This window comes from Occultella aeris (assembly GCF_902703175.1).
Classification (GTDB): domain Bacteria; phylum Actinomycetota; class Actinomycetes; order Actinomycetales; family Beutenbergiaceae; genus Occultella; species Occultella aeris.
In genome coordinates this window covers 1-57,671 of record NZ_CACRYJ010000061.1, presented here as the reverse complement: position 1 = coordinate 57,671, position 57,671 = coordinate 1, and the positions used below count along the sequence as shown (strand labels likewise).

The 57,671-nt window shown below is 70.7% G+C and carries 43 protein-coding genes and 3 pseudogenes (1 of these 46 running past the window's edge); 28 read left to right on the top strand and 18 right to left on the bottom strand.

The features are described 5' to 3' along the window. The 3 genes in view from HALOF300_RS21640 to HALOF300_RS21630 are tightly spaced (at most 29 nt apart) and all read left to right on the top strand, a layout consistent with a single transcriptional unit that may run on beyond the window. A protein-coding gene (locus HALOF300_RS21640) for an ABC transporter transmembrane domain-containing protein (RefSeq protein ID WP_156742975.1) crosses the window boundary here: on the top strand, window positions 1-1,172 show its 3' portion. The gene continues 550 nt to the left of window position 1, outside the view; 1,172 of the gene's 1,722 nt are visible here — the last part of the coding sequence; its start codon lies off the left edge, out of view; the stop codon is at window positions 1,170-1,172. A 29-nt stretch (window positions 1,173-1,201) separates the two neighbouring features. Next, a complete protein-coding gene (locus tag HALOF300_RS21635) occupies window positions 1,202-3,070 on the top strand; it encodes an ABC transporter ATP-binding protein (RefSeq protein WP_197522750.1) in 1,869 nt (622 codons plus the stop codon). Window positions 3,071-3,080: 10 nt separating this feature from the next. Then, the gene (locus HALOF300_RS21630) at window positions 3,081-3,485 is read left to right on the top strand and encodes a QcrA and Rieske domain-containing protein (protein ID WP_197522749.1); all 405 of its coding nucleotides are present in this window, start codon (window positions 3,081-3,083) and stop codon (window positions 3,483-3,485) included. 42 nt (window positions 3,486-3,527) lie between these two features. Here the strand turns inward: HALOF300_RS21630 and HALOF300_RS21625 are convergent, their stop codons facing one another. The 3 genes from HALOF300_RS21625 to HALOF300_RS21615 are packed head-to-tail and all read right to left on the bottom strand — an operon-like array spanning window position 3,528 to window position 7,912. Next, entirely contained in the window at window positions 3,528-5,009 is a 1,482-nt protein-coding gene (locus tag HALOF300_RS21625; RefSeq protein ID WP_156742972.1) for an MFS transporter, read from the bottom strand. Further along, on the bottom strand, window positions 5,009-6,358 hold the full coding sequence (locus HALOF300_RS21620) for a M20/M25/M40 family metallo-hydrolase (RefSeq protein WP_156742971.1): 1,350 nt from the start codon (window positions 6,356-6,358) through the stop codon (window positions 5,009-5,011). The genes HALOF300_RS21625 and HALOF300_RS21620 overlap by 1 nt, the downstream gene beginning before the upstream one ends. Window positions 6,359-6,376: 18 nt before the next feature. Next, window positions 6,377-7,912: a helix-turn-helix domain-containing protein gene (locus HALOF300_RS21615; RefSeq protein WP_156742970.1), complete on the bottom strand. Its 1,536-nt coding sequence runs from the start codon at window positions 7,910-7,912 to the stop codon at window positions 6,377-6,379. 117 nt (window positions 7,913-8,029) lie between these two features. Between HALOF300_RS21615 and HALOF300_RS21610 the strand changes: the two genes are divergently transcribed. Then, window positions 8,030-9,994 (top strand): phosphoenolpyruvate carboxykinase (GTP), encoded by a 1,965-nt coding sequence (locus HALOF300_RS21610; protein ID WP_156742969.1) that lies wholly within the window; start codon window positions 8,030-8,032, stop codon window positions 9,992-9,994. A gap of 156 nt (window positions 9,995-10,150) precedes the next feature. Here the strand turns inward: HALOF300_RS21610 and HALOF300_RS21605 are convergent, their stop codons facing one another. The 3 genes from HALOF300_RS21605 to HALOF300_RS21595 form a co-directional block, all read right to left on the bottom strand. Then, on the bottom strand, window positions 10,151-10,819 hold the full coding sequence (locus HALOF300_RS21605) for a DsbA family oxidoreductase (protein WP_156742968.1): 669 nt from the start codon (window positions 10,817-10,819) through the stop codon (window positions 10,151-10,153). A gap of 40 nt (window positions 10,820-10,859) precedes the next feature. After that, a complete protein-coding gene (locus tag HALOF300_RS21600; protein WP_156742967.1) occupies window positions 10,860-11,246 on the bottom strand; it encodes a cupin domain-containing protein in 387 nt (128 codons plus the stop codon). 76 nt (window positions 11,247-11,322) lie between these two features. Then, window positions 11,323-11,817, bottom strand: a complete 495-nt coding sequence (locus HALOF300_RS21595; protein WP_197522748.1) for an SRPBCC family protein — start codon at window positions 11,815-11,817, stop codon at window positions 11,323-11,325. 270 nt (window positions 11,818-12,087) lie between these two features. Between HALOF300_RS21595 and HALOF300_RS21590 the strand changes: the two genes are divergently transcribed. Then, entirely contained in the window at window positions 12,088-12,711 is a 624-nt protein-coding gene (locus HALOF300_RS21590; protein WP_156742965.1) for a hypothetical protein, read from the top strand. Window positions 12,712-12,856: 145 nt separating this feature from the next. On the opposite strand, the gene HALOF300_RS21585 is transcribed toward HALOF300_RS21590, so the two are convergent. After that, window positions 12,857-13,723 carry a LysR substrate-binding domain-containing protein gene (locus tag HALOF300_RS21585; RefSeq protein ID WP_156742964.1) on the bottom strand — a complete coding sequence of 289 codons (867 nt, stop codon included), beginning with the start codon at window positions 13,721-13,723 and terminating at the stop codon, window positions 12,857-12,859. 246 nt (window positions 13,724-13,969) lie between these two features. Here HALOF300_RS21585 and HALOF300_RS21580 point away from each other — a divergent pair, with 246 nt between their 5' ends. Together HALOF300_RS21580 and HALOF300_RS21575 are read left to right on the top strand one after the other, a co-directional pair. Continuing rightward, complete coding sequence (locus tag HALOF300_RS21580) at window positions 13,970-15,742, top strand: MFS transporter (protein ID WP_197522747.1); 1,773 nt, start codon at window positions 13,970-13,972, stop codon at window positions 15,740-15,742. A 113-nt stretch (window positions 15,743-15,855) separates the two neighbouring features. After that, window positions 15,856-16,224, top strand: coding sequence for a YciI family protein (locus HALOF300_RS21575; RefSeq protein WP_156742962.1), 369 nt, complete (start codon window positions 15,856-15,858; stop codon window positions 16,222-16,224). A gap of 592 nt (window positions 16,225-16,816) precedes the next feature. On the opposite strand, the gene HALOF300_RS21570 is transcribed toward HALOF300_RS21575, so the two are convergent. The 3 genes and pseudogenes from HALOF300_RS21570 to HALOF300_RS27565 all read right to left on the bottom strand — a co-directional run. Then, complete coding sequence (locus HALOF300_RS21570) at window positions 16,817-17,737, bottom strand: hypothetical protein (protein ID WP_156742961.1); 921 nt, start codon at window positions 17,735-17,737, stop codon at window positions 16,817-16,819. 451 nt (window positions 17,738-18,188) lie between these two features. Further along, complete coding sequence (locus HALOF300_RS21565) at window positions 18,189-18,851, bottom strand: tyrosine-type recombinase/integrase (protein WP_269455320.1); 663 nt, start codon at window positions 18,849-18,851, stop codon at window positions 18,189-18,191. Then, window positions 18,831-19,007: pseudogene (locus tag HALOF300_RS27565) on the bottom strand (hypothetical protein); the annotation flags it as partial. The gene HALOF300_RS21565 and the pseudogene HALOF300_RS27565, both read right to left, overlap by 21 nt. 371 nt (window positions 19,008-19,378) lie before the next feature. Here HALOF300_RS27565 and HALOF300_RS21560 point away from each other — a divergent pair. Beyond that, window positions 19,379-20,675: pseudogene (locus HALOF300_RS21560) on the top strand (ISL3 family transposase). Window positions 20,676-20,735: 60 nt separating this feature from the next. After that, the gene (locus HALOF300_RS21555; RefSeq protein ID WP_156742959.1) at window positions 20,736-21,002 is read left to right on the top strand and encodes a hypothetical protein; all 267 of its coding nucleotides are present in this window, start codon (window positions 20,736-20,738) and stop codon (window positions 21,000-21,002) included. 228 nt (window positions 21,003-21,230) lie between these two features. On the opposite strand, the gene HALOF300_RS21550 is transcribed toward HALOF300_RS21555, so the two are convergent. The 3 genes from HALOF300_RS21550 to HALOF300_RS21540 all read right to left on the bottom strand — a co-directional run bounded on the left by HALOF300_RS21550 (window position 21,231) and on the right by HALOF300_RS21540 (window position 25,382). Then, window positions 21,231-21,770 carry a hypothetical protein gene (locus tag HALOF300_RS21550; protein WP_156742958.1) on the bottom strand — a complete coding sequence of 180 codons (540 nt, stop codon included), beginning with the start codon at window positions 21,768-21,770 and terminating at the stop codon, window positions 21,231-21,233. After that, complete coding sequence (locus HALOF300_RS21545; protein ID WP_156742957.1) at window positions 21,745-22,401, bottom strand: DUF5343 domain-containing protein; 657 nt, start codon at window positions 22,399-22,401, stop codon at window positions 21,745-21,747. Before HALOF300_RS21545 ends, HALOF300_RS21550 begins: the two co-directional genes overlap by 26 nt. A gap of 311 nt (window positions 22,402-22,712) precedes the next feature. Then, the gene (locus tag HALOF300_RS21540; RefSeq protein ID WP_156742956.1) at window positions 22,713-25,382 is read right to left on the bottom strand and encodes an ATP-dependent DNA ligase; all 2,670 of its coding nucleotides are present in this window, start codon (window positions 25,380-25,382) and stop codon (window positions 22,713-22,715) included. Between the two features lie 64 nt (window positions 25,383-25,446). On the opposite strand from HALOF300_RS21540, the pseudogene HALOF300_RS21535 reads away from it, so the two are divergent. Continuing rightward, window positions 25,447-26,487 (top strand): annotated as a pseudogene (locus tag HALOF300_RS21535) (DUF817 domain-containing protein); the annotation flags it as partial. Between the two features lie 93 nt (window positions 26,488-26,580). Here the strand turns inward: HALOF300_RS21535 and HALOF300_RS21530 are convergent. The 4 genes from HALOF300_RS21530 to HALOF300_RS21515 are packed head-to-tail and all read right to left on the bottom strand — an operon-like array spanning window position 26,581 to window position 30,990. Continuing rightward, window positions 26,581-27,429 carry an ABC transporter permease gene (locus HALOF300_RS21530; RefSeq protein ID WP_156742955.1) on the bottom strand — a complete coding sequence of 283 codons (849 nt, stop codon included), beginning with the start codon at window positions 27,427-27,429 and terminating at the stop codon, window positions 26,581-26,583. Next, on the bottom strand, window positions 27,426-29,417 hold the full coding sequence (locus HALOF300_RS21525) for an ABC transporter substrate-binding protein (protein ID WP_156742954.1): 1,992 nt from the start codon (window positions 29,415-29,417) through the stop codon (window positions 27,426-27,428). Before HALOF300_RS21525 ends, HALOF300_RS21530 begins: the two co-directional genes overlap by 4 nt. Beyond that, window positions 29,384-30,460, bottom strand: coding sequence for an acyl-CoA dehydrogenase family protein (locus tag HALOF300_RS21520; RefSeq protein WP_156742953.1), 1,077 nt, complete (start codon window positions 30,458-30,460; stop codon window positions 29,384-29,386). The genes HALOF300_RS21525 and HALOF300_RS21520 overlap by 34 nt, the downstream gene beginning before the upstream one ends. After that, on the bottom strand, window positions 30,457-30,990 hold the full coding sequence (locus HALOF300_RS21515) for a DUF4242 domain-containing protein (protein WP_156742952.1): 534 nt from the start codon (window positions 30,988-30,990) through the stop codon (window positions 30,457-30,459). The genes HALOF300_RS21520 and HALOF300_RS21515 overlap by 4 nt, the downstream gene beginning before the upstream one ends. A gap of 176 nt (window positions 30,991-31,166) precedes the next feature. Here HALOF300_RS21515 and ku point away from each other — a divergent pair, with 176 nt between their 5' ends. The 18 genes from ku to HALOF300_RS21425 all read left to right on the top strand — a co-directional run bounded on the left by ku (window position 31,167) and on the right by HALOF300_RS21425 (window position 55,230). Further along, window positions 31,167-32,189 carry a non-homologous end joining protein Ku gene (gene ku, locus HALOF300_RS21510; RefSeq protein ID WP_156742951.1) on the top strand — a complete coding sequence of 341 codons (1,023 nt, stop codon included), beginning with the start codon at window positions 31,167-31,169 and terminating at the stop codon, window positions 32,187-32,189. 267 nt (window positions 32,190-32,456) lie between these two features. After that, window positions 32,457-34,322: an ABC transporter ATP-binding protein gene (locus tag HALOF300_RS21505; RefSeq protein WP_408636994.1), complete on the top strand. Its 1,866-nt coding sequence runs from the start codon at window positions 32,457-32,459 to the stop codon at window positions 34,320-34,322. Beyond that, the gene (locus HALOF300_RS21500) at window positions 34,319-36,148 is read left to right on the top strand and encodes an ABC transporter ATP-binding protein (RefSeq protein ID WP_156742950.1); all 1,830 of its coding nucleotides are present in this window, start codon (window positions 34,319-34,321) and stop codon (window positions 36,146-36,148) included. Before HALOF300_RS21505 ends, HALOF300_RS21500 begins: the two co-directional genes overlap by 4 nt. Before the next feature lie 57 nt (window positions 36,149-36,205). Beyond that, on the top strand, window positions 36,206-37,228 hold the full coding sequence (locus HALOF300_RS21495; protein ID WP_156742949.1) for a hypothetical protein: 1,023 nt from the start codon (window positions 36,206-36,208) through the stop codon (window positions 37,226-37,228). Next, window positions 37,225-37,980 (top strand): lipoate--protein ligase family protein, encoded by a 756-nt coding sequence (locus HALOF300_RS21490; RefSeq protein WP_156742948.1) that lies wholly within the window; start codon window positions 37,225-37,227, stop codon window positions 37,978-37,980. Before HALOF300_RS21495 ends, HALOF300_RS21490 begins: the two co-directional genes overlap by 4 nt. Window positions 37,981-38,051: 71 nt before the next feature. Further along, a complete protein-coding gene (locus HALOF300_RS21485) occupies window positions 38,052-39,854 on the top strand; it encodes a DUF4185 domain-containing protein (RefSeq protein WP_197522746.1) in 1,803 nt (600 codons plus the stop codon). Next, window positions 39,851-40,864: a LacI family DNA-binding transcriptional regulator gene (locus HALOF300_RS21480; protein WP_156742946.1), complete on the top strand. Its 1,014-nt coding sequence runs from the start codon at window positions 39,851-39,853 to the stop codon at window positions 40,862-40,864. Before HALOF300_RS21485 ends, HALOF300_RS21480 begins: the two co-directional genes overlap by 4 nt. A 46-nt stretch (window positions 40,865-40,910) precedes the next feature. Next, entirely contained in the window at window positions 40,911-41,981 is a 1,071-nt protein-coding gene (locus HALOF300_RS21475; RefSeq protein WP_156742945.1) for a glycoside hydrolase family 172 protein, read from the top strand. Between the two features lie 292 nt (window positions 41,982-42,273). Then, window positions 42,274-42,945: a KpsF/GutQ family sugar-phosphate isomerase gene (locus HALOF300_RS21470; RefSeq protein WP_197522745.1), complete on the top strand. Its 672-nt coding sequence runs from the start codon at window positions 42,274-42,276 to the stop codon at window positions 42,943-42,945. Further along, window positions 42,942-43,889 carry a ribokinase gene (locus tag HALOF300_RS21465; RefSeq protein ID WP_156742944.1) on the top strand — a complete coding sequence of 316 codons (948 nt, stop codon included), beginning with the start codon at window positions 42,942-42,944 and terminating at the stop codon, window positions 43,887-43,889. Before HALOF300_RS21470 ends, HALOF300_RS21465 begins: the two co-directional genes overlap by 4 nt. Before the next feature lie 41 nt (window positions 43,890-43,930). Further along, on the top strand, window positions 43,931-45,031 hold the full coding sequence (locus HALOF300_RS21460) for a glycoside hydrolase family 172 protein (RefSeq protein ID WP_156742943.1): 1,101 nt from the start codon (window positions 43,931-43,933) through the stop codon (window positions 45,029-45,031). 11 nt (window positions 45,032-45,042) lie between these two features. Then, on the top strand, window positions 45,043-46,173 hold the full coding sequence (locus tag HALOF300_RS21455; protein ID WP_231955677.1) for a DUF4185 domain-containing protein: 1,131 nt from the start codon (window positions 45,043-45,045) through the stop codon (window positions 46,171-46,173). Between the two features lie 44 nt (window positions 46,174-46,217). Further along, window positions 46,218-47,564, top strand: coding sequence for an ABC transporter substrate-binding protein (locus tag HALOF300_RS21450; protein WP_156742941.1), 1,347 nt, complete (start codon window positions 46,218-46,220; stop codon window positions 47,562-47,564). Window positions 47,565-47,648: 84 nt separating this feature from the next. Continuing rightward, complete coding sequence (locus tag HALOF300_RS21445) at window positions 47,649-48,584, top strand: carbohydrate ABC transporter permease (RefSeq protein ID WP_156742940.1); 936 nt, start codon at window positions 47,649-47,651, stop codon at window positions 48,582-48,584. Then, window positions 48,584-49,504 (top strand): carbohydrate ABC transporter permease, encoded by a 921-nt coding sequence (locus tag HALOF300_RS21440; protein WP_156742939.1) that lies wholly within the window; start codon window positions 48,584-48,586, stop codon window positions 49,502-49,504. Before HALOF300_RS21445 ends, HALOF300_RS21440 begins: the two co-directional genes overlap by 1 nt. Window positions 49,505-49,524: 20 nt before the next feature. Further along, complete coding sequence (locus HALOF300_RS21435; RefSeq protein WP_156742938.1) at window positions 49,525-52,125, top strand: GH116 family glycosyl-hydrolase; 2,601 nt, start codon at window positions 49,525-49,527, stop codon at window positions 52,123-52,125. Window positions 52,126-52,261: 136 nt separating this feature from the next. Continuing rightward, window positions 52,262-54,154, top strand: coding sequence for a hypothetical protein (locus tag HALOF300_RS21430; RefSeq protein ID WP_156742937.1), 1,893 nt, complete (start codon window positions 52,262-52,264; stop codon window positions 54,152-54,154). 128 nt (window positions 54,155-54,282) lie between these two features. Further along, complete coding sequence (locus HALOF300_RS21425) at window positions 54,283-55,230, top strand: teichoic acid biosynthesis protein C (protein WP_156742936.1); 948 nt, start codon at window positions 54,283-54,285, stop codon at window positions 55,228-55,230. Window positions 55,231-55,857: 627 nt separating this feature from the next. On the opposite strand, the gene HALOF300_RS21420 is transcribed toward HALOF300_RS21425, so the two are convergent. After that, the coding region (locus tag HALOF300_RS21420) for an HNH endonuclease (protein WP_156742935.1) at window positions 55,858-57,671 on the bottom strand (1,814 nt) is incomplete at its 5' end.

Genomic DNA, 57,671 nt, shown 5'->3' with positions numbered 1-57,671 from the left:
TCGCCGTACTGGGCGGGACGGCGGTGGTCCTGCTCGCGATGCACGCCGTGTCCCGGCCACTTGAGGCACGCGGGCTGGCGGAGCAGCGCGCCGCCGGCAGAGCAAGCGCCGTGGCCGCGGACCTCGTGGCTGGGTTGCGAGTGCTGCACGGCATCCGTGGTCAGGAGGCGGCGGCTCGGCGTTATCGGGTGGCCAGCGCGGACGCGCGTTCGGGGGCGGTCCGGGCGGCGCTGGCGATGCTGCGCTACACGGGCGCGAGTTCGTTGCTTGCCGCCGGATTCCTCGCGCTGCTCACCCTCGGTGCCGGCTCCCTCGCGCTGCGGGGTCGGATCACCATCGGGGAGCTGGTCACCGTGGTCGGCCTGGCCCAGTACCTGCAGGGGGCGTTGGGCCACGTGGGCACGTTCGCGGCGAACTGGATGCACAAGAGGGCCTCCGCGCGGCGCCTGCTGGAGGTGCTCGGCGACCACCACGCGGTGCCCGGACCTGAGGCCGCGTCCGAGGCGCAAGATCGCCCCGTCGCCGGTGACGAACCGACCGCGGTCGGTCGCGCCGGGGCGCCGGCGTTGCGGTTGGACTGGCCGGACGAGGGAATCGACGTCGAGGTCGGCCCGGGGGAACTCGTCGGCCTCGTACCCGCTGGCCCCGCCCACGCCCGCCGGCTCGCGGACCGGCTCGCCCTCCGGGTGCCGGGTGGCCCGGGGGAGATCCGGGTTTCCGGGGAGGACGCCCTCGATCTGGGGCCGCGTGCCTACCGTGGGAGGGTCCTGGCCGTTCCGCATGATGCCCGCCTGTTCTCCGGGACGCTTGCCGAGAACCTGTTCGGCGCCCCGCTCGCGACCCCGGCCGTGATCGCGGCGACCGCCCTCGAGGACGTGCTGGTCCATGCCGGCGGCTGGGACGGCCCGGTGGGGGAGGCCGGACGACGCCTCTCCGGAGGCCAGCGCCAGCGCCTCGCCCTGGCCCGATCACTCGCCTCGGACGCTCAGGTCATCGTCCTGGACGAGCCGGTCAGCGCCGTCGACCCGGCCACCGAGTTGCGGATCGCCACCGGGCTGCGCGAGCACCCGGCCGCCGTGCTCGTGATCACGGGCAGCCCGTTGCTGCTGTCCGGCTGCCACCGGGTGGTCCACGCGAACCGTGGCTCCGGTTCGCCGGAGGTCGACCGATGACAGGCTCACCCACCCCGCAGCGTTTCCCGGTGGCCACCACAGGGCAGACCTGGCGTGCCCTCGCGGCCCTGACTCGCGGCCGTCGGGGCCGCGGCGTGCTCGCGATCATCCTGCTGCTGGGCGGTTCCGGCTCCGCCCTGTTCGTGCCGCGGCTGCTCGGCGTGGGCGTCGACCAGGTGGCCACCGGGCGACCCTGGACCGACCTCGCCGGGACGGCGGGGCTGCTGTTCGGGGTGGGCGTGGCCACCGCCGCGCTCGGTTATCTCGGCGGCACGGTGCTGGTGCGGGTGATCCAGGACGTGATCGCCGACCTGCGCGAGGACGTCGTCGCAGTGGTCCTGGACCAGCCGGTCTCCCGGGCCGAGGCCGCGGGATCCTCTGACGTGGTCTCGCGCGTCACCCGGGACGTCGAGGCGGTGACCGAGGCCGCCGACGGCGTGCTGCCCGCGGTGGTCGGCGCGGCGTTCACGATCCTGCTCTCCGTTGCCGGGATCGCGGTGATCGACCCGCGGCTCGCGCTCGCAGCGGGGCTCGCGGTGCCGTTCCAGTGGTACGGCACCCGCCGGTTCGTGCGGGCCTCGCGCGCGGTCTACACCGCGCTGCGGGTCGCGGAGGCCGAGCGCGGTCAGGCGATCATCGAGACGGTGGCAGGGGCCGAGACGGTACGCGCCCACGGGGTCGAGCGGGAGCGCCTGGCGCAGGTGCACGAGCGCGGCCTGGTGGCGATCGACCTCGGTGTCACCGCGGCCCGGCTACGGACGCGGTTCTTCGGGTGGCTGAACCTCGCCGAGTTCGTCGGGCTCACCGGGATCATCGTGGTCGGTTTCCAGCTGGTCGATCACCGGGTGGTCACCGTCGGAGCCGCGACGGCGGCCGCCCTGTACTTCCATCGGCTGTTCGCGCCGATCGGGGAGTTGCTGACCAGCCTCGACGACCTGCAGCGAGCAGGGGTCGGCCTGGCCAGGCTGGTCGGCGTCGCGGGCCTGCGCCCGAACACGCCGAGTCCGGTGGATCCGGCCGGGATCGAAGCACCGTGCCCGCCACCACCGCACACCGAACGAGCGAGGACCGCGCCACGGCACGGCGAGGCCTTCGGCGCCGAACCGGACGGCACCGTGCGTCTGCGTGACGTGCAGTTCTCCTACGGCCCCGGGCGTCGGGCGGTCGACGGTGTCGGCCTTCAGATCGCCGACGGCGAGCTGGTCGCCCTGGTCGGGGCGAGCGGCTCCGGGAAGAGCACCCTGGCGCGGCTGATCAGCGGCGAGCTGATTCCGGACGGCGGCGAGGTCCTCGTCGGCGGCGCGCGGGCGGTGGACCGGCGCCGCTCACCCATCGTCGCCCTCGTCACCCAGGAGGTGCACGTCTTCGAGGCCAGCGTCGCGGACAACCTCCGGCTCGGCGCCCCGGACGCGAGCGAGGCGCAGTTGTGGGCTGCGCTGCGTGCCGTGCACGCCGACTTCGTGTCGGATCTGCCCGACGGGCTCGACACGTTGCTCGGCGCCCACGGCCTGGACCTGGACGCCGGCACGGCCCAGCACCTGGCGTTGGCGCGGGTGGTCCTGATGGATCCACGGGTCGTGGTGCTGGACGAAGCGACGGCGGAGGGCGGTGGGGCGGACCCCGAACTCCTGACCCGTGCAATGGCGGCCGCCACCGCCGGCCGAACCGGTGTCGTTGTCGCGCACCGGCTCTCGCAGGCGCGGTCGGCCGACCGCGTGGTGGTCCTGCGCGACGGCGCGCTCGCCGAGACCGGCAGTCATGAGGAGTTGATGGCGATGCGCGGGGAGTACGCGCGGTTGTGGGCGGCCTGGTCCTCGGCCAGACCCGGGTGCCCTCGCGCTCGCCATCCGGATGACCGCGCCGCAGGTCCGCGCGCTCGCCCACGGGTGCCCGGGTAGATTTGCCCGCATGTGCCCGTGCCCCAGCCGCCGCCAGGTCCTGCTCGCCTCCGGAGGCGGGGTGACGCTGGTGGGTCTGGCCGCGTGCAGCGCGCAGCCCGAGGTCGAGGAGCCGACGGCGGGGGAGACCCTGGTCCCGCTCGCGGATGTTCCGGTGGGCGGTTCGCTCGTCGTCACCACGGCCGACGGCGTGGAGCTGGTCGTCGCGCAGCCGACCGAGGGCGAGGTGGTCGCGTTCAGCGCGATCTGCACCCATCAGGGCTGCAGCGTGCGGGTGCGTGAGGAACTGCTGTACTGCCCGTGCCACGGGTCGGAGTTCGAGCAACTCACCGGCGAGGTCGTCTCCGGGCCGGCCGACGAGCCGCTGCCCGAGGTCGCGGTGCAGGTTCAGGAGGGCAACGTCGTCACCGCCTAGGTGGACCCGGTCCACCGGTGGGCTCACTCGGTCGGAGCCGGCTCAGTCCTGGAACGCCGACCGGGGCACCAGCAGCAGACACAGTGCGGCCACGAACGCGGTGGCTGCGCACACGGCCCACACGGTGAGGTAGCCGGACAGCGACGCGTGCCCGGCCGCGGGTCCCTCGAGGGACCCGGTCGAGGCAAGTGCGATCGCGAACACCGCGGACGCGATCGCTCCGCCCAGCGTCTTCGTCGCGTTCGTCATCCCGGTCGCGAACCCGGTGCGCTCGGGTGGTGCCGCGGCGGCCGCCGCGGCCGGGAGGGAGGCGACCAGGGCGCCGGAGCCGAGGCCGGCCACCATCATGTTCGCCATCGTCTGCCAGGTGGTGTCATGGAACGGCAGGAAGAGTGCGTAACCCGCGCCGACCAGCAGCGCCGCGACCACGAGCGATCGGCGCGGCCCGACCAACCTCGCGAGCACCGGCACGAGCAGCGCCCCGCCCGCCATGGAGATCACGTACAGCCCCACGAGTGTGGAGACGAATCCGGCGCTCGCACCCAGGCCGAACCCCGCCGTCGCCGGGTCCGTGCGGGCGAACGTGGACAGGGGGATCTGCGCCCCGAGCACGGACATCCCGAAGAGGAACGCCGTCAGCTGGACCGGCCACTGCGCCGGCTGCATCAGCACCCGGACGTCGATGAGCGGCTCGGCCCGGACGCGTTCGATCCGCACGAACGGGACCACCAGCACGAGCCCCGCGAGGATCAGCGCCCACGCCGGAAGGCTCGCGGGTCCCTGCAGCCGGATCGTGATCAGCCCGGCCATGACGAGTCCGATGACCGCGGTGATCATGCCCAGCCCGGGCCAGTCGATGCCGCCGGTGGAGGTCCCCGAGACGTTCTCGACGCCGAACCAGATCACGGCGAAGCAGGCGGTGACGGCGATGGCCGGCAGCATCAGCAGCACCGTCATCGAGGTCGCGGCGACCAGCGCCCCGGAGGTCAGCGCCCCGATGATCACCCCGATCTCCAGCCCGGCCACCAGGAAGCCGGAGGCACGCCGTGTGAGCCGGGCCTGCTGGCCGCTCGCCGCCGTGCGTCGGTGGATGATCGCGACCTCCAGCGGCAGCCACACCACGTAGGCGCCCTGCAGTGCCCAGCCGATCAGGAACGTGGAGAAGGTGGGGGAGAACGCGAGCATCCAGGACCCGAGTGCCGTGATCGCGGTCGCGAGCAGCAGCACCTTTCGGTGCCCGATCACATCGCCGAGCCGGGCCAGCAGCGGCACGCAGAGCGCCGACACGATCAGTTGCGCGGCCTCGAACCAGTTGACGTCGGCGTCCTGGATACCCAGGTGCACGGCGATGTCGGAGAAGATCGGGGTATAGAAGCCCTGGAGGATCCCGGAGGCGATCTCCACGCAGATGAGGAAGCCGACGACGGCCCACAGGCCATGCTTCAGGCTGACGCCGGCCACCGGCGACGTGGTGACCGGCCCGGCGGAGGGAGGCGGCGTCGTCGACGTGGTCCGGTCCTCCATCAGGCGACCCGTTCGATCAGGTCGGTGTAGAAGCCGATGCCGTCGAGGAAGTCGCGCACGCCGATCCGTTCGTCATAGGCATGGACCGAGGCGCGCTGCTCCTTGCTCATCCGGAACGGGGCGAAGCGGTACACCCGTGGGCAGATGGTCGTGAAGAACCGGGCGTCGGTGCCACCCATCATGACGTACGGCGTGGGGACGGCGTCCGGGTGGGAGTCGGCGATCACCGCCTCGATCAGCCGGAACGCGTCGTCGTCCCACGGTGACACCGGCGACGGTTCGTTCGCGTCGCCGACGGTGATCCGCACGCGGTCGTCCCCGATCACCCGGCGGATCCGCTCGACCGTTCCGGCCACCGTGTCACCGACCATGATGCGCAGGTTGACACCGGCGCGGGCCACCGAGGCCAGCACGTTGTGCCCGGGTGAGCCGGAGAGGGTGGTGACCACCGCCGTCGTCCGGGTCATGGCGGCCGACTCCGGGCCCGCCACCTGCAGCGCCCTGGTGATCGCCCCACCGAACCGCCCGGTGCGGGACAGGACCGGGCGCATCGCGGGCGCCGCGTGCGGCGCGAGACGGGTGAGCATCTCGATGGTGGGGGCGGGCAGCGACCCGGGGAAGGTGAAGTTGTCCAGCCGCACGATCGCCCGGGCCAGACGGGCGACGGCGTCCCCGCGAGCCGGCGTGGACGAGTGGCCGCCACGGCCGGCCACGGTGAGTTCGATGGTGGTGGTGCCCTTCTCGGCGACCCCGATGACGGCGAGCGGCTTGGCGACGCCCGGGAACGCGCGGGCCGCGACGGCGCCACCCTCGTCGAGCACGAACCAGGGCCGCACGCCGGTGGTCCGCAGGTGCTCGACGGCGGCCGACGCGGCCGCACCGGACACCTCCTCGCCGTTGCCGAAGCTGAGCCAGATGTCCTGGGCCGGCGTGACGCCGCGCGCCAACAGCCGCTCCACGGCGAGGCACAGCGCGGTCAGGGAGCCCTTGTCGTCGAGCGTGCCGCGGCCCCAGATCTCACCGTCGGCGATCTCCGCGGAGAACGCCGGGTGCCGCCACGGGTCGGCGGTCTCGACGCCGACGACGTCCAGGTGTGCCATCAGCACGACGGGTCGCTCGCTCGACGCGCCACGCCAGTGGAACAGCATCGCCGTGCCCTCGAGCAGGGTCAGGTCCAGCCGTGCGTGCATCAACGGGAAACGGCGGGCGTGCTCGGCGAGGAACTCCGTGAAGGGTGCCCCGGTGGAGGGTTCGCCGGCCACCGAGACGGTCGGGATCCGGACCAGGGCCACCAGAGCGGCCACGGCGTCGTCGTCGGTGGGGGAGGCCGGGGTGACGTCGTTGCTCACCCGCAGAGGGTACGCCGGTCAGGGCGCCTCCGACGGCGCGTTCGCCTCGAGGAACGCGTACACCTCGGCGTCGTCCACCCCCGGGAACGTCCCCGAGGGCAGCGGCGCGAGGATCTGCGCGTGCAGTGCCGCGCTCGGCCACGAGTGCTCCTGCCACCGCCGGCTCAGGTCGGTGGCCGGACGCCGGCAGCAGGACTCGTCAGGGCAGGTGGAGGCCGCCCGCCGGGTGGTCTCACGGCCACGGAACCACTTCGCGTGGTTGAACGGCACCCCCACGGTGATGGAGAACTCGCCGGCGTCGGAGCGGCCGGTCTGAGTCGAACACCAGAACGTGCCGGCCGGGGTGTCGGTGTACTGGTGGAACTCGGTGGTGCGGGTGCGTCGTTCGAACGCGGCCCGGGCCGCCCAGTGCCGGCACACGTACTGGCCCTCGATCGCGCCGTGCACGTCCGCGGGCAGGCCGGCACCGTCGTTCTCGTACCCCTTGTACAGGGCGCCGTCGTCGGAGACCCGCAGGAAGTGCAGCGGCAGGTCCAGGTGCGAGGTGGCCAGGTTGGTGAAGCGCAGCGCGGCCGCCTCATGCGTGACCCCGAACGCGTCACGGAAGTCCTCGATCGCCAGGTCCCGACTCCGCTTGCGTTCGGAGAGATAGTCGACGGCGGCGCTGCGGGGGATCAGGCAGGTGGCGGCGAAGTAGGTGATCTCCAAGCGCTGCCGGAGGAAGTCCGCATAGCTCACCGGCCGGACATGCCCGAGCACCCGGTGCGCGATCGCCTGCAGGGCAAGGGACCGCAGCCCGTGCCCGCCGGGGATGGACGCCGGCGGCAGGTAGATCCGCCCGTTCGCGAGGTCCGTCACGGTGCGGGTCGAGTGGGGCAGGTCCGGCACATGGATCAGCTCGAAGCCGAGAGTCCGGGCCATCTCCGAGACCGTGCTGTGGGTCAGCGCGCCGGAGGTGTACCCGGCCCGGCGGATCAGGTCCTCGCCCAGTTCCTCGATCTCGGGCAGGTAGTTGTCCCGGGTCCGCATGATCATGCGGATCTCGGTGTTCGCCCGGCGAGCCTCCTCCGGGGTGGCGATCGCCTCGGTGGCCCGCCTGGCCAGCTCGGTGTGCAGCGCGACCAGGGACTCGAGCACGTTCAGCGGCGTGTTCCGTCCGGGCCGGACCGGGGCGACGCCCAGCCCGGCGTACAGGGAGCTTCGCTGCGCCCGGTCGAGCGCGATCTCGAGCTCGGCCCGGCGGTCCGGTGGTGGCCCGGGTTCCAGGAGTTCCGCCACGCTGACCCCGAGCGCGGCAGCGATGGCGGTGATCAGCGACAGCCGCGGCTCCCGGTTGCCGTTCTCGACGTGGGAGAGCTGGCTCGTGGTGGAGTCCACCCGGCGCGCGAGTTCGGAGAGGGTGAGGCCCTGCCGGTTGCGGAAGTGCCGGATCCGGCGGCCGAGGGTGAGGCCGTCCGGGGCGGTCGTGGCGGCGTCGGCCACAGGATCTCCCGGGAGCGGGATCACCGGCACGGTCAGGGCCGGCCGAGGTGGCTGCTCACTCGTGTGGCGCATGAGTTGACCATAAGGCAACTTCGGCGAAAGTTGCATGAGAATGCTCCCGAGAATCGCCGACGAGTCGCGTCAGTGTGGAGTCACACCCCTCCCGGCAGCGACGAAAGGTCACCCCCGATGTTCCTCTCCGCCATCGACGAGTCCGAGGCAGACGTCCTCGACGTCCCGATCCTGCTCGGCGCCGAACGGCCGACCCGCCGGCTCTCGGCCGGTAGCACCGTGCCCGCGGCCCGACCCGGGCCGCTCGCCGAGGTGACCGCCTGGGTCGACCGGATCGCTGCGCTGACCCAGCCCGAGGACGTGCAGTGGTGTGACGGGTCCGAGGCGGAGAACGACCGGATCATCGAGACGCTGGTGCGAGCCGGCACGCTGATCAGACTCAACCCGGAGCTACGCCCGAACTCCTACCTGGCCCGGTCCGCCCCCTCCGACGTGGCGCGCGTGGAGTCCGCGACCTACATCTGTTCCGAGCGGGAGGTCGACGCCGGACCAACGAACAACTGGATGGCCCCAACGCAGATGCGTGAGGTCCTCGACGGCGTGTTCGCCGGCAGCATGCGCGGACGCACGATGTACGTGGTGCCGTTCTCCATGGGTCCGGTCGGCGGTCCGATCTCCCAGGTCGGCATCGAGATCACGGACTCGCCGTACGTCGTCGCCAGCATGCGGATCATGACGCGGGTGGGCACGGCGGCGCTGAACGAGATCGCGGCCGGGTCGTCCTGGGTGCCCGCGGTGCACTCGGTCGGCATGCCGCTGGTCGGCGCCGAGGGCGAGGCGATCCCCGACGTGCCGTGGCCGTGCAGCGACACGAAGTACATCACCCACTTCCCCGAGACCCGGGAGATCTGGTCGTTCGGCTCGGGATACGGCGGGAACGCCCTGCTCGGGAAGAAGTGCTACGCGCTGCGGATCGCGTCGGCCATCGCCCGCGACGAGGGCTGGCTCGCCGAGCACATGCTGTTGATCCGTCTCGCCGACGACTCGGGCCGTGCCTTCCATGTGGCCGCCGCATTCCCGAGCGCCTGCGGCAAGACGAACCTGGCGATGCTGCGGCCGTCCATTCCCGGCTGGACGGTGACCACCCTCGGCGACGACATCGTCTGGATGCGGCCCGGGCCGGACGGTCGGCTCCGGGCGATCAACCCGGAGGCGGGCTTCTTCGGCGTAGCCCCCGGCACCGGGATCACCACGAACCCGACGGCGATCGAGACCCTCGCCCACGACGTCATCTTCACGAACGTCGCGCTGACCGACGACGGCGACGTCTGGTGGGAGGGGCTCACGCCGGACGCGCCGGAGCACCTGATCGACTGGCAGGGCCGTGACTGGACCCCCGACGTCGGCGCGGCGCACGGGCGGCCCGCCGCGCACCCGAACTCACGGTTCACGGTGGCCGCGGACCAGTGCCCGGTGATCGACGAGCACTGGGACGATCCGGACGGCGTCCCGGTCGACGCGATCCTGTTCGGCGGGCGTCGCGCCAGCAACGTGCCGCTGGTGATGCAGTCGCAGGACTGGGCGCATGGGGTCTTCTACGGCGCCACGGTGTCCTCCGAGCAGACCGCGGCGGCCGAGGGCACCGTCGGGCAGCTGCGCCGGGACCCGTTCGCCATGCTTCCGTTCTGCGGCTACAACATGGCCGACCACTGGGGCCACTGGCTGCGGATGGGGGAGCTCCTCGGTGCGGACGCGCCGAAGATCTTCGCCGTGAACTGGTTCCGCAAGGGCGCCGACGGGACGTTCCTGTGGCCCGGGTTCTCGGAGAACTCCCGGGTCCTGGACTGGGTCCTGCGTCGCGTCGCCGGCGAGGTCTCCGGCCGGCCGAGCCAGTTGGGGAGGCTACCGGCCGAGGGCGAGCTGAACCTCGCCGGGCTCGACCTGCCCGACGGCGCACTGGCGGCACTGCTCGACGTCGACGCCCGGGCGTGGCTCGCCGAGGCGGACCTCACCGAGGACTACTTCGAGCAGTTCGGGGACCGGCTACCGCCGGCCATGTCGGCTCAGCTGGCCGCGTTGCGGGAGCGGCTCACCCGCTCGGCCGCGGGCTCCGCGCCCGCACGGGCGGCCGCGACGTCCTGAGGGACGTGACACACGCCGTCGGGCCCGCACCAGCCGACCGCCTCGAGATCCGGCAGCCCGGGGATCGCGGCGAGGCCGATCGGGCCCGCCGGCGTCACGGGACCAGGTGCCCCGCTCGGCCGGACCTCGTTCGACGAGGCCTCGCCGAACACTGCGTCACTCAACGCCGGCTCCCTCGCGGGCCTCGTCGGCGGCCACGTGCTCGAGCACCTGGGTGAACGTCTCTGGGCTCTGCGCCCCGGACACGCCGTACTTGCCGTCGATGACGAAGAAGGGCACGCCGGAGATCCCGAGGGCGAGGGCCCGGTCGAGGTCGGCCTGGACGTCGTCGGCGTAGGTCTGTGACTCGAGCGCGGCGAGCAGGTCGGCCCGGTCCAGCCCGACGTCGGCACCGAGGTCCGCCAGTTCCTCGGCGCGGCCGAGGTGGCGACCCTGCTCGAAGTACGCGGCGAACAACCGCTCCAGGAGCTCATGCTGCTTGCCGTTGGCCTTCGCGAAATGGAGGGCCTGGTGGGCGAGCAGGGTGTTGGTGTGGCGGAGCGTGTCGAAGTCGTAGCTCAGGCCGACCTCGGCGGCGATCGAGGTCACCCGGTCGAGCATCTGCTGCACCTGACCGGCAGGCATCCCCTTGTGGGTGGCGAGGAAGTCCACCTCGCTGCCCTCGAAGTCGACCGGGGTGTCCGGCGCGAGCTCGAACGAGTGGTAGCGCACCTCCACCTCGCCGTCGTAGGCGCGGCGCCCCTCCTCGAACTTCCGCTTGCCGATGTAGCACCACGGGCAGGCGATGTCGGACCAGATGTCCACGGTCAGGGTCGGCTTGGTCATATGGGTGGCAACAGGCCTGCCCCGCAGAGCATTCCCGCCGTCAGCGCTCCTGGCCGATGCCCCAGTCCCGCCCGCCCAACGGCGTCGAGGTGACGGCGGTCAGCACGAACGCGGAATCCTCCAGCGCGCGGACGCCATGACGGGCCTGGGGGATCGAGATGACGCCGCCGGCGGCCACCTCGTCCTCGGCGTCGGCGCTCCAGAGCACGATCCGCCCGGTGAGCACCTGCAGGCTCGCGGCAGGTGGAGCATTGTGCTCGGCAAGTTCGGAACCGGCGACGATCGCGACCATCGTCTGGCGCAGCGGCCCGTCGTGGACGAACAGGTGCGCGCTGCGTCCGTGTGGGGACGCAGCGGCGAGGGCAAGGTGTTCGCGGGCCAGACCGTCCAGATCCGTGACTCCTGCGCGGACCTCGTGGCTGGTCATGGTCGCTCCTTCGCGTGACGGCGGTGTGGTGCTGTCCGACCCATCCTGCCTGACGGCGTCGCCCCGCGACAGTGGATCAGCCGAGTCGCGCGTAGTGCGCGCTCAGGACAGGGAAGTACTCGGACCAGACGGGCATCGGCGCGCCGGTCCGGGACGCGACCAAGCGGTCCAGGTAGAAGTCCCAGCCGGGGCCGATACTTGTGATGTCCTGGCCCTGGTCCAGCAGCTGGGAGAACTCGAGCGTGGTGACGCCGTCGACCTCGCGCAGGTCGGCCTCGAGGTGCCAGACGCCCGCCTCGCTGGCGAACTCGACCTGGAGCCGGGTCGGTGCCTGGCACTCGAGGATCGCGACATCCTCCGGCTCGGCGCTCTCCTCGGCGGTCATCGTGAAGGAGACGGACCCACCCTCGCGGGCGTCCCCGGTCCAGGTGCCGATCCACGCGGCGGTGCCCTCGGAGGTGGTCAGCGTGGACCAGATCTCGGTGATCGGTGCCTCGAAGGTGCGCTCGAAGACGAGTTCGAGGCCGCTGCTGTCCTCCCGCAGGTAGCCGGTGGCGCTGACGTCGCTCACGGGTTCTCCTCTTCGATCGTGCCGGGGTGCTCGCTGCACCCGACGGCGGGCGATCCGTGCCTGACCGTACTGAGCGGTGGTTGCCGGGCACAAGGCCGGGCCGGCCAGGACCCTGCTGGTGACGCGGGGTCGGATCGGGAGATCGGAGGGCCGACGGGCAGGACTGCCCACCCGCCTCCCGGGGGCCGGCCGCGTTTGGGCCTAGGGTGACTGATCGTGGGCGACGGATGCCCGCGACCGACCACGCACTCCCGAGGGGTTACCAGACACATGAGCCAGTACCAGCCACCGCAGTCGCCGCAGGGTGTCCCCGGCCAGCAGTACGGCACACAGCAGAACCCGGGGGGCGAGTACGGGCAGGCGAGTCAGGCGCCGGGCTCCTACGGTCAGGCCAGCCAGGCGGCCTACGACCAGGCGGGCCAGGCGGCCTACGGCCAAGCGAGCCAGGCACCCGGCCAGGCGGATCAGTACGGCCAGGCCGGTGGCTACGGCCAGCAGCCCGGCCAGCCGCAGCAGCCGGGTCAGGCCCAGCCCGGCCCGTACGGCCAGGCCGGCTTCGGCGGCCAGTACGGCGGCGCCCCCTACCCGACGGCGCCCGGTGGCCCCGGACTCTTCGACACCGAGTTCGCGACGCCTTCGACGCTGAAGACGGCGAAGCTCGCCTACGTCGCGATCATCGTCCTCGCCGCAGTGCTCGCCGTGGGCGGTGTGTTCGCCGCCATCCGGCACTTCATCCTGGTTGCCAGCGCGTACGGCGGCGGCGCGGTGAGCCTGCTCGACGGGCTCGGCGCCCTGATCACGGGGCCGGCCCTCGGGTTCGTGGTGCTGACCGTCGGGCGCCTGTTCGTCGACTACTTCGTGCAGCAGACCAAGGCACTCGACTCCAAGGACTGAGCTCCCGGTCGACCGGCCCGGACGCGACGCGTCCGGGCCGTCGCACGCCCGGGCGCGCCTGCGAACGGTCGGCGAGCAAACGGAGCCGCCTGCAAACGGCGGGCACCGATGGCGTGCGCCCTGACCGGTCCGGCCCGCCACCTCCTCAGCGGCGCGCGGGCGCCAGCGGATCCGCCCCGCTGCTCAGGATCGCCGCCGTCAGCGCGGCCACCGGGGCGACCGGCGCTTGTGGGTTCGCGACCAACGTCAGATCGACGTCGCCCAGCGCCGGCAGCCCCGAGGCTGCCGGCGGGATCGAGAGATCCTGCGGGATCAGGCTCTGCGCCAGTGGGGTGACGCCGAGGCCGGCCCGCACCGCGGCGAGCACGCCGTTGATCTCCCGCGTGGTGCAGGTCACCCGCCAGGTGCGTCCCGCATCCTCGAGCGCGCGGACCGCGGTGAGCCGGCTCAGGCTCGGGTTCGGATAGGTGATCAGCGGCACCACGTCGCCCGGGTCGATCCTCGTGCTCGGCAGGCCCGCCCAGACCAACCGGTCCCGCCGCACCAGCTGGCCCTCGGTCTCGCCCGGGTTCTCCTTGATGAACACCAGGTCCAGGTGCCCGGCGAGCAGCCGGCGGTGGAGCAGTCCGGACTGGGCCACCGTCAGCTCGAGGCTGATCTGCGGGTGGAGCTGACGGAAGTCCCGCAGGATCCGGGGCAGCTGGGTGAGCGCCAGATCGTCCGCCGCGCCGAACCGGAGCCGCCCGCTCATCGCCGAACCTGTGAAATACGCCACGGCCTGGTCGTGGGCCGCGAGAATGGTGCGGGCAAAGCCGGCCATCGCCTCGCCGTTGTCGGTCAGGGTGACCGCCCGGGTGTCCCGCAGCACGAGCGAACGGCCCGCGGCCCGCTCCAGTCTGCCGACGTGCTGGCTCACCGTCGGCTGGGAGATGCCCAGCCGCTCGGCCGTCCGGGTGAAGCTCAACGTGTCGCTCAGTACCAGGAAGGTACGCAGCAGGGTGGGATCGAACAAAGGCCGCACCTCGTCGTCGTAACGATTCGATCATGTCGTCGCAGTCATTGCGATTGGCAATGGCACTTATAGGATGTATGGCTTCGACTTATGGGTCAAGCCTGCCTAGGCTTGGCGGTACCGCCTCACTTCCGAGGCGTCGACCCGATGCTCGCAGCACCGCCTCGATGCCCCGGTGCTCGCCTCGAGATCCGTCTCCCGGTCCGACTCCGACTCACTTACTCGCGCACTTCACTAAGGACCTCTGTGCCTTCGGCCCGCCTCACCAGGCTCCCGTCCCCGTTCGCCCTCCGACCCCTCCGCTCGCCGGCCCCCGCCGGTTCCGGCATCGTCGATGCCCTGCGCGTGCGGAACTACCGGTTCTACGTCTCCTCGCAGGTGCTCACCAGCACGTGCGGTTGGGCCGCCCGGGTCGCCCAGGACTGGCTGGTGCTGGAACTCAGCGGCTCCGCCGCACTGGTCGGCCTGACCGTCGCGCTGCAGTTCGCGCCGATGCTGGTGTTCGGTCTGTTCGGTGGCGTTATCGCGGACCGCTACAACCGCCAGCGGATCCTCACCGTCACCCAGACGCTGTTCGGCACGTTCACGCTCGTGGTCGGCATCCTGACGCTGCTCGGCGCGGTCGAGGTGTGGCACGTGCTCGCCTCGGCGCTGCTCGGCGGCATGGCGATCGTGGTGGACAACCCGGCCCGGCAGGCGTTCATCCACGAGATCGCGGGCCCGAAGCTGCTCCGCCGAGCGATCAGCCTGAACACCTCCGTGTTCCAGCTCGGTGCGCTGATCGGCCCGGCCTTCGCCGCCGCGCTGATCGCTCTGGTCGGCAACGGCTGGGCGTTCGTCGCGAACGCGATCGCCTGCTGGATCGCCGCGCTCCTGATCTTCCGGATGCGGCGATCGGAGATGCACCTCGCGCCGGTGGTGGCTCGCGCCAAGGGACAGCTGCGCGAGGGCCTGGCCCACGTGCGGAGCAAGCCGGAGATCCTCTGGGCCTGCGTGCTGGTCGGGTTCGTCGCGATCACCGGGGTGAACATGGCCACGGTTCTTGCGCAGTACGCGAACGAGGTGGTCGGTGCCGGCGCCAGCGGCTACGGCCTGCTCACCTCGACGCTCGCGGCCGGTGCGTGCACCGGTGCGATCTTTGCCGGCCGCGCCCGCACGCTGCGTCTGCGGACCCTGGTCGGCGGTGCCGCCGCGCTCGGGGTCCTGCTCCTGGTGGCCTCCGTGCTGTCCGTGTTCTGGCTGTTCCTGGTCGCGCTCTTCGGCGTCGGGCTGAGCTGCCTGCTCTACCTGACCCGCAGCAACACCCTGGTGCAGACGAGCGCCGACCCCGCGATGCGCGGCCGGGTGCTGTCCCTGTACGTGCTCATCAACATGGGCGCACAGGCCTTCTCCGGCCTGCTGATCGGCTGGGTGGCCGAGCACTACGGCGCCCACGCAGGCCTGGCGGCGTGCGCCGTCGGGCCGCTGCTCGGTGTCGCCGTGGTCGGCACCATCCTCGCCCGCCGCGGCGACCTCAAGCCGGTGCTCCGCCTGCGCGACCGGCCAGGCCGCGGCTTCGTCTACGTGGTGCCACGCACCCACGGCGCAGCGATGCCGGTCGCGACGCCGGAGGTCGCGCTCGAGGTCCTGCCACGCCGCGCGGAGGAGCCTGTCGAGGCGGTGCCTGCTCCGAGCCCGACGGCGGAACAGCAATCGGTCGTCCTCGTCGCCGAACGTGGGGCGCACGCCGAGACGAAGCAGGAATCGGACCCGTCGGCTCCGGCCGCGGCAGAGGACCTGGTGGAGCGGGCGTCGGTCCCCGATCCCGTGCCGATGCTCGGGGCCGAGGAGGAGTCGCTCGCGGACCGCTCGGTGCGTGCGGACGTCGCGGAGGCTGACCCTGCGCCGCAGTCCGGCCGTGCGCCGCAGCCAGACCCCGAGCACGTCACCGACTCGGAGCCGTATCCCGACCTGGTGCTGCTGGACGAGCCCGCGCACGTCCACGGCTCGCGACGCAAGCGGGTCCCGGCAACACTCTGAGTCGGTCCCGACCCTGCCCGGGGCACGGACAGTCGTCGCCATGAAGGTGACCGAAGTGACGTCAGCGCCGCGGGGACCGATGAGTTCGCGCGTCCAGGACTGTCCAACTGAGCATGAGCCAATTTCTGCTGTCCGTTCCGCACGACTCCGACGAAGAGCCGACCATGGAGACCATGGACCCGGCCGAGCTCGAGGCCGCACTGGCTGCCACCGGCGCGATCCTTGAGGAACTCACGTCGACTGGCGCCTTCGTCTTCGCCGGCGGGCTAATGCCGCCCTCGAGCGCGATCACCGTCGACAACACCGGCGACTCGCTGAGCACCGTCAACGGCCCCTTCGTCGAGGCTCCCGAGTATCTCGGAGGCTTCTGGGTCATCGACGTGGCCGACGAGCGCGCCGCCCTTGACTGGGCCGCGCGCGCATCGAAGGCGCTCGGCGGTCGGATCGAGGTCAGGGCCTTCCAGGTGCCGCCAGGCAACTGAGTTCACCCAGCGAAGACTCGGACTGGCCCCGTTTGGGGCTCGTCCGCTCGTCGACGATCTCTGCGTTCGTCACACCTCAACCGGCGGGCTGGGTCACCTCTGGCCAACGCCGCCGAGTGGGCCCTTGCTGTCCAGTGCCTGTTCGAAGCCGAGGTGCATCTGGGTCTGAGCCGGACGGGAAGGTTGATGCCGAGGCAGCCGACCTCGAACGTGAGCACGACAACCTCCGCGACCAACGTGAACGTGAGGGCGCCTTCGTGATCGGCGTGATGTCCGATCGAGGCGCGGCCCAAGGTCGCCCGTCTGCACAGCATGATCGAAGGCACGAGCAAAGATCTCTGCCCTGCTCGATCGGCCAGCCAACACGGACGTCACCGCAGATGGCATCGACTCACCGGAGAGTACTCCTGGCCGACACCGGGCGATCCTCCGGCTGCTCGTCGACAAGGCTGTGTGAACGAGTGACCCTCAGGCTGAGGACGCCAGTCGCTCGGAGACGTGGCGAGAGCAAGGCTGCGTACGAGGCTCGCATGGCTGAGCACGTCGCCGAGGACATGGAGGCGCGGGTGAGTATCGTGCGGCGCGGGGGGTGTCATGAGCGGTCTTCCTCAGTTCCGGCCAGTAGGGGACCGCTGTTCGGAACTAGCGAGGCAGCATCCCCGACAAGCACGGGCTTCATCGCTTCAAGAACAGCCTTGAACTGGTCCCACTCGGTCGCAGACAGCGGAAACGCGCCGCTGATCATCACTGGTGGTCGACCAGTCAGGGCGATTGGGATCGGGTAAGTCTGCACTGGCACTGCACGTGGCACCTCCTCACTTGCCGGTGGTGACGCGGACGCAGGAGCCGCCGTGCGACCGCTGAATCCTCCGAACAGGTCCCACGCTGGCGGGTTGCTCGGACCCGCGCTCGAAGGCCCGGAGTCTGTGGCATCAACGGGTCCGGAGTCAGCGGAGGCGCTTACGGCCTCATCGTCCGGCAAGTCGCTGCCTCTGTGCGCGTCGGAAGCGTCTTCCTCTCCGAGTTGCGCATAGTCCATCGTCTCGCGCCACTGGCGCACAAACTCCTTAGCACCCGTCTCCGTGAAAGCACGCTCGCGTGTCAATCGCCACAGGAGGTTCGCGTCCGAAGGGAGATGGGCGCCGTATTCGCTCCACATTTCTTGGTGAATCAAGGGCCGAAGGGCAGCCGTCTTCCTCGCCGCTTCGCGCGCGTCGCTACTCGGATGCCTCAGTAGGTCCTCCGCGAGTTGACTGACTGTGATCACCCGCTCTGCCTTGGTTCCTTCGTCGTCGACGAGCCCGAACTGCTTCAGTGCCGAGACAACCTGGCTCGCCGGACCGTTTAGTGACTTGTAGTCCCAGATGCCTGGCACCGACGCCACAGGGATGCCAAAACGCTTGTCGCGGTCGTACAACTGACCGACACGCTGGATTGCCCGCTCGAGGTTGATGGCGGGATAGGCAGGGCTACGCCCCCTAGCCCTCCGGGCCGGGGCCTGAGATCCGTCCATAATCCACCTCCTGTAGCAAGAGTACCGCCCGTGTACCAGCCGTCAAGTGCCTGCGTGTCGACACAGGAGCATGTCAAGCGGCATGTGCTATGCTCGCGAAGATACAAAAGATGCGCCCCGGCGGGAACCGGGGCGCATCTCATCCACTCGGGCCGGGTATGGTGCTAGACGAGGCTTATCATCTTCTGACTAGCGGGTTCGAATCCCGTCCGGTCCACAAACTCTATCACCGTGCTGGCTGCATGCCAGGGGGCTCCGGCCTGGCTCTCGCGTCTCGCGATGTCCTCTTGACCTCGACGACCGAGTGTCTCGGCCCAGGCGGAGACTGACCTCGGGTCACCACGAACGGACTGCCGGGTCACCACGAACGAAGCCTATCCTCGGTCTCGGACCGAGCCGCGAGCGCAGTGCGTCATTCTGGGCGGAAGTGACGTATCCGGTTCGACTGCTGTCAGACACCAGCGACGTAGGCGGTGAGGAAGTGGACGCCGTGGCGATCGAGGTTGCCTCGGGCTCGGTCATAGTGCGCGGTGGTTCTCGGGTCAGCGTGGCGGGCCAGAATCTGCGCATTTCGAAGGGGCACCCCCCGCATCCAACGCGTTGCTGATGGCGGCGTGCGCAGCGAGTGCGGACCGATGCGCCGAGGGTTCCGGGCGGTCTTCGCGATGCGTTGCACCATCCGGTAGATGTCGCGCCGGTCGATCGGCCTGCCCGAGTCTGGGCGCAGCACGAGTGGTCCGGCGGTGCGTTCGCCTCGGCAGGCCTCCAGCACTCGCAGCACCGGCACGGTGAGCGGCATGGTGGCGGGCTTGTTGCCCTTGCCGATCAGGTGCAGCACTCGATGTCCGCGCAAGAGGTCCGCGTAGTCCTCGATCCGCACGGCAGCGGCCTCCGAGGCCCGCAACGCGTTGATCCCGAGCAGGTAGGCCAATGCGCCGTGGTGGACCGTGATGGTAGGTGCAACCTGCAGGAACCGGATCAGCTCCAGGCGGTCCAAGCCTTGGGTGCGGGATTCGTCGCGGTGCACCTTCGGTAGTCGGGCATACACGGCCGGGTCGGCGGGGATGGTGCCGTCGATGTGTGCGAACCGGAAGTAGCCCCGGACGGCGTGCATCATCGTGTTCACCGAGGAGTCCATCAGCCCGTCTTCGCCGAGTTGGCGGATGTAGAGCTCGACGTGGGCACGTTGGATCCCGACCAGTCGGTCGAGGCCATTGGCGTCGCACCGTCCGAACCACCGCCGTAGTTGCGCGGCGTACAAGGCGTGCGTGGCACCGCTGTAGCGAGCGAGGAAGGAGACCGCTGATAGCTGGGCCGGGGCTCATGGAGGCCGGCTGGAACGGCAGTAGGTCCTCTGTGCGAGTAGTGGTGGACATGACCGCCTCGCACGGCGACGTCGAAGGGACCCAGCCGTGCTCGGCGCCAACGCGACGATAGGGTCAGCGGCGCAGTGATGCTGGAAGCGTGTCATTCCTTCGCGAGCTAGACGGCGAGCGGCCGCGAGCATGTCGGCGTCAGCAACGTGGATTTGCGCGAAAACCGGCTCTTCGCAGTTGAGGGTGTAGCGGCGCGGTAGCCGGGCGTGGGTTGGGGTCCCCCGATGATGGGAGTTCTCACACAGCCCACCTGGAAGACCTCGACGTGCTTGACGTTACTTTCGCTGACCCTGACCTGACGAGGTTCTGCCGGCTCGATGAGCTCGGTCTCGTGGCCGTCGGGCAGAGCCTGATCGGGCGGTGATCGAGCGCCGCGTCGTAGAGGCTGATCCGTGGTGCCGGACCTGTGGCGCAGAGGGCGAGACACGCGGCACTGTGGCTCGGCGCCTCCGCACGAGCCGGCTGGGCATCGGCCCACGACGTTGTTGGTACGGGTGTGCCGCTACCGCTGCCAGGGCTGTTGCCGGGTCTGGCGTCAGGACACTACCGCGGCCGCGCCGCTGCGGGCCAAGCTCTCACGTCGGGCGTTGAAGTGGGCGCTGGAGGCGATCGTGATCGATCATCTCACCGTGAGCAGGGTGGCGGCAGGGCTCGGGGTGTCCTGGCACGCCGCGAACAACGCGGTGCTGGCCGAAGGCCGCCGGGTGTTGATCGATGACCCGGCCCGGTTCGAGGGCGTGCGCGTGGTCGGGGTAGACGAGCAGGTGTGGCGCCACACCCGCCGCGGCGACAAGTACGTCACGGTCATTATCGATCTCACTCCGGTTCGCGACGGCCGCGGCCCGTCCGGGTTGCTGGACATGATCGAGGGCCGATCGAAGGCGGTGCTCAAGACCTGGCTTGCGCAGCGCCCACGAGCGTGGCACGACGGCGTCGAGGTGGTCGCGATGGACGGGTTCAGCGGATTCAAGACCGCGACCACCGAAGAGCTGCCGGAGGCGGTCGCGGTCATGGACCCGTTCCACGTCGTGCGGCTGGCCGGCGAGGCCGTCGATGTCTGTCGGCGCCGCATCCAGCTGCTGCTGCACGGTCACCGTGGCCGCTCTGGTGACCCGCTCTATTCCTGTCGGCGCACTCTTCACACCGGAGCGGGGCTGCTCACGGACCGCCAGGTCGAACGGGTCGAGGCGCTATTCGCCGACGACCACCACGTTGCCGTGGAAGCGACCTGGGGCATCTACCAGCGCATGATCGCCGCCTACCGCGAGCCCGACCGGGGACTGGGAAAGGAAGCGATGCAAGCCGTGATCGACACCCTGCGCACGGGCATCCCCGACGGGCTCGAGGAACTGGCCCGCCTCGGCCGGACCCTGCGGCTACGAGCCACCGACGTGCTGGCCTTCTTCGACAGACCGGGCACCAGCAACGGCCCTACCGAGGCCATCAACGGCCGTCTCGAACACCTCCGCGGCTCCGCGCTCGGGTTCCGCAACCTGGCGAACTACATCGCGCGCAGTCTGCTGGAGACCGGCGGCTTCAGACCCCGACTGCGCCCTCAATAGGGATGAGCCGGCTACCCAGACGCGCGTCCATGTGAGGGGGATCGGTGGCAGCATGTTCAGATGGTTACTCCCCGCGCTCACCTCTACGCCGGCTGGCTCGGCGTCGTCATGATCCTGAGTGGGGCGCTTCTGGTGATCGGCTCCGCCATGGTCGGGTATAGCAACTACCTCGACGGCGACATCGGCACCGCAGTGCTGTCAGCAATACTCGCCGCCTTCGGGGTCTTCGCGATGATCCGTTTCGCGACTATCCGTAGCCAAGCGATCCGCCAACATCGAGCTAGCAGTTCAGCCGAGGCCGCGGCGCCAGATGAAGAGAGAGGTTGAGCCAGCGCGGATAGTCGACGCCTACCCGTGCCGGACGATCGCGACAACATCCCGCCGTTCGTACGTCCCCCAGGCCGAACTGCTCAGGCGTCGGTGGAGACCGCGGTCTCCGACCACGCCTACACCCTGGATTGCGATGAGCCCGAAAACCTCGATCTCGGAGTCCGCGGCCAGTGTGAAAATCTGGTCCAGCCGCACCGCCAAAGGAGCATTGGGCTCAAGTCTCGGTTAAGGCGACTTGGCCTGGAGTGCTGCGACCCGCTTCATGAGTTCATCGAGGTATCCGAGTGTGTCGTTGATCGTCGGGTCGTAGTCCTCGGGGTGCGCGCACTCGTTCCGCTTATTGAGCAATCCCTGGAAGGCTTTCATCACAGTCTTGGTCATCAGACCTGCCGCCTCCAGCGCTTCAAAGAGTTGGAAGTCGACGTACGACCGGAAGTCGGCGGGACCCTTGAGGACCCACTTCGTCCGCGCAGCTTGGATCTTAGCGAGCCTAGACGGATCAGCGGCCCACTCGTGACAGAAGTCGATGACGGCCGCCCACGCTGCCACATGTGCAGAGCGGTAGAAACCCTGCTCAGCACACTGCAGCGCCTCGCGGAACATCTTGTCCTGCTTGAGGCTCAGCTTCGTGAGCTTCTCGAAGGACTCCGTCAGTGTGAGGACGCGGTGACTGGATACTTCGCGCTTCGCGAGGAGCTTGCTTAGGTCCGCCTGCGCCGATGCAGCCCAGTCCGCAACCTCACGCGGAGTTCGTGGAGCCGCCATCAAGCACCTTGATGTGCTTCGCCATCGCGGCGAAGAAGGCGTCGTAGACCTTCGGGTCGCTCGTGGCATCAACCGACAACGCGATGTTCACGTTGATAGTGACGCTTGACTGGCCACCGTGGCCACCACCACTGTCTCCACGGCTGTCGCCATCCTCCGGGCCGCCGGCCTTCTTCTTGACCTTCCCACCGCTGGACCCGCCGCCGGAGAAGTCTCCGAACTTGCAGAGCGCCTTGAAGGTGCTCACTGCAAGCCCGACCTTCGTGTCATCCAATGTCGAATGACTCTTGAAGAATGTGGCTAGCTCAGCCGCCGAGCGGTCGTGCGCGTCGTCGAAGACCTCGTAGACGTTGCTATAACCGGCTCGGATCCCATCGGCGACCAGCGCTCGACCAACGTCTCCGCCGCGAAGGCCCTTGGTATAAATGTCGCCGGGCACGCCTCCTTGCCCAAGCAGTCCAATCTTCTTCATGAGCGGAATGAACGGGCGGCTGTTTGACGATCCGAAGCCCACGGAGACGAGGTACTTCTGGTCGATCTTGGGTGGCACCGCGACGGATTGGAGCTTCTGGAGGAACTCCTCGAGCTTACCCGGCGTCGGGGTGTAAGGAAACGGGTTCTCTGCTGCCATTGCCACATCCTATGCCTCACCACCGGCAATGATGTGGCCATTTTGACGATCCTGCGTGTTTGATCAGACTTAGGCGCAGATCGACTCATGTTCGATTGCAATGGAACGACACAACGCTGCCGCGTCAATCTGGGCGGAGTGCAGGGTCTCACTCGTCTCATTGGGTGCCGGGAGGCCGTCTCACGCCAACGGTGCCCGCCTGAACGTGCGCCTCAGACTTGCGTCGCGGATTGCGACCCCGATGCTCTCGTACTGGCTACGCCGTCTCGGACCCGCTCACCGCTGACAGCCGCGGCAGGGGACCGGCGCCGTCAGCCGTCGCGGCGTACGGCGGCCGGATCGATGTCCGGTCGCCAGCCGCGCCAGCGCGGGTGACGCAGCCGACCCGTCGGCGTCCACTCACCGAACGCCACCTCGCCCACCCGGGTCGGCTCCATCCAGTGCGCGTCCCGGGCGTCCAGGGCGGGCACGTCGGCGAACGGGCTGCGGGCAAGGGCAAGCGGATCGAACTCGCGCACCCACGCCACCGTTTCCGTCGCGGAGAAGCCCGATCCGACGCGGCCCACGTACCGCAGGGTGCCGTCGTCGTCGTACACACCGGCCAGGAGTGAGCCGACCTGCCCGGTGCGGCCGCCCTGCCCGGGGCGCCAGCCTCCGATGACCACGTCCTGGGTGCGGGTGTGCTTGATCTTCACCCACCCTGACGCGCGGCGGCCGGGCAGGTAGCGTGAGTCGCGTCGCTTGGCCACGACGCCCTCGAGGTTCCAGGCCAGGGAGGCCGCGATGGCGGCGTCGAGGTCGCCGTCGAACACCGGGGGTACCTGCACGAGGCCGCCCTCCGGGGTCTCGACGAGCGTCTCGAGCGCACTGCGGCGGTCGTCGTAGCGCTGGTCCAGGAGTTCGGTGCCGTCCAATTCGAGGACGTCGAAGAGCATCAGGTGGACCGGACGACGGGCCGCCGCCGCGGCGATCTCCCTCGCGTTGGTCGCCTGCATCCGTGGCTGCAGCTCGGCGAAGTCCGGGCGGCCGCCGGCGTCCAGGGCGACGATCTCGCCGTCGAGCACCACGCGTTCCACGGCCACGGAGTCCGCCAGCACCGCCAGCTCGGGAAACGTCGCCGTGATGTCACGCCCGCTCCGGGCCCACAGCCGCACGACCGGGTCCGCGTCCCGGTCCACGACGGCGACCACCCGCATCCCGTCCCACTTCATCTCCAGGGCCCAGCCGGTCCCGTCCGGAACGTCCAGTGGCGACCCGAGGGTGGCGAGCATCGGTGTGGGTGGGGGGACGACCGGTCGGCGCGGAGCGGTGGTGTCGGCCCGTCCGGCCAGGGCAGTGGGCCGTGCCGGGGCAACCGGCTCGGGCGGGGAGACGGGCTCGGCCGGGGTGGCGCTGGCTACGCCACGAGGGGTCACAGCGGCGGTGCGATGTCGTCGCGGCGAGCGTGCGGGGGAGGCGGGCGCACTTGTGCCGGATCCAGAAGCACCGGACCCGCCGGTGCTGGACCCGCCCGTCCCGGACCCAGCAGTTCCGGGCTCGCCCGTGCCCGAGCCACCGCCGCCGGCCGGCTTCATGAGGTGGATCAGCCAGTGGTTCTCGTCGCCGTCGCGCCGGCCGGTACGGATCAGCGCGAACCGGGCGCTTTGCCCGACCGACCCGGCGAGCCCACCGCCGTCGGCCCCGGTCAGGGTGACGATGACCTCCTTGCCCTCGCGCCACTTCTCCAGCTCGTAGGTGCCGGTGTCCCAGATCGTCATCTCCCCGGCGCCGTACTCACCCTTCGGGATGGACCCGTGGAACGTCAGGTACTCCATCGGGTGGTCCTCGGTCTGCACGGCGAGGTGGTTGCCGGCCGGGTCCGTCGGCACCCCCTTCGGCAGCGCCCAGCTCACCAGGACCCCGTCGTGCGCCAGCCGCAGGTCCCAGTGCAACCGGCTCGCGTGGTGCTCCTGGATCACGAACACCGGCTCGGTGACGTCCGGCGGCGGCGCGTGCGGCACCGGCTCCGGGGTCCTCGCCGCGTCCCGCTTGGCGCGGTAGGTGGTCAGCCGGTCCGGGCCGTGCCCACCGGCGGTGTCCATGGCGTGGGCGAGGCTCTCCAGCGCAGCCATCGGGTCGCCGCGCTCGGCGACCAGTGTGGGTACCTCGGTCAGGTCCAGGTGCCGCAGCTCCGGGTCCGCGAGCTCGTCCCAGGTGCGGGGCACGGCGACGGTCGGGTGGCTGCGCCCGCGTAGGGAGTACGGAGCCACCGTGGTCTTGTTCGAATGGTTCTGGCTCCAGTCGATGAACACCTTGCCGACCCGCTTGGCCTTCGCCATCTCCGAGACCACCAGGTCCGGGTGGTCGGCCTCCAGGCTCCGGGCGAGTTCCTTGGCGAGGTCGCTGATCTGCCGGGAGGGGTGTGCGCCGGGCAGGGCCGCGTAGACGTGGATGCCTTTGGAACCACTGGTCACCGGGACCGCGTCCATGCCCATCCCGGCGAGCACCTCGCGCACGAGCACCGCCACCTGCGCTACCTGCGGCAGGTCGATGCCGGGGCCGGGGTCGAGGTCGAAGACGATCCGGTCCGGGTTGCGTGGCTGGCCGGCGGAGTCGAACCGCCACTGCGGCACGTGGATCTCGAGGGCGGCCATCTGGGCGAGCCAGACCAGGGTGGCCCGGTCGCCGACGAGCGGGTAGACGTTCGTGTGGTCGCTGTGCGCCAGCTCGGCGCGGACCACCCAGTCCGGCGTGCCCGAGTCGAGGTTCTTCGTGAAGAACACCTGGCCGGGCTCGTCCTCGGTGCCCACCCCGTTCACCCAGCGCTTGCGCGTGGCCGGTCGCCCCGAGCAGTGCGGCAGCATCACCGGGGCGATCTCGGAGTAGTAGGCGATCACCTCGGCCTTCGTGGTGCCGGTCGCGGGGTAGAGCACCTTGTCCAGGTTCGTCAGGCGCACCCGGCGGCCGTCCACCACCACGGACGTCTCGGAACTACGGGCCATCCCCACATGGTGACAGGCGGACGACGGCGGCCGCTCGCCCAGGCGGTCGATCTCGCCCCGGTCGGTGGTCGCGAAGGAGCCCTTCTGCGGCCCATGCGCCCTATGCGCCGAAGATCCGCACGCTCGGCGGGGGCTGGTGAGCGCGAGGGTGTCGTTGCTCGGCCCATGTGCCCCATGCGCCGAAGATCCGCACGCTCGCCGGGCCCTCGCCGGGGGTCCGGACGGGGGAGTGGTCGCCAGGGACGTGGCCGATCGTGGACACGGCGAGGAGGTTGCGTGGGGCTGGTGGACGGGTCCTGCGGAATCGGCGGTCCGGGCGCGCGACTGGGCCGGCGCCGCTGGCACGCTCGTGCCCGTGACCCACGGAACGCTCGCCCTGGTGGCCGCTCCCTCCAGAAGGGCGGCAGCCGCCGTCGGGCAGTTGCTGCGGTTCGGCTGGCTGCAGGTGCAGTGCTGTCTGTTCGCGGCGGCGATCTTCGCCGGCCTCGCGGTGAGTTCCGTGGTGCCGCTGCCGATCGCCCGGTACGACGCACTGCTGCTGTACGGCCTGGCCATCACGCTCGTGTTCTATCTCCTGCGCCTCGAGACCGGGCGCGAGGTGGCCGTGATCGGGGCGTTCCACCTGATCGGGCTCGCGCTCGAGCTGTACAAGGTGAATGCCGGATCGTGGTCCTACCCGGAGCAGGCGTGGGCGATGATCGGTGGCGTCCCGTTGTACTCCGGCTTCATGTATGCGGCGGTCGGGTCCTACCTGTGCCAGGCGTTCCGCCGGTTCGACCTGCGCGTGACGAACTTCCGCTGGGTCCCGGCCGTACTCCTGGCCGTGGCCGCGTACGCGAACTTCTACACCCACCACGTGCTCCCCGACGTGCGATGGCTGATCGCGGCCGGCTTCGTGGTGGCGCTGTGGCGCAGCCGGGTGTTCTACACCGTCGGCACCCGCCGGTATCCGATGCCGCTGACCGTCTCGTTCGTGCTGATCGGCTTCTTCCTGTGGGTCGCCGAGAACGCCGCGACGTTCCTCGGAGCCTGGCAGTACCCCGATCAGGCGGAGATCTGGCGGATGGTGCACGCCGGCAAGTGGGGCTCGTGGGCGCTCCTGGTCTCACTGAGTTTCGTGCTCGTCGCCGCGGTCAAGGCACGCGAGGGCCGCTTCTACGGTGAGGCCGGGGCGCAGCCACAGGTGGAGCTGGGCGGCTCAGGCCTCGTCGTCGGCGCCGACCGCCCGCAGGATCGAGTCGAGGAGGAACCCGACGACGCCGATCAGCAGCATCGTGGCGGCGAGGGCCTCGTAGTCGAGGTTGTCGCGGGCGTTGAGGATCGCATAGCCGAGCCCATTCGTGACTCCGAACATCTCCGCCGGCACGAGCACCACCCAGCCCACGCCGAGCGCGACCCGGACCGCGGTCCGCAGATGACTGACGAGGCCGGGCAGCACGACCGTGCGGATCCCCTCCCAGCGAGTGGCGCCGAGTGAGTGCACCATGTCGAGCATGCCGGGGTCGATCGCCCGCCGGCCGCTCGCGGTGCCCAGCACCACCGGCCAGGTGGTCGCCAGCGCGACGAGAGCGATAACGGCCGGCGTGCCGCTGCCGAGCAGCACGATCACGAGAGGCGCCCACGCGAGCGGTGAGGTCATCCGCAGGAACTGCACCACCGGTGCGGAGGCGTAGTCGAGCAGGGCGTTGGAGCCGAGCAGCAGGCCGAGCGGCACCGCCACGACGATCGACAGGGCGAGTCCGGCGAGGAGACGGCCGAGGGAAACGGTGATCGCGTTGAGCGTGGCGATGTCGCCCAGGCTACGGATCAGTTCCGAGATCGCCGCCCACGGGCCCATCCGGGACACGACGGCGTTGTCGGCGAAGATCACGTTCGTGGCCAGCCACCACAGGGCGAGGACGACGGCCACCACTGCGAGACGGGCCAGCACCCTTCTGGTCAGGGAGGCGCCGCGGGGCTGCGCGGGGCCGGTCCCTGTGCCATCGCTGGTGTGCTCCGGTGCGGGCGTCGCCCGGATCGGAGCCTCGGCGGTTCTCAGGTCGCTCATGGTTCGATCACCTCCACGCGGTCGGGGCCGACCCCGAACACGGTCAGTCCGCCGACGGCCTCGATCGCAGCCAGGTTCAGTTCCGTCGTGACGAGGTCCTCGTGCACGCTGGCGGTCTCGACGGCGTCCAGCCATTCGAGCGAGTCGTCCACGGTGGTCTCTCGCATCGCGTCGACCAGCTCGGCGGTGTAGCCGGGGAACGGGTACGGCTGGAAGTCGATCCGGTGGGACCCCCACTCGGGGTGCTGCACTGCTCCGGAACTCACATAGGCCGGATCCTGGTCCTCGGTGAGCGTCAGCTCGATCGCTGGCAGTGGCTGCGGGAGGTAGCCGCCCTCGGACAGAGCGACGGCGGCGCCGTGCCGGTCCTCGCGGATCCGCAGCTGGGCGGCCACGATCGCCTCCAGCGCGCGCGCCGCCACGTCGGGCCGCTCGCTCACGAGCCGCTCATGGACCACCGTCACGCAGCAGGCATGGTCCTTCCAGACGTCCCCGGTGAAGCGCAGGATCTTGCCGATGCCCTGCACCTCGGCCACCGCGCAGAACGGCTCGGCGACGATGTATCCGGACACCGTCCCGGACTCCAGCGCCGTGGGCATGTCAGCCGGCGCCAGCACCACCAGCTGGACGGTCCCGGGTCCGGGTTCGGTGTCGATGACGGGTTCCAGCCCGGCGTCGCGCAGCATCTTCTGGAACACCACGTTGTGGACGGAGTACCAGCCCGGCACGGCGAACGTGGTGCCGGCCAGGTCGGCGAGTTCGGACACCTCGTGGGCGACGGCGAGCGCCGACCCGTTGGTGTGGTTCCAGGCCAGGACCTTGACCGGCACACCGGCGCCGTAGCGCAACTGGATCGCGAGCGGCATGAGCAGGTGCACGATGTCCACCTGGCCACCCTGAAGGGCCTCGACCAGGGGCGCCCAGCCTCGGAACAAGGTGGGTTCGGGGACGTCGATGCCTCGGTCCGCGAAGTCACCGTTCGCGTGTGCGAGCAGGAGCGGCGATGCGTCCGTGATCGGCAGGTAGCCGATCCGGAGCGTGGCCCGATCGGCCGGCGCGGTGCCGGCGCCGGGGTCGGCGCCGGCTTCGGTGGAGGCCTGGTCGGTGGCATGTGCGATGCCCGCCGCGACCGCGGGCAGCGCGAGCAGGGTCGCCGCGCTGCCCACGGTGAACAGCTGGCGGCGGGAGGCGCCGGCCGGCTCCGGGTCGGCGACGAGTATCGGTTCGCCGTCCGCCGACAGGTCGGTGCTCTCGCCGCTGCTCGTGAACCGCGCCAGCAGCGCGGCGCGGGCGGTGCCGTCGGCGAGGTCGGTGCGCTCGTGGACGGGGGAGGAGAGGAACTCCAGCGGTCCCGGCGTGCCATGCAGGAGACCGACCCGGTCGCCGAGGTAGAGGGCCTCCTCGAGGTCGTGGGTGATCAGGACCGTGGCGAGCCCGAGCCGCTCGCGTACACCCCGCAACCAGTCCTGCGCGTCGGCGCGGGTGAGTGGGTCGAGTGCGCCGAACGGCTCGTCCAGGAGCAGCAGCGAGGGGTTCGCCACGACGGCGCGCGCGACCGCGACCCGTTGGGCCTGCCCGCCGGACAGCTGCGCGGGGCGCCGGTCCGCGAGGTCGGCGATGCCCAGCTCGGCCAGGGCCGTCGCGACGCGCGCGTTCGCGTCCGCGCGGCCGCGCCGTCGGTGGCCGTCGTTCGCGCGGTACTCCAGCCCGATCCGGACGTTCGCGAACACGCTGCGCCAAGGCAGCAGGTGCGGCGCCTGGAACACCATCCGGGTCGATCCGCCGTCGGACTCCGGCCGCACCACCTGCCCGGAATCCGCCTGACGCAGACCGGCGAGCACCCTCAGCAGGGTCGACTTCCCGGCCCCGGAGGGCCCGACGATCGCGAGCAGTTCGCCCGGCTCGATCCGCAGATCGACGTCGGCGAGCACCGGGTGCCCGCCGTAGGAGACCGCTACGCCTCGGAGTTCAGCGACTGCAGTTCCCACAGGAGCTGTCCCTTCGTCGGGGCCTGTACGGGCAGGAACGCGGACTCCCGCAACCGGCGCGCGACCGGATGGGTGCGCGTGTAGCCGCGGCCCCCAGCCAGGCACAGTGCCAGTTGCGCGGCGGCCTGGGCCTGCTCCATCGATTCCAGCCGGAGCCGCAGGTACCCGCCGTGGTCGGTCGCGCCCCGAGCGTCGGCAGCGAGGTCGCCGAGGAGACCGGTCAACCGCTCCTGGTCGGCGGACCGGGCCGCGACCTCGTCGGCGAATGGACCGGCCGGCACGTCGGCCACAGATGCGAGGGAACCCGCGGCGTGCCCCAGGCAGAACGCGGTCTGCAGCACCAGGAACACGCCGCGGACGCCGCCGACGAGGTCAAGGAAAGGGGTCGGCAGCACGGCGCCAGCCGGCACCCGGACGCCCTCGAAGCGCAGCGAGCCGGACGTCGTGGAGTTCAACGCGAGGAGGTCCGTGGCCTCTCGGACCGCCAGTCCGGGCTGGTCGAGGTCGATCGCAAGGATCACGTCCGTGACCCCGTCCGGATCGAGGCGGTGGGCGCCGAGGACGACGACGGCGTCATCGTGCAGGTTGGTCGCGTACGGCAGGAACCCGTCGAGGACGAGTTCGTGCCCGTCCGGGCGAGCCTGCACGCCGAGACCCGTGGGCTCGACGCCGGCCCGCACCTGGGCGAGGTGCCGGAACGAGGCGCCCATGGCCGAGACCCCGGGCCGTGTGCCGGAGACCAGGTCCGTCAGCGGCTGGAGGTGCTCGGGCCCACCGAACCGGTCCAGGTACTCGATGGTCATCCGGTGCCCCCACAGCGAGAATGCCGTGCTCATGCACCGGGTGGCGACGTCCGCGATCACCGCCGCCTGGTCGCCCACCCCATCGGCGCCGCGGTGCAGACCTCCGCCGGTGAGGATCTGGCGCACGGCGGGCCGCAGGTCGACCCGTTCGGTGTCCACCCGGGCCGCGTCGGCCGCGATCTCCTCGAGGTGCCCGCTGGGTAGCGTGGCCCCGAGCGCCGACGCGGTGGCGATACTCATCCGAAGACCTTGGTGTCCAGTTCGTGCAGGCGGTCCACGGGGGTGGAGACCACGTCGCGGGCGCGCCGGACGGCGGCCTCGTCCTCGCCGTCGTAGAAGCACAGGCACTTCACCATGTCCTCGCGCACATAGGTGCGCAGGAACTCCACGTCCGGGACCTGGTCGTACAGAGGGCTCTTCTCGGCCTTGCGGGTCAGGTAGGCATCCATGGTGATGCCGGCGGGGATGTCCCACTCGACCAGGTACTGGCCGGCCGGTCGCTTCGCCTTGATCTCGGCCAGGTCCGCCCCGACGAGGCGCACCGGCGCGGAGTCCTCGACCCCGATTCCGGCCTGCCGCAGCGCATCCTGCGCGCCCTCGCTCGTCGCATCGCCCTCGAGGTCGGCGATGACGAAGACCTTGCCGTCCGCGGTGACCTGGGCCTCGACGAAGTCTGCGCCGGCCGGCTCGAGTGCCGCTGCGATCCGGTCGAGGTAGGAGCGGGCACCCTCGTCGGTGGGGGTGGTGGATTCGATGAGCAGCAGCGACATGGTCCTCTTCCTAGGGCTCGGATGAACTGCGGGTCAGGCTAGGGCTGGGCGGACCGGCGTGGCCATGGCCTTTCCGGCTGTCCCGGATGGTGGACGCCGCGTACTCTGGCGCTCGGTCCACAGGACGTGTGTACTGGGAACCCCACAGCAGCAGGTGTCGAGGAGAGGCAGGGCCGATGCGGTCGATCTGGAAGGGCGCCATCACGTTCGGGCTCGTGAACGTGCCGGTCTCGGTCTACTCGGCCACGGAGAGCCACGACGTGAAGCTGCACCAGGTCCACGACGCCGACGGCGGCCGGATCCGGTACCAGCGCAAGTGCGAGGTGTGCGGCGAGGTCGTGCCGTACGAGCACATCGACAAGGCCTACTCCGACGGTGAGCAGACGGTGGTCCTGACCGACGAGGACCTGCAGACCCTGCCGGCCGAGCGCAGCCGGGAGATCGACGTGCTCGAGTTCGTACCGAGCGAGCAGGTCGAGCCGATCATGCTCGACTCCTCCTACTACCTCGCCCCGACGTCAGCCTCGACGAAGTCCTACGTGCTGCTGCGCCGCACCCTGGAGGAGTCGGAGCGCACCGCGATCGTGTCCTTCACACTCCGGCAGAAGACCCGGCTCGCGGCGCTGCGGGTGCGCGGTGACGTGCTGCTGCTGCAGACGCTGCTCTGGTCCGACGAGGTGCGCGAGGCGGACTTCCCGAGCCTGGCCGACGACGTGAAGGTCTCCGCGAAGGAACTCCAGATGTCCGCCGCGCTGGTGAGCAGCTACGAGTCGGACTTCGCGCCGGGGGAGTTCACGGACGACTACCAGGCGCAGATGAAGCGCCTGATCGAGGCCAAGCTCGAGAAGGGCGAGGCGTTCGAGAACGAGGCGCCCGAGGAGGCCGAGGAGGGCGGCGAGGTGCTCGACCTGATGGAGGCCCTGCGCCGCAGCGTCGAGGCATCCCGGGCGAAGCGTGACACGGCGGGCGCCGGTCCGGCCGGAGCGAGCGATGATGCCGGCGACGAGGGCGAGGCGCCGTCGAAGGCGAAGTCGACCCGCGCGAAGTCCGGCGCGAAGTCCGCCGGCTCGAAGTCGGGCTCCTCGAAATCGAGTTCCACGAAGGCAAAGACCGGGACCGACGACGCCGACGACGAGGCCGACGAGGACTCCGAAACCGCCAAGCGACCCACCCGGCGACGGGCCAAGAAGACCGCCTGACCCTGACCCCGGCACCGGCCGGGATTGCTGACGGCAGCCCACGATCGTGGTGCGTGGACCACGGGGGTGAGCTCCGCCGTCGTCGTCCACGTACCGAAATCGGCGTGGATCTGTGGCGACGATGAGAGTAGTGTTGAGGTAACCGCCGTATCTCGCGCCGACTGCGTCCGTCGGACAGCCGATGCGGAAGTCACCAACGACCTGCACCCACGGAGGTCAGAGCTCTGCCATGCCGTCACTGAAGGTTCGAACACCCCAGACGCACTCGTGAAGTCCCGCCCAGCGACCTCCTCGGCGGACACGCCGATCGTCGCCACCCTCGCCCGGCTCTATCCGTTCGTCAAGCCGGCCCTACCTCGCCTCATCGCCGGGATGGTCTGTGCCCTCGGGGCCAGCCTCTGTGCGCTCGCGATCCCGCAGGTCCTCGAGTTCGCCGTCAACGGTCCGCTGCTCGGGTCCGTCGACGCCGGAGACACCTCCGGGGTCTGGTTCGCCGTGATGCTCGTCCTCGGTCTCGGGATCCTCGAGGCCGGCCTGATCGCCGCCCGGCGGGCATTCATCCTGATCCCGGGCACCCGCGTGGAGGCGGGCCTGCGGATGTCGCTGTTCCGGCACCTGCAGGACCTGCCGGTCTCGTTCCACGACCAGTGGCCGGGCGGGCAGTTGCTGTCCCGGTCGATGAGCGACCTGTCCAGCCTGCGCCGCTGGCTCTCGTTCGGGATCGTGATGCTCGTGGTGAACTCCACCACGATCATCGTCGGGATCGTGCTGATGATCCGGATGTCCGGCCCGCTCGGGATCGCGTACCTGATCGGCGCTCTGCCGGTCGTGATCTTCTCCTACCGGTTCTCGCGCCGGTTCCGCCGCATCTCCCGGCAGAGCCAGGACCAGGCCGGCGACCTCGCCACCACCGTCGAGGAGTCCGTGCACGGCATCCGGGTGCTCAAGGCGTACGGCCGGGGCCGCGAGGCCTACAAGAACTTCTCCACCCAGGCCGACGAGTTGCGCGGCACGGAACTGCGCAAGGCCCGCGCCCTGTCCGCGTTCTCGTTCGCGATCATGACGATCTCGGAGGTCGTGCTCGGCCTGTGCGTGTTCCTCGGGATCTGGCTCGTCGTCGACGGGCAGATGACCGTCGGCGCCCTGGTGGCGTTCTTCGCCACCGCCGGGGTCGTCAACGGGCCGGTGGAGCGACTCGGTGAGCTCGTGTCCATGTCCCTGTACGCGAAGACCGCGGTGGACCGGTACTTCGAGGTCCTCGACAGCGAGAACGCCGTCACCGACCCGGCCGAGCCGGTCCGGGTGACGGCGCCCCGCGGCGAGGTGAGCTTCGACGGCGTCCACTTCCACTACGCGGATGCCCCGCCGATCGACCTCATCCCGGCCGAGACCTCGATACCGAGCGAGGCGCCGCGCGAGGAGGTCCTGTCCGGGGTGGACCTGCACGTGCGCGCCGGCGAGACGATGGCGCTGGTCGGTCTGACCGGATCCGGCAAGACCACCATGGCCGCGCTGGTGCCGCGCCTGTTCGACGTCACCGCGGGTTCGCTGCGGATCGACGGCGTGGACGTGCGCGACATGACCCGCCGGGACCTGCGCACGCTCGTCTCGATCGCGTTCGAGGACGCCACCCTGTTCTCGGCGTCCGTGCGCGAGAACGTGTTGTTCGGGGCGCCACCCGGCCAGGACGACGAGGCGGACCTGGACCGGGCGATCACGGTCGCGCAGGCCCAGTTCGTCTACGACCTGCCCGACGGCGTGGACACCCTGATCGGCGAGGAGGGGATGAGCCTGTCCGGCGGTCAGCGACAGCGCCTCGCGCTCGCCCGGGCCGTCGCCGCCCGGCCGTACGTGCTCGTCCTGGACGACCCGTTGTCCGCGCTCGACGTCACCACAGAGGAGGCGGTCACCGAGCAGCTGCGCGCCGAGCTCGAGCGCACCACCACCCTGATCGTGGCGCACCGTCCCTCGACGGTTGCGCTCGCCGACCGGGTCGCCGTGCTGCAGGACGGCCGGGTGACCGGGGTGGGCACCCACTCCGAACTGCTCGTCAGCCATGACCACTACCGGTTCGTGATCTCGAGCCTGATCGAGGAAGAGGAGAGCGAGCTCGTGGGGAAGGTGCGCTCATGAGGGGAACCACGGCGCCCACGTCCGTGCCCATCGGGGTGGCGGACGAGGAGAACAGTGTGCTCGACCGCGAGCACAGCAAGATCGTCCGACGGCGGTCGCTGCGGTTGCTCGGGTCGACGCTCGCTCCGCTGCGGGGCGTCTTCATCGTCACGGTGATCCTCGTGGTGATCGCGCAGGCCACCCGGGTGGCCGGGCCGGCGCTGATCGCGCTCGCGGTCGACACCGCGCTGCCGCAGGCGCAAGCCGGCAACTGGGGTCCGGCCATCTGGATCAGCGGCGGGTACGTGCTCGCCGCGATCGTGGCCGGCGCCACCACGGCCGCGTTCATCCGACTCGCCGCGCGGGTCAGTCAGACCGTGCTGCTGGACCTGCGCCAGCGGGTGTTCGGGCAGACGCAGCGACTCAGCCTGGAGTTCCACGAGTCCTACACCTCGGGCCGGATCATCTCGCGGCAGACCTCGGACCTGGAGGCGCTGCGCGAGCTCCTCGACTCGGGAGTGACGTCGCTGGCGTCCGGCTTCCTGTACATGGTGTTCACCGCCGTCTCGCTGTTCCTGCTGGACGTCCAGGCCGGCCTCGTGCTCCTCGTCGCGGCGGTCCCGGTGTGGCTGATCACCCGGTGGTTCCAGAAGCGCTCCCAGGTGCTCTACCGGATCTCCCGGGTGGCCTCCGCGCGGCTGATCGTGAACTTCGTCGAGAACATGACGGGGATCCGAGCGGTGCAGGCGTTCCGCCGTGAGGACGCCAACAACCAGCGTTACGGCGACCTCACCGAGGACTACCGCGCCAACACCGCCCGGACCATGGGCCTGAACGGCATCTACGACCCGGCGCTGCAGCTCACCGGGAACGTCACGGTGGCCGTGGCGCTGGCGTTCGGCGGGTTCCGGGTGCTCGACGGTTCACTCGAGGTGGGTGTGCTCATCGCGACGCTGTTGTACACGAAGCGGTTCTTCCAGCCGGTCCAGCAGATGGCGATGTTCTACAACTCGTTCCAGTCCGCGTCGGCGGCGCTCGAGAAGATCTCCGGGCTGCTCGAGGAGGTCCCGACGGTCCGTCAGGCCGCCGAGCCCGTGCCGCTGCCGCACGCCAAGGGCGCCCTGAAGTTCACGGACGTGACCTTCGGCTACGGCGCCGGCAAGGTGGTGCTGCCGGACCTGGACCTGGACATCCCGGCCGGTCAGACCATCGCACTCGTCGGGCAGACGGGTGCCGGCAAGTCGACCGTGGCCAAGCTCGTGGCCAGGTTCTACGACGTGACCGGTGGCTCGCTGACCCTCGACGGCGTCGACCTGCGGGAGCTCTCCTCGAAGGACCTGCGTCGCGCCATCGTGATGGTCACGCAGGAGGCCTACCTGTTCTCCGGGACGGTGCGTGACAACATCGCCCTGGCCAAGCCGGAGGCCTCCGATGAGGAGGTGGAGGCCGCCGCCCGCGCGGTCGGGGCGCACGAGTTCATCCTGGCGCTGCCGGACGGCTACGACACGGACGTGAACAAGCGTGGTGGCCGGGTCTCCGCCGGCCAGCGGCAGCTGATCTCGTTCGCCCGGGCGTTCCTGGCCGATCCGGCCGTGCTCATCCTCGACGAGGCGACCAGCTCCCTGGACATCCCCGGGGAGCGGCTGGTCCAGCGCGGCCTGCAGACGCTGCTCGCCGACCGGACCGCGCTGATCATCGCGCACCGGCTGTCCACGGTCGCGATCGCCGACCGGGTGCTCGTGATGAGCCAGGGCCGCGTCGTCGAGGACGGCACCCCGGAGGAGCTGATCGCCGGGGACGGCCGGTTCGCGGCGCTGCACCACGCGTGGGAGGACTCGCTGGTCTGAGGTCTCAGCCCGGAGTGCCGCGGATGCGGCGCCGGCCGGGCCTGACAAGATGGCCGCATGAGCCCACGAACAGCCCGGGACGCGAACCCACCTGAGCACGAGGGTGGGGACGCGGGACGGGCTGCCAAGCCCGGACGCGACGTCACGATCGGAACGAAGGCCGCCCTGCCCGCGTGGTTGCGGTGGCCGACCATCGTGCTGGCGGCCGTGGCCGTGCTGGTGGTGCTGTACCTGATCGGCAGCGCGGTGCTGCCGGGTTGGTGGGCGCGGCTCATCGGTGACCAGGTCGACGGCGTGAGCAGTGCCGGGATCCTGGTCGGCCTGCTCGTCGGGTTCGTGTTCACGGCCATCCCGATCGCGCTCGGCGTGTGGGCGATCCGGGCCAGGTACACGGTCCGGACCCGGCTGATCATCGGTGGGATCGCGGTCCTGCTCCTGGCGCCGAACGTGCTCACCCTCGCGGTGGCCGTCGGTGGGCTGGAGAGCACCGAGGTGGCCCGCAACCACCTGCTCATCCACGCGCCGTCGTTCCGGTTGGCGAGTCTGATCGGCGTGATCGTCGCCGTGCTGCTCGCGGTGGCGATCTGGTACCTGGTCTGGAGCTCACGGCGCCGCAAGCGCGAGCTCGAGGAACTGCGCGGCAAGGTCGCCTCCGGGGAGATCTCGAAGACGGTGCCGGGCGAGGACGCCGCGGCGGACGAGCGGGCAGGACGGACGCAGAAGGGTTCCCGGAACCAGAAGCCGGGAGCTGACGCGGAGGCCGAACGGGACGCGGCCGGAGCGGGCACGCTCGGCGCCGGGACCGCGGGCCGGCTCGATGCCACCACCTCGCCGTCCCTCGATGACGGCTCGGCCGGATCCGCGCCGCCCGCGGACCCGGCGGGTGCGGACCCGGCGGGTACGCGGGACACCCCGAGCAGCGCCTCCCGGGCTCGTTCCCTCGAGTGGCCGGTGTCGCTCGACGAGCTCGACGGGCTCGAGTCTGACACTCCTCGCGAGGGCGGGACGGCCGGCGGCTCCGGTGGGGCGACCGACACCGGGTCCGGTCCGGCCGGGTCGGGCACCGAACCGCCGCGGTGACGCCGCCTGGCGCGCCGCCGGGGGAGTGGGCCGACGCGCCCCTGCCGCGCTGGCGCGAGGAACTCGCCGGGACCGTCGACTCCGACGACCCGTTCGCGCACGTGCCCGGCTTCCTGCACCTCCTGCACGAGGCGAACGGGCCGGTGCGGCTGCTGCACCTGCGCAGCCTCGGCCGGATGATCGCGTTCAGCCGACGCGACGCGCTCCATCCCGGGTACCCGGCCGCCGTCGAGATCGCCCGCGCCGCGGGTTTCCGGCCCGTCCTGCGGCCGGTCGGCGGGGCCTTCGCGCCGCTGCACCCGGGCAGTCTCGTGGTGGAGCAGTACGGCGCCGACGCGCAGGCCCGGATCGAGACCCGGGACCGCTTCGCCGCCCACGCCGACGCGCTGGTCGCGGTGTTCGCCGGGCTCGGCATCGACGCCCGGGTGGGACCGGTGCCCGCCGAGTACTGTCCGGGTGAGTTCAGCGTGAACGCCCGCGGCGCCGTCAAGCTCAGCGGCACCGCGCAGCGGGTCTCCCGCAGTGCCTGGCAGGTCAGCTCGGTGATCCAGGTCGGCGACACCGCGCCGCTCGCCGAGGTCACGGCCGCGTGCGCGGCCGCCCTCGGCCAGGATGTCGACCCTGCGGTGACCTCGTCGGTGGCCGCCGAGACCGGGATCTCCGACCCCGCCAGGGTGGCGCACGCCGTCACGGCGACGTTCGTCGACCGCGGCCTGGTCCTCGCCGACGGCGTGCTCGGACCCGCGCAGTAGGCGGCGGGTGAGCCCAGGGTTGCCAGGTGTGGGTAGATTACGCGTAATCGATTACCGGCACTGGAGGCGGCGTGACTCGCTCTGAGGAGTTCACCGGCATACCCGGGGTGGCCCCGCGCACCGCCGCGCCCGGAACCGCCCGCACAGCGAACGACGCCCACGCAACCACCCGCGGCGGCGCCGAACCCCCCGGCACCCAACCCCCGCCGTCGGACTTCTTCGCGGTCGCCGCGGTGTCCTACGCGGCCACCGTCTCCTCGCCCAGCGACGGAGACCTCTGGCCGAGCGCGTGGGCCGACGACGGCGGCCTGTACGCCGCGTGCGGTGACGGCCTGGGATTCTCCGACGGGCCATGGTCGGACATCGTCGTCAACCGCATCGACGGCGACCCGGCCACCGGCCTGACCGGGCAGCGGCTGGCGTCCGGACGGGACGTCGCGCCGGTCTGGACCGACCCGGCCCGGTTCAACAGCAAGCCGACCGGAATGGTGGCCGTCGATGGCGACGGTGACGGGCGCGACGAGCTGTACCTGGCCGTGCAGGACCTGCGCTGCGGCGCCTCGCCGGACACGTTCAACGCGGCGCCCGCAGCCGGCATCGTCCGCTCCCGCGACTACGGTCGCACCTGGACCGCCCCCGAGCGCGCCATGTTCACCGACGAGTTCACCACGGTGATGTTCCTCGACTTCGGGCAGAGCAACACCGGCGCCGCCGTGCTGCGCGGCGCCGTCGCCCCGGGCGACGCGGACCCGGCCGGCTACGTCTACGCGTACGGCCTCGACCACAACTGGCGCACCTCGTACTCGGGCGTCGTACCGGACCCGCAGGACCTGTACCTGGCCCGGGTGCCGGCGGCCTCGGTCATGGACCGCGCCAGCTGGGAGTTCTTCAGCGGTCTCGCGCCCGACGGCGTCCCCTCCTGGTCTCCTCGTCTCGCCGATCGCGTGGCCGTCCTCACCGACACCCGTCGGGTCGGCACCGCGGCGCCGGTCCCGATGGCGCCGCCGCCCGTACCCGGGTCCGTGCTCGCGCAGGGAGGGATCGTCTACAACCCGGGACTGGCCCGGTATCTGTACACGTCCTGGACCGAGTACACGTTCGAGTTCTACGAGGCACCGGCGCCGTGGGGGCCGTGGCGGCCGTTCCTGAGCCACGACTTCGGCCCGTTCCCGTGGTCCGGCCCTCGCTCCGCCGAACCCCGGCACGGCGGCTACGCCACGACCATCCCGAGCAAGTTCCTGAGCGCGGACGGCCGGGACGCGTGGGTCCAGTCCAACTGGTTCGTGGGTGCCTCGACCTACGGCGGCTCGAGCTACCACTTCTCGTTGCGGCCGCTGCGCCTGGACCCGATGCCTGCGCCGGGCACCGCTGGACCGGCACACCTCGCGGAGCCCGCCGACGGCAACCTGGCCACCGCGCCCGGGACCCGGGCGATCGCCACCGCGTGCCGGAGCGGGCGTATCGAGGTCCTCAACGACGGCCGTACCGACCGGGCCGAGGACTCCTGGAACGGGCTGGTCAAGGACACCGAGTACTGGGGCTACACCTGGCCCGGTCCGGTCCGCCTCGAACGACTGGAGTTCACCTCCGGTCCGCACGACTACGGGTCCGGATGGTTCGACGGGCCACCGCAGGTGCAGGTCCGCCGCGGAGCGGACTGGACCGCCGTGCCGGCCACCGTGGACCCGCCCTACCCCGCGGACTGGACCGCCACGGGCACCCGGACCTACACGTTCACGGTCGCGCCACAGATCGGCACCGGGGTCCGGCTGGTCGGCCGCGCCGGAGGCTGGGCCGGGTACACGTCGGTGTCCGAACTCGCGGTGTTCGGCGCACGGCCTGGAACCGGTGACGGCGGGAGGATGGCACCGTGACTGGGCAGCAGCGAGCGGCACGGATCACGGACGTCGCCCGGGAGGCCGGGGTCTCGACGGCGACCGTGTCCCGAGTGCTGAACGGGCTCGGCACCGTCGACCCGGAGCTCGCCGTCCGGGTCCGCCGGGCCGCCGAGGTCACCCGGTACGTGCCGAACCCGAACGGCCGGGCGCTCCGGCGCCAGCGCGCGGACGTCTGGGCCGCGATCGTGTCCGACGTGCAGAACCCGTTCTTCACGTCCCTGGTGACGGCAGTCGAGCACGTCGCGGTCCGCTCCGGCATCTCCGTGATGCTCTGCAACACCGACGAGCACCTCGACCGTGAACGCTCCTACCTGTCCACGGCCGTGGCCCAGCGGATGGCGGGCGTGGTGGTCTCGGTGACCTCGGAGGCCGAGTCCGACCTGAGCGCGCTGCTGACCGCGCAGGTGCCCACCGTGGTCGTTGACCGGCGGGTCCACGACTTCACCGGGGACACGATCCTGCTGGACAACGTAGAGGCCGGCCGGCTCGCCACCGAGCACCTCCTCGCGCTCGGCCACCGCGACATCATGTGCCTCGCCGGGCCGTCCGGGGTGAGCACCACCGAGGACCGGCTCCAGGGGGTTCGGATGGCGCTCACCGACGCCGGACTGAGCCTCGACCCGGCCCGGATGGTGCGGACCGACCTCAAGATCGACGACGCCGAGACGGCCGTGCGGGCAGCGCTCGCGGGCCGGCGGAACCACCCGGACGCGATCTTCGCGATGAACGGTCCGCTGACCACCGGCGCCTACCGCGGCGTGCAGGCCAGCGGGCTGCGGATGCCGGACGAGATATCCCTCGTGGGCGTCGACGACGACCGGTGGACCCAGATGGTCAGCCCGGCCGTGACGCTCGTGGCCCAGCCCGTCGACGAGATGGGCACCCGGGCCGCCGAGCGCCTCGTGGCACGGGCCGAGGACCCGGAGATCGAACCGATCCATCTGCTCCTGCCGCCGCGCCTGCTGATCCGTGGAACCACCGCCTGACTCGCCCGACCGCCACCGACCGCTTCCGACACAGATGTGAGACCTCATGTTCAACAACGACCTCGCCGCGCTCCGAGACGTACGGACCCGCTCGATCAGTCCGGAGAACCCCGACGGCACCAAGGGCGGGGGAGGGCGGGCCACAACGGGCACCGGCGCCGAGGCAGCTCGGGACCTGGGCGTCGGCTGGAAGGTCTCCCCGAGCGTTCGCATCGAACCCGGGCAGACGTACGACCTGGCCCGGATCGCCGGTGCCGGACGGATCACCCACATCTGGCTGACCACGCACACCGACAACTGGCGCCGGTTGTTGCTGCGGGCGTACTGGGACTCCTCGACCGAGCCCGCGATCGAGGTGCCGGTCGGGGACTTCTTCGGTCAGGGCTGGGGCGCCTTCGCGCAGCTCAGCTCGGCGATGGTCGCCGTGAACCCCCATGGCGGCTTCAACTCCTACTGGCCGATGCCGTTCTCCGACGGCGCCCACCTGACCATCTCCAATCTCGGTGCCGAGCCCGTGGTCGTGTACTTCCAGGTCACCTATGAGGAGGGCGGGGACGTGGCCGGCACCGGCCGGCTGCACGCGCAGTGGCGGCGGAGCAACCCGCTGCCGGACGCGACCACGCACGTGCTGCTCGACGGCGTCCGTGGCCGCGGCCAGTACGTCGGCACCTATCTCGCCTGGGGCGTGAACTCCACCGGCTGGTGGGGTGAGGGTGAGATCAAGTTCTACCTGGACGGGGACGACTCGGCCGCCGAGCGGTACCCGACCATCTGCGGCACCGGCACCGAGGACTACTTCGGAGGGGCGTGGAACTTCGACGTGCCCGGCCAGGGCTACACGGAGTTCACGACGCCGTACCTCGGCCTGCACCAGGTGCTGCGCCCGGACGGGCTGTACGCCTCCCAGCAGCGCTTCGGCATGTACCGCTGGCACGTGCCGGACCCGATCCACTTCGAGACCGACCTCATCGTGGACATCCAGGCCCTCGGTTGGCGCAGCGGCGGCCGCTACCTCCCGTTGCACGACGACATCGCCTCGACCGCGTTCTTCTACCTGGACGCGCCGAACACCACCCGACCACCGGCCCCGGATCTGGATCGGCTCGAGATCCTCTGACCGGCCCGGACACGGCAAGACACGGCTCGGCCCGTCGAACGCGGGACTGTTGGCGCCTGATCGCCCGCGGAAGCCAACAACTTCGCGTTCGTGGGGGTGAGCGGCCGTGGCGGGACGGGCCCGGGCAGGCCGAGGTCGTGGCGGGGGACGGGCAGCGCGTGACGGTGGCGCGGAGGTGCCTGGTCGGGCGCTTCGTCGCAACCCGTTGGCCCTAGTCCGTTGACATCCGTGCCTGCCCCACCTACTCTCAAGTAATCGATTTCCAGTAATCGATTACCAGCACGCAACACTCATGCACCGACGCACTGAGAGGGGCACCGTGGCCACCCTTGCGGACGCGATCTCCGCCGCCCATGCCGCCATGCTCGTCGAGTCCCGCTCGATCGCCCGCACGGCGGACCGGGTCCAGCCCGCGCTGGCGGAGGCGATCACGCTGATCCGCGGCTCCAGCGGCCGGGTCCTGGTTTCCGGGCTCGGCAAGTCCGGCCACATCGCGCACAAGATCGCGGCCACCCTCACCAGTACCGGCACGCCGGCCCAGTTCGTGCACGCCGGTGAGGCCCTGCACGGCGACTCCGGCGCGGCCACGCCGGCGGACGTCGCGATCCTGATCTCGAACTCCGGCGAGACCGCGGAGGTGTGCCAGTTCGCGCACATGCTCACCGGGTGGGGTGTGCCGATCGTCGCGATGACCCGCAACCCGGACTCGCCGCTGGCCTTCTTCGCCCGCGTCGTGCTGGACATCTCCGTGGACGGCGAGGCCGATCCCCTCGGGCTCGCCCCGACGGCGTCGACGGCGGCGACCCTCGCGGTGGGGGACGCGCTCGCGATCGCACTGATGACACTCTCCGGCTTCACCCCGGAGCAGTTCGCCGAACGGCACCCGGGTGGGTCCCTCGGCGACCAGCTGCTCGGGACCGCGCCACGGCAGGTGTCCGCGACGCCGCGGCAGGTCACCCCATGAACGCCGCCCCGCGCACGGGCCGCGGCGGCGTCTGCGTGCTGGCCTCCTTCATGTACGACCTGGTCGCCACCGCCCCCCGACGGCCCGGCCCGGGCGAGACCCTGATCGGATCGCACTTCGCCACCTTCGTGGGCGGCAAGGGCTTCAACCAGGCCGTCGCCGCGGCCCGGGCCGGGGCCGCCACCACCGTGATCGGCCGCGTGGGCGACGACCCCTTCGCAGCGGAGTTCCGGGAGTTCCTGGCCGGCGAGGGGATCGCTGCCGCGGACGTGCGTACCGATCCCGAGCACGGCACCGGGGTGGGCCTGCCGGTGCTGGACCCGGCCGGCCAGAACTCGATCATCGTGATCCCACGGGCGAACCTCGCGGTCACGGTGGCCGACGTCGAGGCGGCGCGCGAGCGGATCGAGTCCGCGGCCGTGCTGCTCCTCCAGCTCGAGCTGCCCATGGACGCGACCGTGCACGCGGCCCGGATCGCCCGGGCCGCCGGCGTGCGCGTCCTGCTCAACCCCGCGCCCGCGGCGACGGTCCCCACGGAGCTCGCGGACGCCGTCGACGTGCTCATCCCCAACGAGGGCGAACTGCGCCAGCTCACCGGCGCCGACGCCGGCCAACCGGTCCTCGACGTGGCCCGCCGGGCCCTGACGGGCCGGACCCACGCCCTGATCGTCACCCTCGGACCGGACGGCGCCCTGGTGCTCGAGCCGGGCCGCCCGGAGGTGCACGTGCCCGGGCACCGGGTGGACGTGGTGGACACCATCGGTGCCGGGGACGCCTTCTGCGGCAGCCTCGGCGCCCGCCTGGCCGCCGGCGACGTCCTCACCGAGGCGGTGGCGTTCGCGAACGCCGCGGCCGCCGTCGCCGTCACCCGGCGTGGCGGCGCGCCGTCCGCGCCGACCCGGGCCGAGGTGCTCGAACTCGCCGGCGCGCCGGCGGGGACCTGAGCGAGGCAGACATGACCGCGGAGGAGATGGAGAGGACCGAGATGGTAACCGCCCTGGGGGGCTACGGCCCGTACGGCAGCAGCCTGCGCGACCTGCCGCGGCTGCGCACGCACCGGCGCCTGCGCGCGTCCAGCTGGGACCGGTCCGGGGGCAACGAGGACCGGCTCACGCTGCACCCCGGCGAGACCGTCGAGCTCGCCGACCTGCGCGGCGCCGGTTCGATCAACCACATCTGGATGACCGTGGCCCCTCGGGATGCGCCGAGCCCGGACAGCGCCGACCGGGACTTCCTGCGCAAGCTGGTGCTTGCCGTCTACTGGGACGACTCGCCGCACCCGTCGGTGCTCGTGCCGCTCGGGGACTTCTTCGGGGTGGGGCACGGGCGCACCGTGAACTACGCGTCGGCGCCGCTGCAGATGAGCCCGCAGGACGGCAAGGCGCTGAACTCGTTCTTCCACATGCCCTTCGCGACCCGGGCCCGGTTCGAGATCATCAGCGAGTGCGCGGACGAGGTGCTCTGGTTCTACTACTACATCGACTACGACGCCTTCGACCTCCTCGAGGACGGCCTCGGACGGTTCCACGCGTCCTGGAACCGGGAGAACCCGACGGCCGGCCTCGACGAGACAACGGCGGCGGGCCTGACGAACTCCCAGTTGCTCTTCGAGGGGCCGAACCTGACCGGGGACGGCAACTACACGATCCTGGAGACCACCGGCCGCGGGCACTACGTCGGCTGCGTCCTGAACGTGACGAACCTGCGCCACACCGCCGAGTGGAACTGGTACGGCGAGGGCGACGACATGATCTTCGTCGACGGCGAGGCGTGGCCACCGAGCCTGCACGGCACCGGCACCGAGGACTACTTCAACACGGCCTGGTGCCCGTCGGAGAGCTACAGCGCGCCGTACCACGGCATCACGTTGCCCGGCGGTGAGAACTGGTCCGGGCAGGTCTCGACGTACCGGTTCCACATCGAGGACCCGGTGCCGTTCACCACGTCGATCCGGGTCACCATCGAGCACGGGCACGCGAACCGCCGCAGCGACGACCTCTCCTCCACCGCTTACTGGTACCAGGAGTTCCCCGCCGAACACCTCACGCTGGCGCCGGTGGGCCAGCGGCTGCCGAGGCTGGGATGAGGCGGGCGAGGATGGCGACGATCTCGGCGACGGCCGCCGCGGCGGCACTGGTCGCGTGCGGCTCGACCGGAGGAGGACCCGACGTGAACACCGATCCCGACCGCCCGTTCGTGCTCGACGGCGTCACGGACGTCACCCGGATCGCCCAGCTCACCGGCCCGGACAGCACCCTCAACGACACCGCGGCGGTGGCGGTGGCCGGCACCGACCTCGGCTCGATGTTCAACGTCGGCGACACGACCTACCTCGTGTTCGGGGACACGTTCGGCACCCGCGATCCCGACGCCGTCGGCGGTCAGGGCGGCAACTGGCGCTCGAACGCGGTGGCCTACACCACAGACGACGACCCGACCGACGGCCTGGAGTTCGACGGCTGGCTGCTCGACGACATCGGGCTCGCCCTCGAGGTGGTTCCCGGCGAGCACGACGGCAACGACGCCGGGGGAGAGGTGACGAAGATCCCCACCTACGGCTTCGCCGTCGGGGAGACGCTCTACCTGCAGTACATGTCGGTGCGGCACTGGGGCGACCCGGGCCAGTGGGATGCCAACCACGCGGGCCTGGCCCGCAGCACCGACGGCGGCGCCAGCTGGGAGACCCTGCCCGCCCCGCAGTGGCCCGGCGACTCGAACTTCGTCCAGGTCTCCGTGGCCGAGGTGATCGAGGACGGGGAGGACTTCCTGTACTTCTGGTCCATCCCGTCCGGCCGGTTCGGCGGGGTGCAGCTGATGAAGGTCCCGGCCAGCACCGAGGCCGTCGAGGACCTGGCCGCGTATCGGTACTTCGCCGGTACCGAGGACGACGGGGAACCGATCTGGTCGGAGGCGATGGCGGACGCGCAGACCGTCCTCGAAGGCACCATCGGCGAACTCTCCGTCGTCTACAGCCCCACGCTGGAACGGTGGCTGATGACCTACTCCACGGACGGGGACGCGGTGCTCGCCGAGGGCATCACCCCCTGGGGTCCGTGGAGCGAACCGCACGTGCTGACCACCCAGGCGGAGACGCCCGGGCTGTACAGCCCGTACCTGAATTCCCGCTACGTCAGCGATGACGGCCTCACGATCTACTTCACGCTCTCGATCTGGGGTCCCTACAACGTGTTCTGGTACAGCGCCGACCTCGTGCCGGCGCCCGCGTGAAACCAACCGAGGCTCCCCCGGAGCCGATCATCAAGGAGGATGAGATGCGTTCGACACGCAGATTGACCGGCGGCCTCGGTGTCGTGGCCGCCACCGCTCTGGTGCTTGCGGCCTGCAGCGGAACGCCCGACGGCGGCCCTGAAGGTTCCGCGGGTGGCGAGGAGGTTCCCGAGGGGGTCACCGAGGTGACGTTCTGGCAACAGTCGTTCACCGACGAGGAGAACGAGTGGTACGAGGGCGTCGTGGACGCCTACAACGAGTCCCAGGACGAGGTGCACATCACCCTCACCGCGGTGCCCGGCGATGCCTGGGAACAGCGGATGACGGCCGCGCAGGCCGCCGGGAACGCCCCGGACATCCGCACCATGAACTACGGCGGGGTCCGCAACGCCGCGCTCACCAGCCAGATCACCCCGCTCTCGGACCTGATCAGCGCCGAGGCCTGGGACGACCTGCAGGAGAACGTGCGTGGCTCGGTCACGGTCGACGGCGAGGAGTACGCGTACCCGATGCTCGTGGAGCCGTCCGCGATCCTCTGGTACCGCACCGACCTGTTCGAGGCGGCCGGGATCGACGGGCCACCGACCACCTGGGACGAACTGGTCGCCGACGCGGAACTGCTCACGAACGACGAGGTGTTCGGGATGCGGCTGGCCCAGAACGCGCCGGACCTGTCCTGGTCCACGTGGGGCTACCAGTGGAACGTGGCCGGGCACCTGCCGATCAGTGACGACTGGTCCGAGGGCATGGCGACCGAGGACTACGCACCGCTGCTGCAGGCGTTCCAGGACCTGTTCGCCAGCGGGGCGCTGCCGCCCGCGGACGGCGTGGGCTACCCGGACGCGTCCACGTTCGGTGACGGGCAGTACGCCATGATGGCGAACGGCTCCTGGGCGGCCAGCCAGCTGCTCAACGACTACCCGGACCTGGTCCCGAACGTGGCGGTGGCCCCGATGCCTTCCTTCGACGGGCAGAGCGGCCAGACCACCGCGACCCTCGGCGGCTGGACCTGGGCCGTCGACGGCAACACCGAGGTGGCCGAGGAGGCCGCCGGCTTCATCGAGTGGGCGCTCGGCGGCGACACCGAGAACGTGGTCCCGTTCTTCGAGGCCACCCAGTTCTCCAAGGTCTCGCCGCGGGTGTCCGTGGCCGAGGCGATCAGCGCCCTACCGGACGTGGACACCGTGAACCCGTGGAACGCCGTCATCCAGGAGGAGATCGTGCCGTTCGCGCAGCCGGAGCCGGGCTACCCGTGGAACGTCAGCCTGGCGATGGGGGAGGCCATCGAGGCCGCCATGCAGGGCACCCCGGTGTCCGAGGCCCTTGCCGCGGCGAACGACAAGATCAACACCGAGATCGCGAACTCCGAACTGGCCGGTACGGGGAGCTGACGCGGGACGGGTGGGTGCGGCCCGTCGGGCCCACCCGCCCGGCCTTGGCCTCTTCCGACCGGGGAACTCTTCGAAGGTGATGAGATGACGACAATCCAGGCGCAGGCGCCACCGGCACAGGCCCGGGCGCGCCGCCGCCCCAAGCCGGCCCACCGTGACAACCGGATCGCGTTCCTGATGCTGGCCCCGGCGCTGGTCCTGCTCGGGATCTTCGTGCTGTGGCCGCTCGTCTACGCGTGGTACGTGAGCTTCTTCAACTGGAGCTTCTACACGGAGTCGGTGTTCGTGGGGCTCCGCAACTTCCGCCAGGTGCTCGCCGACCCGGTGTTCTGGGCCTCGATCGGCCGGGGCCTGCGGTTCTCGGTGATCGTGGTCCCGGCGATCCTGATCCTCGCGTTCGTGTTCGCGAACCTGGTCAAGGCGATGGGGCAGAGGATGGGAACCCTGCTCAAGGTGAGCATCTACATCCCGACGGTGATCTCGGGGGTGATCGCCTCGATCGTGTTCGTGCTCATCTACGAGTACCGGCAGGGGCTGCTCAACTGGCTCATCGGTCTGGTCGGGTTCGAGAACCAGCCGTGGCTGGGCAGTGCCAGCACCGCCCTGCTCGCGCTGACCGCGCCGGCGATCTGGCTCGGCCTGGGGCTCGCGTCACTGATCATGCTCGCCGGACTCCTGGACATCCCGGAGAGCTACTACGAGTCGGCCGAGCTGGACGGGGCGAACTGGTGGCAGCGGACCGTGTTCATCACGATCCCGCTGATGCGCAACATCGGCCTGTACCTGCTCGTCACCTGCTTCGTGGCCACGATCCAGCAGTACGAGCTGCCGCTGATCATGACCTCCGGCGGCCCGGTGCAGTCCACCCTGCTGCCGAACCTGCACATCTTCCTACGCTTCACCAACGACGACACCGTCGGCTACTCGATCGCCGCGGCACTGCTGCTGTTCGTGGTGCTGGGCGGGCTGTCCGCGGTGATCTTCAGGGTGATCAACTCCGAGAAGGCGGTGGATGCCTGATGGCTGCGTCCGCACCGATCATCGTCACAGAAGCCGACCCCGCCCTGTCGGCGGGGGCGCGCGACGCCGTGCGCCGGCACCGGCGGTCGGCTCGCGCCGGCGGCCCGGGCTGGTCCGTGCTGCGGTACGTGTACTCGGCGCTCATCTTCCTCGCCGCGCTGTTCCCACTGGCGTGGATGGCGATCTCCGGGTTCAAGGCCCGCAACGAGGTGGTCAGCTCACCGTTCCAGTTCTTCCCGGACGTCTGGCAACCGCAGAACTACGTCGACATCGCCTCCGACCCGCAGTTCCTGCGGGCGGTCGGGGTGTCCTTCGGTGGGGCGCTGCTGTTCGCGGCGCTGAGCCTCGCCGTGAACTCGATGGCGGCGTACGTCTTCGCGCGGCTGGAGTTCGCCTTCAAACGCACCATCTGGGTGGTCGTGCTGATGACCATGTTCATCCCGGGCATGGCGATCCTGCTCACCTCCTACATCGTGGTGACCCGGATGGGGATGCTGAACACGCTCGCGGTCCTGGTGGTCCCGGGGGCCGCCGCGGCGGTGCACATCTTCTTCATCCGGCAGTTCTACCTGGGCATCCCGACGTCGATCGAGGAGGCGGCCCTCATCGACGGCGCGGACCGCTGGCGGATCTTCACGGCGATCTTCCTGCCGATGTCCAAGCCGGTGTTCGTGGTGGTCGGGATCACCTCGTTCCTGGCATTCTGGAACGCGTACGTGTGGCCGATCATGACGATCACCGAACCGGACTCCGCGCTGACCCAGATCCAGCAGTACCTGGCCACGTTCCGGTCCGAGCGGCGCGTCGAGTACGGGCTGCTGCTCGCCGGGTCCACCCTGGCCGCGACGCCGGTGATCGTGCTGTTCCTGATCTTCCAGCGGTACATCATCAGCGGCATCCGGATCTCCGGGATCAAGTGACACCACGACGAACGGCACCGATGACTGACTCCCGCCCGACCACGGAGGCGACCTCCGCCGTCGCCCGCTCCATCGGCCACGCGCAGGGCCGGCACGTGGCGATGCCGCTCGGCGGCATCGGCACCGGGAACCTCGCGATCGGCGCCGACGGCGGCCTGCGGCAGTGGCAGCTGCACAACATCGGCAACCACCGCGGCGACCTGCCGTACTCCTTCTTCGCCGTCCGGATCGCGCAGTGGGAGCCGCCGTTCGACGCGGTGCGCGTGCTCCAGGCGCCCCCGGCGGACCCGGCCGCCACGCGGACCCCGATGGTCAGCGACGACGAGGTGCCGCAGTGGCAGCGGGACCTGCTCGCCGATTCCGACGGCGTCCAGGGCACGACCTTCACGGGCACCTACCCGTTCGGTCGGGTCGACTATCACGACGAGGAGCTGCCGGTCCGGATCAGCCTCGAGGCGTTCACCCCGATGGTGCCGCTGGACATCGAGCGCAGCAGCCTGCCGACGGCGATGTTCACCTTCACGATCACGAACACCGACGTCACGCCGGTGCACGGGTGGCTGGGCGGGGCGGTGCAGAACGCCGTCGGTGGGGATGGGACGCTGGCGCCCGACGGCGTGCGGGCGCCCGGGTACGGCGGCAACACCAACCGGATCCGGCGCCGGGACGGGTGGACCGACCTGATCCTGGAGAACCACACGCTTGCTCCCGAGGACCCCGGCGCCGGGCAGATGGTGCTCACCGCGGACGCCCCGTACACCTCGGCCCTGCCCCAATGGACCCACCCGCGCCAGTTCCTGGACTTCCTGCGCGCACGGCACCCGTTCGGGGCGCAGGACTGGGCGCACCTGCCGCCGACGGTGGCGGACCCGCAGCCGAGCGGGACCTGGGCCGCCTCCGGGGCGAGCCCGGTGGGCAGCACCTGGAACGGTGGTCTGGCCGCCCAGTTCTCCGTCGAGCCGGGCCAGAGTGTCACCGTGCGGTTCGCGCTGACCTGGCACTTCCCGAACCGGTACATGAACTTCATCCAGTTCGGCGGGATCCGGCCCGAGTGGGGGCCGACCCGGTTCTGGCTCGGCAACCACTACACGACCGTGTACGCCGACGCGGAGGCGGTCGCCGCCCGGGTCCGCAGCGACTGGGCGGAGCTGGAGGCCGACTCCCGGGCGTGGACCACGATGCTGCGCGGGACCGCACTGGCGAGCGACGCCGTCGAGCATCTCGCGGCGCAGGCCGCGATCGTGCGCAGCCCGACGTTCTTCCGGACGGCGGACGGGCACTTCTTCGGGTTCGAGGGGGTGCAGGGCGCCTCGACGACGATGTGGGGCGGGTCGGTCGGCGGATCCTGCCCGCTGAACTGCACCCACGTGTACAACTACGCCCAGGGGATCGCCCGGCTGTTCCCGCAGATCGAGCGGGACATGCGCGAGTGCGAGTTCGACGTGATGCAGGCGCCGGAGGGGTTCGTCCCGCACCGGGTGATCTCGCCGACGTACCTGCCACAGCTGTGGGACCGGATGATCGGAGGGCCGGAGGAACCCGCCCTGGACGGGATGCTCGGCACCGTGCTGAAGACGTACCGGGAGGTGCGCGGCGGCGCGGGGCAGGAGTGGCTGGACCGGTACTGGCCGAACGTGGAGCGCCTCGTCGAGTACGTGGCGGCGAAGTGGGACGCCGGCGGGACCGGGATGCTGCACGGGATCCAGCCGTCCACCCATGACATCGACCTCGCCGGGCTCAACCCGTTCATGGGGACACTGTGGCTGGCGGCGCTGCGGGCCGGGGAGGAACTCGCGGTGCTCGTGGGGCGGGTCGACGTCGCGCGGCGGTGGCGGGGCTGGTTCGAGCAGGGCAGCGTCGCCTACGACGCGGCGCTGTTCAATGGTGAGTACTACGTGCAGGTACTCGAGGACGGCGACCCGCGGGTGTTCCAGTGGGAGTCCGGCTGCCTGAGCGACCAGCTGATCGGGCAGTGGTGGGCGCACCTGCTCGGCCTCGGGCACATCCTGCCGGCCGAGCACGTGCGCACGGCGCTGCGGTCGGTGGTGCGCCACAACCTGCGCACCGGATTCACCGACTTCGTCAACGGCTACCGCGTGTTCGCCGACGGTGACGAGACCGGGCTGCTGATGTGTACCTGGCCCAGCGGGGGGCGGCCCGAGGTGCCCACCCGCTACTGCGACGAGGTGTGGACCGGCTCCGAGGGGCAGCTGGCGGCGCACCTGATCATGGAGGGCCTCACCACCGAGGCGGACGCCGTGCTGCGTGGGCTGCACGGCCGGTACGACGGGCGCCGCCGGAACCCGTACAACCAGGTGGAGTGCGGTGACCATTACGTGCGCGCACTCTCCGGGTGGAGCGTGCTGGACGCCGTCACCGGGCACCGCTGGGACGCGACCACCGGCACGCTCGCGCTGGACGCGCCGCCGGTCGGGGGTAGTTGGCCGGTGCTGACCGACGAGGGCTGGGGCGACCTGCGCGAGGACGACGGCGGTTACGAGTTGCGTTGTCTGGGCGGGGAACTCGTCGTGGCGGCCCTGGTGCTCGGCGGCGAGCGGATCGACGAAGGGCTACGACTGGGGGCCGGGCAGGTCCGGCAGGTCCGGCGGGTCGGCAGGTAGCCCGATCCGGCGGGTGGCCCGATCCGGCGGGTGGCCGGGTACGAGGTCCCGCCGGATGCTCAGATCCATTGCGTACAGTGGTGCTGCCCCCGGCGACCGGGGTTGTCAGTGAGTCGAGATCTGGGCGGGAGATCCCTTGCGTCATCGTTCGCGCGCGTTGTTCGCCGTTCTGGCGGCTACGCTCCTGGTCCTGGCCGGCTGCGACGGGAACGTGAACCTCGATCCCGATCCGTCGGATCCGACGACGTCCGAGGGACCACGGCCGGCGGCCGTCACCCAGGCTCCGGCCGAACCGACGACGTTGTTCGCGTCCAGCGACGCGAGTGAGCTGGCCATGATGGCCAGCCAGACGTTCTTCGAGTCCGCGCAGGTCGTCGTGGTCGCGCCCGCGGCCGACGCGCACGCCAGCGCCCGTGCGGCCTCCATCGGGGCGGCGCTCGGCGCGCCCGTGCTGCTGACCGGAGTGGACGACCTGGGCGTGGAGCAGGAGTGGATTCGCCTGGGGGTCGGCACCGTGGTCACGGTCGGCGGGGTCGTCCTCGAGTCGATCGACATCACCGGGCTGAACATCCAGCCGGCACCCGGGGACGTGGGCGACCTCGGGGAGTTGCTCGGCCTCGAGCTCACTGAGGCGGAGCTCCCGACTGCGGGCGGCGAGGTCGCCGCACTTGCCGCGCTGGCGACCGATCAGGTGTGGCCGGAGGTCGCTGCGGACGATCCGGCCGACCCGACCGAGACGTCCTCCGCCACGGATCCGGCGGCCACCGACGCGGCCGCGACGGAGCCGGCCGACGGTGCGGCGGAGCCCAGCGCCTCCGATACGGGCGAGGCCGACGCCACCTCGGCGGCAGACGCGGGCGACGGGGCCGACGCGGGCGACGCCGACTCGACCGACCCCGCGGAACCGACCGGCTCCGGCGACCCCGCCGAGCCCGACCCGAGCGACGCCGTCGACCCGGATCAGGCGCCGGATGCGGTCGGTGAGATGCCTGAGTTCGAACCCACGGAACGGCTCGAGGGGGTCGTCGCGCTCGCGGACGGTGACCCGGTCCAGGTGGCCGCCGTGGGCACCGTGCGCGCAGCCGGCGGGACCGTGCTGGCCATCCCGGGCGACCCGCGTGCCTCGGCGGAGGCGATGGCCGCACTCGCCACGGCGACATCTGTGGTCGGCATCGGAACCACCTACGGTGACCTGGCCCAGTTCACCTGGCAGAGCGAGACCGCGGCGACCGGGACGCAGCTGCCCGGTGGTGGGCAGCTCGTGTTCTCCGGCAAGCGGTATGTCGCCCTGTACGGAAGCCCGCACACCCCGTCGCTCGGCCTGCTCGGCGAGCAGGACACGCCCGCTACCGTGCAGCGGGCCGCCGATACCGCGGCCACGTACCAGCCGCTCACCACGGACACCGTGGTGCCGGCGCTCGAGATCATCGTGACGGTCGCGTCCGGCAGCGCCGGGGATGACGGGAACTACTCCAACGAGTGGGCCGCCGAGGGATTCGTGCCGCTGATCGAGGCCGCCCAGGCCGCCGGTCAGTATGTGGTGCTGGACTTCCAGCCCGGCCGGACGAGCTTCCTCGACCAGATGCAACAGTACGAGTCGCTGCTGCAGTACCCGAACGTGGGCATCGCGCTCGACCCGGAGTGGCGCCTCGAGCCGGATCAGGTGCACCTGCGTCAGATCGGGCACGTCGGGATCGACGAGGTCAACTCGGTGGTGAACTACCTCGCCGATTTCGTCCAGACGAATCGGCTGCCGCAGAAACTGATCGTGCTGCACCAGTTCAGCCTCTCGATGATCGAGGGCCGCGAGAACCTCGACACGACCCGCGCCGAGGTGGCCCTACTCATCCATGCCGACGGACAGGGCACCCAAGCAGCGAAGGCCGGAACCTGGACGGCACTCCACGTGAACGCCCCGGCCGGGGTTCACTGGGGATGGAAGAACTTCATCGACGAGGATCTCCCGATGCTGACCCCGGCCGAGACGTACGCCGTGACGCCGATGCCGGACTTCGTGAGCTACCAGTAGGCGTCACACCACGACCGATCCGGAGCCGGTCGCACCCGCTCATCGGAGCGCGCGCCGAAGGCGCCTCCGGCCATCGGTAGCCTCGGTGACTGCCAGCCGCCGGCCGGCGGCCTCGATGGGGAGAAGCAGTGGACACGAAACAGTGGGATCGTCGGAGCGTCCTTCTCCTCGGAGCAGCGAGCGGGCTAGCAACGGGACTTCTGGGCGCGGGCGCATGGTCGGCGTCGGCGCGATCGCCGTACTTCGACCTCGGCGCCGAGGCATTGCCGCTCTATACCGGCGCTTCCCTGTCCTCAGAGACCATCCAGCAGTCGTTCGCCTTCGAGCCCGACCACGGCGGGCTCTTCGTCGCCCAACTGCTTGCGGGCTCCCCGGGTAAAGCCGGCGACCTGCGGATCACCGAGATGGATCGGCGCGGGCGGATCCGCGGTTGGATGACCCTGCTCGGCTACGGGCATGCGGTCTCCTTCGGGGTGCACCGCGGCCGCCGTGGGCTCGACCTGTGGATCGAGGGCCGCGTGAACGACAACGGGTACGGCACAGTGCTCAAGCAGGTGCCCTGGCAGCACGGCGCAACCATGGATCAGGACGATCCACGCACGACTGATCACCAGCCGGTGCCGGACGCGCAGGAGTACACCTGTGCTATCGATCACCGCTGGGGCCGGATGGCCGTCTCCTACTGGAGCGGGGTCGACAAGCGGGTGGCGATCCTGCCGCTGCGCGAAGTTCTGCGCGGTCGGGTGCCGGATCCGGTCGCCGACTTCGCCCGGCCAGCGGGCCTGGGCACCTTCCAGGGCTACGCGCTCGACGGCGACTCCATGTACACAATCGACGGGAACAGCTACAGCGACACCAACCCTGTGCCCGGGAACACCCACTTGGGACGTATTGACTGGCGCACCGGAGAGCTGGTGGAGCGGGTTCACAACGTCACAGGGGCCGAGTTGGACTTCCGCGAGCCCGAAGGCCTCGCGATCGAGTACCGCCAAGGACGGCCGCGGCTCTACCTCGGTTTTGCCTCCGGTGTCATCGGCGATCGCCGCTCGAACATCTACTACTTGGAGCGGTGCTGACAGACCAGGTCGTTCAGATCGACCAGCGCGGAGCGCGCTCGTCGGCTGGGCCCGGGTGATCTGGAGCGCACGCTCGATCGTGTGCGGGGGAACTCGCCGCGACGGCGTTGGGCACTGCCGGGTCTGACGGTCGAGTAGCTGCCAGGGTTCGCCGTGTGTATCGAAGCCGCCGGGCGGGCGTACGTGCGAGTCCGCGCCCTCGTTCAGGTCCTCCTCTCGTCGCCCGTCCGGTGCAGCACGAGCGTTGCGGTCGAGGACGGGTTCCCGAGGCGACGTCGATCTCACCTGCGTGCCAGCGACGTCGCTCCTCATAGCACTCACGACCTCGGCTATCCCGGCAGCGACAGCAGGTACCGTGCGCACGCGTTTCGCTGCGAGGAGGCCACCGGTGTGATCGACATGCAGATGCCAGTCGAGATCTCCTCGGTGGGTTGGTACGCATTGACCGACCTACTCTTCCCGCTCAGGCCCTCGGCTCAGGCGGTCCTGAGCCAGATGTGACCGGCTGGAACGGGTGTTTCCGGGCCCGGCTCGGCGGCTCAAGTGTTTGGCCATGCCGTCGGCGCCCTTCGTTCGCCCGTGGTCGCCCTGGATCCTGGCGTCAGACCTAGGCATTCATCGAGGCAGTCAGTTCCAGGGGTTTCGGGTGGGGAGGATCTCGGTGCCGTCTGGTCGGTAGAAGTGCCATGTGCCGTTGCGTCGGATCATGGTGATGTTGTGGGTGTGGATCAGGTGGTGGTGGTAGCGGCAGACCAGGGCTGCGTCGTGGAGGTCGGTGTTGCCGCCGTCGGCCCAGTCTCGGGTGCCGTGGTGGGTTTCGCAGTGTTCGGGTGGGGCGGTGCAGTCGTGGTAGACGCAGTGGCGGTCGCGGGCGATGACGGCGCGGCGTTGGGCGGCGGTGAACAGGCGGTGGGCGCGGCCGTGGTTGAGGATCTCGTTGTCGGGTCCGAAGATGATCCGGTAGGTCTCGCCGGCGCAGCCGATGATCCGGTCGAGCAGGTCCCGGGGCACGGGCCCGGTGTTGTCGATGAACGTCGCCGGTCCGGCAGCGAGTAGCGCGGCCCAGTCCCGCCCGGTACTCGGCGCGGCAGTTTCGGGCAGGGCGGTGCCGTCGGAGCCGGGCAGGGCGGTGCTGTCGGTGCCGGGCAGCGCCGTCACGGCGGTGCCGGGCAGGGCTGTGCCGTCGGAGCCGGGCAGGGCGGTGCTGTCGGTGCCGGGCAGCGCCGTCACGTCGGAGCCGGGCAGGGCTGTGCTGTCGGTGCCGGGCAGGGCGGTGCCGGTGCCGTTGCTGGGCAGGCCGGTGCCGTTGGTGCCGGTGGCGGGTTGGCCCAGTGGTCCGACGGCCTGCGACTTGCAGTCCGGCAGACCTGTGGCCGCGGACGTGCTCTCCGGGGTGGGCGCTTGCGTGGAAGCGCGGGGCTCGTTCGCCGGGGCGGCTTCTTGGTCCGCTGTGGTCGACGTGCCACTGCGAGGGTTGCGCTGGGCAGGGTCGGTGGCGGCTCCCGTCAGCGTGCTCGCCGGGGTGGGTGCTTGCGCGGAAGCGCGGGGCTCGTTCGCCGGGGCGGCTTCCCGATCGGTTGCGCTGTTGCTGCGGGGGCCGCGCTCGGCAGGGTCATCGGCGGGGCCGGTGATGGTGTCCAGGCCGGGTAGCGGCTCGGTGACCGGCTCCGGGGCCGCGACCGGCGCTGGGTCGCTGGCTGAGCCACCCGGTGCGGCTGCTGGTGCTTTGTCGCCGGCTCCGTCGGTGGTCTGGTCGGCCGCTGCTTGGGTGGTGTTGATGAGGTCGAGGAATTCGGGGTAGCTGATCAGGACGCCGAGGTGGGGGCGTACGGATCCGGAGGTGCCGACCTTGCCCTGGTCCAGGGCGGTGTGGGCGAGGTCGCTGAGGGCTTGGGCGCGGCGTTGGGAGGAGGTGCGGGTCTCGTCGGCGGCGGGTTTGCCCATGATCGCTTCGAGGGCGGTTCGGACGTATTGGCCGTGTTCGAGGGTGATGAACCCGGCCACGTGGTAGCCGTCCGTGGTCCGGTCGAGGTTGAGGTATTCGCGGTCGGACGCGGCCCGGTGGGCCTTGTCGGTGGCGTCGGGGTCGGCGATCGCGACGAAGTGATCGACCAGCCTGCGCAGCTCTTCGGGCGAGCGTGTGGCGGCGTTGTCCAGGAGGAACTCCTCGACCGTCTGCACCCGACCAGCAACGCCAGTGCCAGCAGTGCCAGTAGTGCCGGTACCGCCTGCGGCATCGGCGGTGGTGCCGGCGGAGCCGTCGGTGGTGCCGTTGGCCTCGTCGGCCTCGGACGTCCCGCCGGCGGCGTCAGCACCCTCGGCGTCGCCGCTGTCCCCGGTGACGTCCGTGCCGTCCGGGCCGCCGTTGTCAGTCCCGACGGTGGCGTCGGTGGCGGCCGTGCTGTCAGTGCCGTCGGCGGTGGTGGGGGTGGCGGGGTATT

What these genes read in the sequence shown, in the direction of transcription:
- HALOF300_RS21550 (WP_156742958.1), bottom strand. Translation starts at nt 21,770, where the DNA reads ATGGCGGCTCCACGAACTCCGCGTGAGGTTGCGGACTGGGCTGCATCG.
- HALOF300_RS21500 (WP_156742950.1), top strand. Translation starts at nt 34,319, where the DNA reads ATGAGGGGAACCACGGCGCCCACGTCCGTGCCCATCGGGGTGGCGGAC.
- HALOF300_RS21540 (WP_156742956.1), bottom strand. Translation starts at nt 25,382, where the DNA reads ATGGCCCGTAGTTCCGAGACGTCCGTGGTGGTGGACGGCCGCCGGGTG.
- HALOF300_RS21530 (WP_156742955.1), bottom strand. Translation starts at nt 27,429, where the DNA reads ATGAGCGACCTGAGAACCGCCGAGGCTCCGATCCGGGCGACGCCCGCA.
- HALOF300_RS21545 (WP_156742957.1), bottom strand. Translation starts at nt 22,401, where the DNA reads ATGGCAGCAGAGAACCCGTTTCCTTACACCCCGACGCCGGGTAAGCTC.
- HALOF300_RS21450 (WP_156742941.1), top strand. Translation starts at nt 46,218, where the DNA reads ATGCGTTCGACACGCAGATTGACCGGCGGCCTCGGTGTCGTGGCCGCC.
- HALOF300_RS21630 (WP_197522749.1), top strand. Translation starts at nt 3,081, where the DNA reads ATGTGCCCGTGCCCCAGCCGCCGCCAGGTCCTGCTCGCCTCCGGAGGC.
- HALOF300_RS21435 (WP_156742938.1), top strand. Translation starts at nt 49,525, where the DNA reads ATGACTGACTCCCGCCCGACCACGGAGGCGACCTCCGCCGTCGCCCGC.
- HALOF300_RS21615 (WP_156742970.1), bottom strand. Translation starts at nt 7,912, where the DNA reads ATGCGCCACACGAGTGAGCAGCCACCTCGGCCGGCCCTGACCGTGCCG.
- HALOF300_RS21495 (WP_156742949.1), top strand. Translation starts at nt 36,206, where the DNA reads ATGAGCCCACGAACAGCCCGGGACGCGAACCCACCTGAGCACGAGGGT.
- HALOF300_RS21440 (WP_156742939.1), top strand. Translation starts at nt 48,584, where the DNA reads ATGGCTGCGTCCGCACCGATCATCGTCACAGAAGCCGACCCCGCCCTG.
- HALOF300_RS21590 (WP_156742965.1), top strand. Translation starts at nt 12,088, where the DNA reads ATGAGCCAGTACCAGCCACCGCAGTCGCCGCAGGGTGTCCCCGGCCAG.
- ku (WP_156742951.1), top strand. Translation starts at nt 31,167, where the DNA reads ATGCGGTCGATCTGGAAGGGCGCCATCACGTTCGGGCTCGTGAACGTG.
- HALOF300_RS21475 (WP_156742945.1), top strand. Translation starts at nt 40,911, where the DNA reads ATGTTCAACAACGACCTCGCCGCGCTCCGAGACGTACGGACCCGCTCG.
- HALOF300_RS21605 (WP_156742968.1), bottom strand. Translation starts at nt 10,819, where the DNA reads ATGACCAAGCCGACCCTGACCGTGGACATCTGGTCCGACATCGCCTGC.
- HALOF300_RS21455 (WP_231955677.1), top strand. Translation starts at nt 45,043, where the DNA reads ATGGCGACGATCTCGGCGACGGCCGCCGCGGCGGCACTGGTCGCGTGC.
- HALOF300_RS21570 (WP_156742961.1), bottom strand. Translation starts at nt 17,737, where the DNA reads ATGGACGGATCTCAGGCCCCGGCCCGGAGGGCTAGGGGGCGTAGCCCT.
- HALOF300_RS21555 (WP_156742959.1), top strand. Translation starts at nt 20,736, where the DNA reads ATGGTTACTCCCCGCGCTCACCTCTACGCCGGCTGGCTCGGCGTCGTC.
- HALOF300_RS21470 (WP_197522745.1), top strand. Translation starts at nt 42,274, where the DNA reads ATGCACCGACGCACTGAGAGGGGCACCGTGGCCACCCTTGCGGACGCG.
- HALOF300_RS21600 (WP_156742967.1), bottom strand. Translation starts at nt 11,246, where the DNA reads ATGACCAGCCACGAGGTCCGCGCAGGAGTCACGGATCTGGACGGTCTG.
- HALOF300_RS21515 (WP_156742952.1), bottom strand. Translation starts at nt 30,990, where the DNA reads ATGTCGCTGCTGCTCATCGAATCCACCACCCCCACCGACGAGGGTGCC.
- HALOF300_RS21625 (WP_156742972.1), bottom strand. Translation starts at nt 5,009, where the DNA reads ATGGAGGACCGGACCACGTCGACGACGCCGCCTCCCTCCGCCGGGCCG.
- HALOF300_RS21610 (WP_156742969.1), top strand. Translation starts at nt 8,030, where the DNA reads ATGTTCCTCTCCGCCATCGACGAGTCCGAGGCAGACGTCCTCGACGTC.
- HALOF300_RS21445 (WP_156742940.1), top strand. Translation starts at nt 47,649, where the DNA reads ATGACGACAATCCAGGCGCAGGCGCCACCGGCACAGGCCCGGGCGCGC.
- HALOF300_RS21460 (WP_156742943.1), top strand. Translation starts at nt 43,931, where the DNA reads ATGGTAACCGCCCTGGGGGGCTACGGCCCGTACGGCAGCAGCCTGCGC.
- HALOF300_RS21575 (WP_156742962.1), top strand. Translation starts at nt 15,856, where the DNA reads ATGAGCCAATTTCTGCTGTCCGTTCCGCACGACTCCGACGAAGAGCCG.
- HALOF300_RS21565 (WP_269455320.1), bottom strand. Translation starts at nt 18,851, where the DNA reads ATGCACGCCGTCCGGGGCTACTTCCGGTTCGCACACATCGACGGCACC.
- HALOF300_RS21520 (WP_156742953.1), bottom strand. Translation starts at nt 30,460, where the DNA reads ATGAGTATCGCCACCGCGTCGGCGCTCGGGGCCACGCTACCCAGCGGG.
- HALOF300_RS21465 (WP_156742944.1), top strand. Translation starts at nt 42,942, where the DNA reads ATGAACGCCGCCCCGCGCACGGGCCGCGGCGGCGTCTGCGTGCTGGCC.